General features: G+C 61.5%; 55 protein-coding genes (1 of these 55 running past the window's edge). 19 read left to right on the top strand and 36 right to left on the bottom strand.

From position 1 onward, the window contains the following. The 3 genes in view from copD to HX823_RS14075 are tightly spaced (at most 18 nt apart) and all read right to left on the bottom strand, a layout consistent with a single transcriptional unit that may run on beyond the window. Positions 1-848, bottom strand: the 5' portion of a protein-coding gene (gene copD / locus HX823_RS14085) for a copper homeostasis membrane protein CopD (protein WP_177075229.1). The gene continues 10 nt to the left of window position 1, outside the view; 848 of the gene's 858 nt are visible here — the first part of the coding sequence; it begins with the start codon at positions 846-848; its stop codon lies off the left edge, out of view. A gap of 3 nt (positions 849-851) precedes the next feature. Beyond that, the gene (gene copC, locus HX823_RS14080) at positions 852-1,217 is read right to left on the bottom strand and encodes a copper homeostasis periplasmic binding protein CopC (RefSeq protein WP_177075228.1); all 366 of its coding nucleotides are present in this window, start codon (positions 1,215-1,217) and stop codon (positions 852-854) included. A gap of 18 nt (positions 1,218-1,235) precedes the next feature. Continuing rightward, positions 1,236-1,679, bottom strand: a complete 444-nt coding sequence (locus HX823_RS14075; RefSeq protein ID WP_177075227.1) for a GNAT family N-acetyltransferase — start codon at positions 1,677-1,679, stop codon at positions 1,236-1,238. Positions 1,680-1,822: 143 nt separating this feature from the next. Here HX823_RS14075 and HX823_RS14070 point away from each other — a divergent pair, with 143 nt between their 5' ends. Beyond that, complete coding sequence (locus HX823_RS14070; protein ID WP_010209389.1) at positions 1,823-2,443, top strand: TetR/AcrR family transcriptional regulator; 621 nt, start codon at positions 1,823-1,825, stop codon at positions 2,441-2,443. 122 nt (positions 2,444-2,565) lie between these two features. Here the strand turns inward: HX823_RS14070 and preA are convergent, their stop codons facing one another. From preA to hydA, 3 genes are all read right to left on the bottom strand, one after another. Beyond that, positions 2,566-3,840 carry an NAD-dependent dihydropyrimidine dehydrogenase subunit PreA gene (gene preA / locus HX823_RS14065; protein WP_177075226.1) on the bottom strand — a complete coding sequence of 425 codons (1,275 nt, stop codon included), beginning with the start codon at positions 3,838-3,840 and terminating at the stop codon, positions 2,566-2,568. Further along, on the bottom strand, positions 3,840-5,207 hold the full coding sequence (locus tag HX823_RS14060) for an NAD(P)-dependent oxidoreductase (RefSeq protein ID WP_177075225.1): 1,368 nt from the start codon (positions 5,205-5,207) through the stop codon (positions 3,840-3,842). Before HX823_RS14060 ends, preA begins: the two co-directional genes overlap by 1 nt. Before the next feature lie 152 nt (positions 5,208-5,359). Then, positions 5,360-6,799, bottom strand: coding sequence for a dihydropyrimidinase (hydA, locus tag HX823_RS14055; RefSeq protein WP_033902017.1), 1,440 nt, complete (start codon positions 6,797-6,799; stop codon positions 5,360-5,362). Between the two features lie 591 nt (positions 6,800-7,390). Between hydA and HX823_RS14050 the strand changes: the two genes are divergently transcribed. Beyond that, positions 7,391-8,872, top strand: a complete 1,482-nt coding sequence (locus HX823_RS14050; protein WP_177075224.1) for an NCS1 family nucleobase:cation symporter-1 — start codon at positions 7,391-7,393, stop codon at positions 8,870-8,872. 27 nt (positions 8,873-8,899) lie between these two features. Beyond that, positions 8,900-10,168, top strand: coding sequence for a Zn-dependent hydrolase (locus tag HX823_RS14045; RefSeq protein ID WP_033902019.1), 1,269 nt, complete (start codon positions 8,900-8,902; stop codon positions 10,166-10,168). 11 nt (positions 10,169-10,179) lie between these two features. Here HX823_RS14045 and HX823_RS14040 read toward each other — a convergent pair whose 3' ends face one another. The 7 genes from HX823_RS14040 to ctlX all read right to left on the bottom strand — a co-directional run bounded on the left by HX823_RS14040 (position 10,180) and on the right by ctlX (position 16,017). Next, positions 10,180-10,677 carry an Lrp/AsnC family transcriptional regulator gene (locus HX823_RS14040; RefSeq protein ID WP_016974875.1) on the bottom strand — a complete coding sequence of 166 codons (498 nt, stop codon included), beginning with the start codon at positions 10,675-10,677 and terminating at the stop codon, positions 10,180-10,182. A 5-nt stretch (positions 10,678-10,682) separates the two neighbouring features. Then, positions 10,683-11,513 carry an ABC transporter ATP-binding protein gene (locus HX823_RS14035; protein WP_218169793.1) on the bottom strand — a complete coding sequence of 277 codons (831 nt, stop codon included), beginning with the start codon at positions 11,511-11,513 and terminating at the stop codon, positions 10,683-10,685. A gap of 3 nt (positions 11,514-11,516) precedes the next feature. Then, a complete protein-coding gene (locus HX823_RS14030; protein WP_038848717.1) occupies positions 11,517-12,230 on the bottom strand; it encodes an ABC transporter permease in 714 nt (237 codons plus the stop codon). Beyond that, positions 12,227-12,928, bottom strand: a complete 702-nt coding sequence (locus HX823_RS14025; protein ID WP_177075223.1) for an ABC transporter permease — start codon at positions 12,926-12,928, stop codon at positions 12,227-12,229. Before HX823_RS14025 ends, HX823_RS14030 begins: the two co-directional genes overlap by 4 nt. A gap of 74 nt (positions 12,929-13,002) precedes the next feature. After that, on the bottom strand, positions 13,003-13,782 hold the full coding sequence (locus tag HX823_RS14020; RefSeq protein ID WP_177075222.1) for an ABC transporter substrate-binding protein: 780 nt from the start codon (positions 13,780-13,782) through the stop codon (positions 13,003-13,005). Positions 13,783-14,027: 245 nt separating this feature from the next. Next, positions 14,028-15,074 (bottom strand): ornithine cyclodeaminase, encoded by a 1,047-nt coding sequence (locus HX823_RS14015; protein WP_038843937.1) that lies wholly within the window; start codon positions 15,072-15,074, stop codon positions 14,028-14,030. Between the two features lie 16 nt (positions 15,075-15,090). After that, positions 15,091-16,017 (bottom strand): citrulline utilization hydrolase CtlX, encoded by a 927-nt coding sequence (gene ctlX, locus HX823_RS14010; protein WP_177075221.1) that lies wholly within the window; start codon positions 16,015-16,017, stop codon positions 15,091-15,093. A gap of 196 nt (positions 16,018-16,213) precedes the next feature. Between ctlX and HX823_RS14005 the strand changes: the two genes are divergently transcribed. Beyond that, positions 16,214-17,104: a GNAT family acetyltransferase gene (locus HX823_RS14005; protein ID WP_177075220.1), complete on the top strand. Its 891-nt coding sequence runs from the start codon at positions 16,214-16,216 to the stop codon at positions 17,102-17,104. A gap of 35 nt (positions 17,105-17,139) precedes the next feature. On the opposite strand, the gene HX823_RS14000 is transcribed toward HX823_RS14005, so the two are convergent. The 5 genes from HX823_RS14000 to HX823_RS13980 form a co-directional block, all read right to left on the bottom strand. Next, the gene (locus HX823_RS14000; protein ID WP_033902025.1) at positions 17,140-18,159 is read right to left on the bottom strand and encodes a branched-chain amino acid aminotransferase; all 1,020 of its coding nucleotides are present in this window, start codon (positions 18,157-18,159) and stop codon (positions 17,140-17,142) included. 81 nt (positions 18,160-18,240) lie between these two features. After that, positions 18,241-19,620 (bottom strand): dihydrolipoyl dehydrogenase, encoded by a 1,380-nt coding sequence (gene lpdA, locus HX823_RS13995; protein WP_177075219.1) that lies wholly within the window; start codon positions 19,618-19,620, stop codon positions 18,241-18,243. 3 nt (positions 19,621-19,623) lie between these two features. Beyond that, positions 19,624-20,883: a dihydrolipoamide acetyltransferase family protein gene (locus tag HX823_RS13990; RefSeq protein WP_177075218.1), complete on the bottom strand. Its 1,260-nt coding sequence runs from the start codon at positions 20,881-20,883 to the stop codon at positions 19,624-19,626. After that, positions 20,884-21,942: an alpha-ketoacid dehydrogenase subunit beta gene (locus HX823_RS13985; protein ID WP_016978112.1), complete on the bottom strand. Its 1,059-nt coding sequence runs from the start codon at positions 21,940-21,942 to the stop codon at positions 20,884-20,886. A 1-nt stretch (position 21,943) separates the two neighbouring features. Continuing rightward, positions 21,944-23,179 carry a 3-methyl-2-oxobutanoate dehydrogenase (2-methylpropanoyl-transferring) subunit alpha gene (locus HX823_RS13980; protein WP_177075217.1) on the bottom strand — a complete coding sequence of 412 codons (1,236 nt, stop codon included), beginning with the start codon at positions 23,177-23,179 and terminating at the stop codon, positions 21,944-21,946. A gap of 195 nt (positions 23,180-23,374) precedes the next feature. Between HX823_RS13980 and bkdR the strand changes: the two genes are divergently transcribed. After that, a complete protein-coding gene (gene bkdR / locus HX823_RS13975) occupies positions 23,375-23,860 on the top strand; it encodes a Bkd operon transcriptional regulator BkdR (RefSeq protein WP_038843930.1) in 486 nt (161 codons plus the stop codon). On the opposite strand, the gene HX823_RS13970 is transcribed toward bkdR, so the two are convergent. Beyond that, entirely contained in the window at positions 23,857-24,720 is an 864-nt protein-coding gene (locus tag HX823_RS13970; protein ID WP_177075216.1) for an MBL fold metallo-hydrolase, read from the bottom strand. The two genes, bkdR and HX823_RS13970, sit on opposite strands and share 4 nt — an antisense overlap. A 94-nt stretch (positions 24,721-24,814) precedes the next feature. Between HX823_RS13970 and HX823_RS13965 the strand changes: the two genes are divergently transcribed. The 3 genes from HX823_RS13965 to HX823_RS13955 are packed head-to-tail and all read left to right on the top strand — an operon-like array spanning position 24,815 to position 27,252. Beyond that, entirely contained in the window at positions 24,815-25,150 is a 336-nt protein-coding gene (locus tag HX823_RS13965; protein ID WP_005789341.1) for a helix-turn-helix transcriptional regulator, read from the top strand. A gap of 50 nt (positions 25,151-25,200) precedes the next feature. Continuing rightward, complete coding sequence (locus HX823_RS13960) at positions 25,201-26,445, top strand: FAD/NAD(P)-binding oxidoreductase (RefSeq protein ID WP_038843926.1); 1,245 nt, start codon at positions 25,201-25,203, stop codon at positions 26,443-26,445. Continuing rightward, positions 26,446-27,252, top strand: coding sequence for a sulfite exporter TauE/SafE family protein (locus HX823_RS13955; protein WP_038843924.1), 807 nt, complete (start codon positions 26,446-26,448; stop codon positions 27,250-27,252). Between the two features lie 33 nt (positions 27,253-27,285). Here HX823_RS13955 and HX823_RS13950 read toward each other — a convergent pair whose 3' ends face one another. Next, complete coding sequence (locus HX823_RS13950) at positions 27,286-27,933, bottom strand: YceH family protein (protein WP_177075215.1); 648 nt, start codon at positions 27,931-27,933, stop codon at positions 27,286-27,288. Positions 27,934-28,048: 115 nt separating this feature from the next. On the opposite strand from HX823_RS13950, the gene HX823_RS13945 reads away from it, so the two are divergent. Further along, a complete protein-coding gene (locus HX823_RS13945; RefSeq protein WP_177075214.1) occupies positions 28,049-28,558 on the top strand; it encodes a DUF1993 family protein in 510 nt (169 codons plus the stop codon). A 71-nt stretch (positions 28,559-28,629) separates the two neighbouring features. Here the strand turns inward: HX823_RS13945 and sstT are convergent, their stop codons facing one another. Continuing rightward, a complete protein-coding gene (gene sstT / locus HX823_RS13940; RefSeq protein WP_033902034.1) occupies positions 28,630-29,850 on the bottom strand; it encodes a serine/threonine transporter SstT in 1,221 nt (406 codons plus the stop codon). 228 nt (positions 29,851-30,078) lie between these two features. Here sstT and HX823_RS13935 point away from each other — a divergent pair, with 228 nt between their 5' ends. Beyond that, positions 30,079-31,236: an MFS transporter gene (locus tag HX823_RS13935; protein ID WP_177075213.1), complete on the top strand. Its 1,158-nt coding sequence runs from the start codon at positions 30,079-30,081 to the stop codon at positions 31,234-31,236. Positions 31,237-31,240: 4 nt separating this feature from the next. On the opposite strand, the gene nhaR is transcribed toward HX823_RS13935, so the two are convergent. Further along, positions 31,241-32,143 (bottom strand): transcriptional activator NhaR, encoded by a 903-nt coding sequence (gene nhaR, locus HX823_RS13930; RefSeq protein WP_020372645.1) that lies wholly within the window; start codon positions 32,141-32,143, stop codon positions 31,241-31,243. Positions 32,144-32,277: 134 nt separating this feature from the next. Between nhaR and HX823_RS13925 the strand changes: the two genes are divergently transcribed. Both HX823_RS13925 and HX823_RS13920 read left to right on the top strand, forming a co-directional pair. Continuing rightward, positions 32,278-32,529, top strand: coding sequence for a hypothetical protein (locus tag HX823_RS13925; RefSeq protein WP_038843917.1), 252 nt, complete (start codon positions 32,278-32,280; stop codon positions 32,527-32,529). Between the two features lie 43 nt (positions 32,530-32,572). After that, positions 32,573-33,325: a TerC family protein gene (locus HX823_RS13920; RefSeq protein WP_038843915.1), complete on the top strand. Its 753-nt coding sequence runs from the start codon at positions 32,573-32,575 to the stop codon at positions 33,323-33,325. 55 nt (positions 33,326-33,380) lie between these two features. On the opposite strand, the gene HX823_RS13915 is transcribed toward HX823_RS13920, so the two are convergent. Further along, positions 33,381-34,082: a hypothetical protein gene (locus HX823_RS13915; protein WP_038843914.1), complete on the bottom strand. Its 702-nt coding sequence runs from the start codon at positions 34,080-34,082 to the stop codon at positions 33,381-33,383. 250 nt (positions 34,083-34,332) lie between these two features. On the opposite strand from HX823_RS13915, the gene HX823_RS13910 reads away from it, so the two are divergent. The 4 genes from HX823_RS13910 to HX823_RS13895 all read left to right on the top strand — a co-directional run bounded on the left by HX823_RS13910 (position 34,333) and on the right by HX823_RS13895 (position 38,142). Beyond that, complete coding sequence (locus HX823_RS13910; protein WP_038843913.1) at positions 34,333-35,031, top strand: glutathione S-transferase N-terminal domain-containing protein; 699 nt, start codon at positions 34,333-34,335, stop codon at positions 35,029-35,031. 3 nt (positions 35,032-35,034) lie between these two features. After that, positions 35,035-35,877 (top strand): PhzF family phenazine biosynthesis protein, encoded by an 843-nt coding sequence (locus tag HX823_RS13905; RefSeq protein ID WP_177075212.1) that lies wholly within the window; start codon positions 35,035-35,037, stop codon positions 35,875-35,877. Between the two features lie 137 nt (positions 35,878-36,014). Beyond that, a complete protein-coding gene (gene hemB, locus HX823_RS13900) occupies positions 36,015-36,989 on the top strand; it encodes a porphobilinogen synthase (RefSeq protein ID WP_016977356.1) in 975 nt (324 codons plus the stop codon). 67 nt (positions 36,990-37,056) lie between these two features. Beyond that, positions 37,057-38,142 carry a DUF1615 domain-containing protein gene (locus tag HX823_RS13895; RefSeq protein ID WP_177075211.1) on the top strand — a complete coding sequence of 362 codons (1,086 nt, stop codon included), beginning with the start codon at positions 37,057-37,059 and terminating at the stop codon, positions 38,140-38,142. A 98-nt stretch (positions 38,143-38,240) separates the two neighbouring features. On the opposite strand, the gene HX823_RS13890 is transcribed toward HX823_RS13895, so the two are convergent. Further along, positions 38,241-39,080: a DUF4349 domain-containing protein gene (locus HX823_RS13890; protein WP_177075210.1), complete on the bottom strand. Its 840-nt coding sequence runs from the start codon at positions 39,078-39,080 to the stop codon at positions 38,241-38,243. A gap of 149 nt (positions 39,081-39,229) precedes the next feature. Between HX823_RS13890 and HX823_RS13885 the strand changes: the two genes are divergently transcribed. Next, complete coding sequence (locus HX823_RS13885) at positions 39,230-39,646, top strand: PaaI family thioesterase (RefSeq protein ID WP_033902050.1); 417 nt, start codon at positions 39,230-39,232, stop codon at positions 39,644-39,646. Between the two features lie 108 nt (positions 39,647-39,754). On the opposite strand, the gene HX823_RS13880 is transcribed toward HX823_RS13885, so the two are convergent. Genes HX823_RS13880 through HX823_RS13870 form a run of 3 tightly spaced genes read right to left on the bottom strand, consistent with a single transcriptional unit; the run spans position 39,755 to position 42,340 of the window. Continuing rightward, entirely contained in the window at positions 39,755-40,936 is a 1,182-nt protein-coding gene (locus tag HX823_RS13880; protein ID WP_177075209.1) for an acetyl-CoA C-acetyltransferase, read from the bottom strand. 11 nt (positions 40,937-40,947) lie between these two features. After that, positions 40,948-41,607 (bottom strand): CoA transferase subunit B, encoded by a 660-nt coding sequence (locus HX823_RS13875; RefSeq protein ID WP_003211625.1) that lies wholly within the window; start codon positions 41,605-41,607, stop codon positions 40,948-40,950. Positions 41,608-41,641: 34 nt separating this feature from the next. Beyond that, positions 41,642-42,340 carry a CoA transferase subunit A gene (locus HX823_RS13870; protein WP_010211319.1) on the bottom strand — a complete coding sequence of 233 codons (699 nt, stop codon included), beginning with the start codon at positions 42,338-42,340 and terminating at the stop codon, positions 41,642-41,644. Positions 42,341-42,473: 133 nt separating this feature from the next. Between HX823_RS13870 and HX823_RS13865 the strand changes: the two genes are divergently transcribed. Next, a complete protein-coding gene (locus HX823_RS13865; RefSeq protein ID WP_038851306.1) occupies positions 42,474-43,379 on the top strand; it encodes a LysR family transcriptional regulator in 906 nt (301 codons plus the stop codon). Between the two features lie 61 nt (positions 43,380-43,440). Here the strand turns inward: HX823_RS13865 and HX823_RS13860 are convergent, their stop codons facing one another. From HX823_RS13860 to HX823_RS13835, 6 genes are all read right to left on the bottom strand, one after another. Then, positions 43,441-43,770 (bottom strand): hypothetical protein, encoded by a 330-nt coding sequence (locus HX823_RS13860; RefSeq protein ID WP_033902055.1) that lies wholly within the window; start codon positions 43,768-43,770, stop codon positions 43,441-43,443. 471 nt (positions 43,771-44,241) lie between these two features. Then, positions 44,242-45,087, bottom strand: a complete 846-nt coding sequence (locus HX823_RS13855; protein WP_177075208.1) for an NAD-dependent protein deacetylase — start codon at positions 45,085-45,087, stop codon at positions 44,242-44,244. 8 nt (positions 45,088-45,095) lie between these two features. Then, positions 45,096-45,536, bottom strand: coding sequence for a CBS domain-containing protein (locus tag HX823_RS13850; protein WP_016977364.1), 441 nt, complete (start codon positions 45,534-45,536; stop codon positions 45,096-45,098). 129 nt (positions 45,537-45,665) lie between these two features. Beyond that, on the bottom strand, positions 45,666-47,615 hold the full coding sequence (locus tag HX823_RS13845) for a DNA topoisomerase III (RefSeq protein WP_177075207.1): 1,950 nt from the start codon (positions 47,613-47,615) through the stop codon (positions 45,666-45,668). Between the two features lie 133 nt (positions 47,616-47,748). Then, positions 47,749-49,374 carry an MFS transporter gene (locus HX823_RS13840; protein WP_033902058.1) on the bottom strand — a complete coding sequence of 542 codons (1,626 nt, stop codon included), beginning with the start codon at positions 49,372-49,374 and terminating at the stop codon, positions 47,749-47,751. Between the two features lie 65 nt (positions 49,375-49,439). Continuing rightward, positions 49,440-51,086, bottom strand: a complete 1,647-nt coding sequence (locus tag HX823_RS13835) for a GMC family oxidoreductase (RefSeq protein ID WP_038851310.1) — start codon at positions 51,084-51,086, stop codon at positions 49,440-49,442. Positions 51,087-51,393: 307 nt separating this feature from the next. Here HX823_RS13835 and HX823_RS13830 point away from each other — a divergent pair, with 307 nt between their 5' ends. Then, positions 51,394-52,284, top strand: coding sequence for a LysR family transcriptional regulator (locus tag HX823_RS13830; protein ID WP_038851312.1), 891 nt, complete (start codon positions 51,394-51,396; stop codon positions 52,282-52,284). 80 nt (positions 52,285-52,364) lie between these two features. On the opposite strand, the gene HX823_RS13825 is transcribed toward HX823_RS13830, so the two are convergent. From HX823_RS13825 to HX823_RS13815, 3 genes are read right to left on the bottom strand one after another with little or no spacing between them, the layout of a single operon-like run. After that, positions 52,365-53,462 (bottom strand): DNA alkylation repair protein, encoded by a 1,098-nt coding sequence (locus HX823_RS13825; protein ID WP_177075206.1) that lies wholly within the window; start codon positions 53,460-53,462, stop codon positions 52,365-52,367. A 17-nt stretch (positions 53,463-53,479) separates the two neighbouring features. Continuing rightward, positions 53,480-54,826 (bottom strand): glutamine synthetase family protein, encoded by a 1,347-nt coding sequence (locus HX823_RS13820; protein ID WP_177075205.1) that lies wholly within the window; start codon positions 54,824-54,826, stop codon positions 53,480-53,482. An 11-nt stretch (positions 54,827-54,837) separates the two neighbouring features. After that, entirely contained in the window at positions 54,838-55,395 is a 558-nt protein-coding gene (locus tag HX823_RS13815; RefSeq protein WP_038851316.1) for a helix-turn-helix domain-containing protein, read from the bottom strand. Positions 55,396-55,490: the final 95 nt, after the last annotated feature.

Genomic DNA, 55,490 nt, shown 5'->3' with positions numbered 1-55,490 from the left:
ATCACCATGGGAGGCAAGGTGCCAAGAAGGGAAACGGCGGCCACCGCTGCAACACCCAGCAGCCACTCCAGCATCACACTGGATTTCAAACTGCCCAGGCGTTGGTCGCAGCGCTCGACGCGCAGGCGGTTCAGCAGCGCCAACGCCAGCATGCCCAGCACCAGAAATACTTTAACCAACAGAATTAGCGCGAACCCGTTGAACAGCGGCGTGGGCCATAGTTGCCCGGTCAGTACACGCACATTGATCAAACCAGTCACCAGCAAACCGGCGACCAGGCCATACCCCACGCCGCTGAACCGCCGCAGGATCGGCTCCAGCGCCAGGGCTGGCGATTGCCTGAGGATCAACACCAGCAACAGCAAGCCGCCGAGCCAGGCACCGACGCACACCAGGTGCACCACTTGATTGAGGATCAGCAATTGGCCGCTGAGCCCATCGAGCATGGCGCCATGCCCGACCGGCGCCAAGGTTGCCAGCAGCAGCGCGATCACCGGCAAGCGTAATGCCCGCCAGGGTTTGGCCAGCACGATTACCAGCAAGAGGTTCAGCAACAGGTGCCACACCCACACCTGGCCAAAGAAGGTCTTGCCCAGCACCAACTGCACGGTGGCCGGTTGCAGCGCCGCGTCCCAACTGCCCGCCATGCTGGCGGTAATCAGCAGCAGCCAGGCCACGCCAGAGAACAAGCCCAGCCAGGCCAGCCCACGGGTGATGCGCTCAAGTTGCCGGTCCAGCGCCGGTTGCGCTTCAGCGCCCAACAGCCAGGGCCTGAATGCACAGGCCCCGAACATCAGCAGCACGACGATGAAATGCAGGAAGCGGCACAGCACCAGCAGCGTTGCCATGGGTTACTGGCCGACCTTGAAGTTGTATTCACCGTTGCTCTTATGAGTGTCGACCGAGACCGCGCTCCACACCACTTTGTAGTTGCCGGCCGCCAAGGGGGCGGCCGGGGTGACGACCAGGACTTTCTTGTCGGCATCCGGTGTTTCCAGACCCTTGATTGCCACTTCGGTGCCGTCCTTGCTCAGGGACACCTTGGTGAAGGTGGCCTCGACGCCTTCGCTGAAGGTCAGGCGCAGGTCCTTGGGCGCGGCGACGCTGCTGTCGGCTGCCGGTTCAGCGCTCTTGAGGTGCGCGTGGGCAAATGCAGCGGAGGCGCCCAGCAGGGAGGCGAGCAGGGCGACGGTGGTGAGGCTTTTCTTGATCAACATTGTTCAATACCTTCAGGGTCAGGGAGTCGGTAGAGCCATGTGCAGCAAGGGAAAGGGCTTGCCTTCGCCATCCAGCGGCGAGCGCGCGACCTGGATAAAACCATAATGCAGGTAGAAACCCACGGCCTGGGGGTTTTGTTCGTTCACGTCCACCGTGAGGGTGTCGTGACGGGCGCGGGCGTGGTCCAGCAACTGGCGGCCGATGCTTTGGCCGCGGCGGTCGGGCTCGATGAACAGCATTTCCACGTTGTGCCCGCCGGTGCCGATAAAACCGGCGATGCCGTTCTGGTCTTCATACACCCACACCTCCAGTGCGGGCATGGGCAGGTAGGTGTCGCGCACCAGGGGCAGCAGGCGTTGAATGTCATCCTCGGGGAGGAAATCATGGGTGGCCCGCACCGAGCGCTCCCAGAGTGCGCCCAGCACGGGGTCGTCGGTGGCCACGCGAGGTCGAATAGTCATTGCAATGATCCTTCATGGGGACCGCGATCCTAACCAATCCCATTTCCAGGGGAAAGGTTCGCGTCAGAAGTTTCATTATGGCCTGTCGCCGCGATCTAGAGCCGATGGTAGTCTTTAAGCCAAGTTGTTGTCAGGGAGCCCTTATGGGCAATCACAAGATCGGAATTCGTCGGGTCAACGTCGAAAAAATCCTGCTGGCGGCGGAGAAAATCTTCGCCGAGAAAGGCTATGGCAGTACCGCCATGGCGGATATCGCCGAAGAAGTGCAACTGCCGCGCTCCAACCTGCATTACTACTTCACCACCAAGAGCGAGCTGTACAGCGCCGTGCTGTTCGACCTGCTGGAAGTTTGGAAGCAGGACGCCTTGAGTTTCGAGACCTTCGATGACCCACGGGTGGTGCTCAGCAGTTACATCCGCGCCAAAATGCAGCGCTCGCGTACCCGGCCCTACGGGTCGAAAGTCTGGGCCAATGAAATCATCCATGGCGCGCCGACCCTCGGTGAAGCATTGGATGAAAGCCTGTACGACTGGGCCAAGATGAAGGAAGCGAAAATTCGCCAGTGGGTGGAAGACAAACGCATCCTGCCGGTGGAGCCGTCCAGCCTGCTGTACATGATCTGGGCCTCGACCCAGCACTATGCCGACTTTGATCATCAGGTGAAGATCCTGAATGAGCACCAGCCGTTGTCGGATATGCAGTTCGAGAAGGCGATTCAGACGGTGACGAGCGTGATTTTGCGGGGGATTGGGTTGGAGCCTTGAGCCTTAGGGTGACGCAGATGGCCTCATCGCAGGCAAGCCAGCTCCCACAGTTCACCGCATTTTGTCTGAAGGAATGCAGTCGAATGTGGGAGTTGGCTTGCCTGCGATAGCGATCTAAAGGACTACACCGCCTCCCGGTAGGGATTCCTTGGATCCTGCGTCCAATTCAAGAACGGCTTGCCGGTGTCCATCGGCACCATCTCGATACAGTCCGCCACCGGGCAGGTGATCTGGCACAGGTTGCAGCCCACGCACTCGTCATCGATCACCTCGTATTTATGTGTGCCATCCGCCTGTTTCAAACTGGCGATGGCCTGGTGCGAGGTGTCCTCACAGGCAATATGGCAACGCCCGCAGCCAATGCAGGCCTCCTGATCGATCTTCGCAATCACCTGATAGTTGATGTCCAGGTACTTCCAGTCTGTCGTGTTGCCCACCGCACGTCCGGAAAAGTCCTGCAGACTGTTGTAGCCTTGACTGTCCATCCATCGCGACAGCCCGTCCTTCATCTCCTCCACAATCCGAAACCCATGCAGCATCGCCGCCGTGCACACCTGCACTGCGCCGCAGCCCAGGGCGACAAACTCCGCCGCGTCACGCCAGTTGCCGATGCCGCCAATGCCGCAGATCGGCAAGCCTTGGGTCTGCGGGTCGCGGGCGATTTCGGCGACCATGTTCAGCGCAATCGGCTTGACCGCCGAGCCGCAATAACCGCCATGAGTGCTTTGCGTGCCCACCACCGGCAACGCGACCATGCGTTCCAGGTCCACGCTGGTGATGGAGTTGATAGTGTTGATCAACGACACCGCGTCCGCCCCCCCACGATACGCCGCCCGCGCCGCCACGCGGATGTCGGTGATATTCGGCGTGAGCTTGACGATCACCGGCAGCGAGCAATACGTCTTGCACCAGCGTGTCACCTGTTCCACATACTCAGGCACCTGGCCCACCGCCGCGCCCATGCCGCGTTCGGGCATGCCGTGGGGGCAACCGAAGTTCAGTTCGATACCGTCGCAGCCGGTGGCTTCCACCAGCGGCAGGATGTTTTTCCAGGACTCCTCGACGCACGGCACCATCAGCGACACGATCAGCGCGCGGTCGGGCCAGTCCTTTTTCACCTGGGTGATTTCCCGCAGGTTGATCTCCAGCGAGCGGTCGGTAATCAGCTCGATATTGTTGATGCCCAGCACTTCACGGTTGGCGCCGTAATGCGCCGAGTAGCGTGACGACACGTTGACCGCTGCCGGATCCTCGCCCAGGGTTTTCCACACCACGCCGCCCCAGCCGGCTTCGAAGGCGCGCACCACGTTGTAGGCCTTGTCGGTGGGCGGCGCGGAGGCCAGCCAGAACGGGTTGGGGGCTTTGATGCCGGCAAATACAATCGAGAGATCGGCCATTACGCAGCCTCCACATTCAGCATGAGTTGGGCGTGCATGGCCTCGGCGGCCAGCTTGCCGTGTTGCACCGCCTGCACGGTGAGGTCCTGGCCGAGGCTGACGCAATCGCCACCCGCGTACACGCCGGGAATGCTGGTGCGCAGCTGTTCATCGACGAAGATCCGTTCACCGACACGCTGCAGTTGCTGGGCCAGCGGATCGTGCAGTGCCGTGTTATCGAAGCCCTGGCCGATGGCCTTGAAGATCGCATCGGCCGCCAGTTCGAAGGTTTCGCCGGTCGGGTGCAAACGGCCGTTTTCCATGCGTGTGCGCAAGAAGCGCATGCCACGCACATGGCCCTGATCGTCCAGCAGCACGGCTTCCGGCTGGGCCCAGGTCAGCAGGCGCACCTGGTTGGCCTTGGCGATATCCTGTTCGTGATGAGTGGCGCCCATGACTGCCAAGCCACGGCGGTACACAAGGTTGACATCGCGAGCACCGAGACGGGCCATCTGCACGGCCATGTCGATGGCGGTGTTGCCGGCGCCAAGCACGATGCAGCGATCGGCCAGGGGCAGTTGGGTCAGGTCGTCGGCTTGGCGCAACTCGCGGATGTAGTCGGTGGCGGCAAGCAGGCCGGGGGCGTCCTCAAAGGGCAGGCCGAGTTGTTTGCTGGCGGCCAGGCCGAGGCCGAGGAACACCGAATCGAATTGCTGGTGCAGTTCACTCAACGTGAGGTTGTCTCCCAGGCGCTGGCCGTGGCGAATCTCGATGCCACCAATCTGCAGGAGGAAATCCAACTCCTTCTGCGCGAAGTCATCCACCAGCTTGTACTTGGCGATCCCGTATTCATTCAGGCCACCGGCTTTTTCACGGGCTTCGAAGATCACCACGTCATGGCCGTGCAAGGCGCTGCGGTGGGCGCACGCGAGTCCAGCAGGCCCGGCGCCCACCACGGCGATGCGCTTGCCGGTAGAGGCGGCGCGGTGGAAGGGGTGTTCGCTGAAGTGCGCATTGTCGACGGCATAACGTTGCAACAGGCCGATCAGCACTGGGGCGCATTCTTCGGCGTTGTTACGCACACACGCCTGCTGGCACAGAATCTCGGTGGGGCAGACCCGCGCGCAACTGCCGCCGAGGATGTTGGCCGAGAGGATTTTGTGCGCGGCGCCTTGCACGTTTTCGGTGTGGATGTTGCGGATGAACGACGGGATGTCGATCTCGCTGGGGCATGCATTCACGCACGGCGCGTCGTAGCAATACAGGCAGCGCGAGGCTTCCAGTTGGGCTTGCCGGGCGTTGAGCGGTGGCGCCAGGTCGGTGAAATGACTGGCGAGCGTCGGTCCATCCTCAGCGGGATGGGGGAGGTGGGTCAGGGTCTGGATCACGGTGTTGGCCTCACGGTTATTGAGGTGCTGCCTCTGATGGGCATTGGTTTTTGTGTTGCCTGTACTGGCCTCATCGCAGGCAAGCCAGCTCCCACATTTGAACTGTGTGAACCCGATCAAATGTGGGAGGGGGCTTGCTCCCGAAGGCGGCTTCAGCGTTTCACAGCCACTGGCTTGGAATGCGCAGCCCGCTTGCTCAACTGCTCAAACACCGGCGGATACGTCGGCCGCTCCACATACCGCCCGGCACCGCGCTCGGCGCGCAGGTCGCCATCGGCCCAGACCAGCTTGCCCTGGCTGATGGTGTGGCTCGGCACGCCGCGCACGGTCTTGCCTTCGAAGATGTTGAAATCGACTTTCTGGTGGTGAGTCTTGGCGGAAATGGTCCGCGTACCCTCGGGGTCCCATAGCACCAGGTCGGCATCCGCACCCACGCGGATCGCGCCTTTGCGCGGGTAGAGGTTGAAGATCTTCGCGGTGTTGGTGGAGGTCAGCGCGACAAACTCCTGCATCGACAAACGGCCGGTGTTGACCCCTTCATCCCACAGCAGCGCCATGCGGTCTTCGATGCCGGCGGTGCCGTTGGGGATCTTGCTGAAGTCGTCACGGCCGGCGGCTTTCTGCTCGGCGCAGAAGCAGCAGTGATCGGTGGCGGTGGTGTGCAGGTTGCCGGATTGCAGGCCATGCCACAGCGCTTCCTGGTGCCCGCGTGGACGGAACGGCGGGCTCATCACGTAACCGGCGGCGGTTTGCCAGTCCGGGTGCTGGTAGACGCTGTCGTCCAGCAACAAGTGGCCGGCCAGCACTTCGCCGTAGACCGGCTGGCCTTTGCTGCGGGCGTAGGTGATTTCATCCAGCGCTTCCTGGGTGGATACGTGTACCAAGTAGAGCGGCGTGCCGATGGTCTCGGCGATGCGAATGGCGCGGCTGGCCGCTTCGCCTTCGACTTGCGAAGGGCGCGACAGCGGATGCGCCTCGGGCCCGGTAATGCCTTGGGCCATCAGCTTGCGTTGCAGGTGGTACACCAGCTCGCCGTTTTCCGCGTGCACGGTGGGCACCGCGCCCAGTTCCAGGCAGCGTTCGAAACTGGCGACGAGGGTGTCGTCCGCCGCCATGATCGCGTTCTTGTAGGCCATGAAATGCTTGAAGCTGTTGATGCCGTGGTGGCTGACCAGCTCGGCCATTTCCTCACGCACCTGTTCGCTCCACCACGTGATCGCCACGTGGAAGCCGTAGTCCGAGGCGGATTTTTCCGCCCAGCCACGCCACTGGTGAAACGCTTCCAACAGGGATTGCTGCGGGTTGGGAATCACAAAGTCGATGATCGACGTGGTGCCGCCCGCCAGGCCTGCCGCCGTGCCACTGAAAAAGTCTTCACTGGCCACCGTGCCCATGAAGGGCAGTTGCATATGGGTATGGGGGTCGATGCCGCCGGGCATCAGGTATTGGCCGCTGCCATCGAGTATTTCAGTGCCGGCGGGAATATCCAGATTCGTACCAATAGCCCGGATTAGACCGCCTGCGCATAACACATCGGCGCGGTAACTTTCATCATGGGTAATAACGGTGGCGCCACGGATCAACAGCGACATGTCGAGTTCCTCACAGGCTTGACCGGCTTGTGCCAGTTCTAAGTGTTGTAATGCTGCTTACCGAGGGTCAGTTAATTCCTGTCATCGGTGACAGGAATAGAAACTAGCCCGAGTTTTTAGATTGGGCAAGAAGATTTTTCATAAGCTTATATCTGAATTAACTATTTGATTTATATGAATAAAAATAGAAAGTCACCAAAATGTAGCGTGCTATCACCATTTTGACGCACTTGACAGGTTCTTAAATTGAGCAACATTTCTTATTGCAAATCAGACGCTTGAGACTTGCCTCTTGACGGGGCAGGGAAATAAAAATAATTGTGTTGCACCAGATTGAGTCCTGACAGTTCGGGCAACTTCCACGTTATCTAGCCTGAGTAACGTGGCAAGTACCGCAGGCTCACTCGGAAAGCTGATAAACATCAGCGAGTTATATAAGCGGTGCGGGTGCGGTAACGGTTGTCGGCACGGATATTGAGTGCAGTGGCGGCTGGCCGGGCCCGTGATGTCATGTTGTTTACGAGGTACTCCGGCCACCGGCACACACCGTGCAGGTGAGCAAAAATAATTCGAAAAAACCGTGGAGCGGCCATGCAACAGAACAGATCGCAAGTCATTGAGCGCAACGGCCTGTACGAACTCGACGCCGGCCCCGACGTCCTCGACAGTCCGCGCTACAACCACGACATGGCACCGACCAAGGTGCACGAACGCACCTGGAACAAGTGGCACATCACCGCGCTGTGGGTCGGCATGTCCATCTGCGTGCCCACCTACACCTTGGGCGGGGTGCTCACCGCGTATTTCGGCTTGTCGGTGGGCGAGGCGCTGATGGCGATCTTGCTGGCGAACATAGTGGTGTTGATCCCGCTGACCCTCAATGCCTTCCCCGGCACCAAGTACGGCATACCGTTTCCGGTGCTGCTGCGCTCGTCGTTCGGCATCCTCGGTTCCAACGTGCCATGCCTGATCCGCGCGCTGGTGGCCTGTGGCTGGTTTGGTATCCAGACGATGTTCGGCGGGCTGGCGATTCACCTGTTTCTCGGCTCGATCTTCGAGGGCTGGAAGTCCCTTGGCGGCACTGGTGAAGTGATCGGCTTCATGATTTTCTGGTGCCTGAATCTGTGGGTGGTGCTGCGTGGCGCCGAGTCGATCAAGCGCCTGGAGACCCTGTCGGCGCCGTTGCTGGTGGCGGTGGGCATTGGCCTGCTGGTGTGGGCGATGCCCAATGTATCCATCAGTGAGTTGATGGCGATCCCGCCGAAACGCCCGGAAGGCGCGAGCCTCACCGGTTACTTCATGGCCGGTCTCACCGCGATGGTGGGTTTCTGGGCCACCTTGTCGCTGAATATCCCGGACTTCAGCCGTTACGCCAACAGCCAGAAGGACCAGATCCTCGGGCAGATCTTCGGCCTGCCGCTGACCATGTTCCTGTTCGCCGCCCTTGGCGTGATCATGACCGCCGCGTCGGTGAAACTGGTGGGGGTCAGCGTGTCCGACCCGGTGACCCTGATCGGGCATATCCAGAGCCCGGTGTGGGTGGCCATCGCGATGGCGTTGATCATCATCGCGACCTTGTCCACCAACACGGCGGCGAACATTGTGTCGCCCACCAATGACTTCCAGAACATCGCGCCCAAGCTGATCAACCGCACCACGGCAGTGATCCTGACCGGTCTGGTGGGGCTGGCGCTGATGGGTCATGAGTTGCTGAAAAAACTCGGCCTGATCGTGTCCGACGTAAGCCTGGAAACCGTGTATTCCAACTGGTTGCTGGGCTATTCAAGCCTGCTGGGGCCCATTGCCGGGATCATGGTGGTGGACTACTTCATCACCCGTAAACAACAACTCGACCTGGCCGGCCTGTACCGCGACGACGTGTACCCGGCATGGAACTGGAGCGGTTTCATCGCGTTCGGTGTGCCGGTGGTGCTGACCTTGCTGTCCCTGGGCAGCGATGCGTTCAGCTGGTTCTACAGCTACGGCTGGTTTACCGGCTCGGCGTTGGGCGGCCTGTTGTACTACGGCCTGAATGCCAAGCGCGGGACCAGCCCGGTTGCCGTCAATCCATAAGAAAAAACCAGCCTGAGGAGATCACTCATGAACGCTGCCCTCGACGTCCTGCAAATCAACCGCGACCGCCTGTGGCAGTCGCTGATGGACCTGGCCAAGCTCGGCGCCACGCCCAAGGGCGGTGTGTGTCGCCTGGCCCTCACCGACCTGGATCGCAAGGCCCGCGACCTGTTCGTGCAGTGGTGCGAAGAGGCCGGCTGCACGGTGACCGTGGATGGCATCGGCAACATCTTCGCCCGTCGTCCGGGGCGTAATCCGAACCTGCCGCCGGTGATGACCGGCAGCCACATCGACACCCAGCCCACCGGCGGCAAGTTCGACGGTTGCTTCGGCGTGCTGGCGGGTGTGGAAGTACTGCGCACCCTCAACGACCTGAACGTAGAAACCGAGGCGCCGTTGGAAGTGGTGGTGTGGACCAACGAAGAGGGCTCGCGTTTTCCGCCGTGCATGATGGGCTCGGGCGTGTTCGCCGAGAAGTTCACCCTCGCCGATACGTTGGCCAAGGTCGATGCGGACGGCGTCAGCGTGGGCGATGCGCTGAACGCGATTGGCTACGCGGGCGCGCGGCCGGTCAGCGGGCACAAGGTGGGTGCTTATTTCGAGGCGCACATCGAACAGGGGCCGATCCTTGAGGACGAGAAAAAAACCATCGGCGTGGTGCTGGGTGCCCTCGGGCAGAAGTGGTTCGACCTGAAACTGCGCGGCGTCGAGGCCCATGCGGGGCCGACGCCGATGCACCTGCGCAAGGATGCTCTGGTGGGCGCGGCGGCGGTGGTGGCGGCGGTGAATGCGGCGGCGCTTGGGCATCAACCCCATGCCTGCGGCACCGTCGGTTGCCTGCAGGCTTACCCCGGCTCGCGCAACGTGATTCCTGGTGAGGTGCGCATGACCCTGGACTTTCGTCATCTGGAGCCGGCGCGATTGGACTCGATGATTGCCCAGGTGCGCAAGGTGATTGAAGACACCTGTGCCAAGCATGGCTTGAGCTTCGAGATGGAACCCACGGCCGATTTTCCGCCGCTGTATTTCGATAAGGGCTGCGTCGACGCAGTGCGGGAGGCCGCCAATAGCCTGGGCTTGTCGAACATGGACATCGTCAGTGGGGCAGGGCATGACGCGATCTTCGTGGCCGAACTGGGCCCGGCGGGCATGATTTTTGTGCCGTGCGAGGGCGGCATCAGCCACAACGAAATTGAAAACGCCGCCCCGGATGATCTGGCGGCGGGGTGTGCGGTGCTGCTAAAGGCGATGGTCGCGGCTTCTGCGGCCATCGCCAGCGGCAAGCTGGCGGCCTGAGTGGCGCTTGCTCAGGCCAGTTCGGTGGCGGTGTTTTTCACCACCGCCAATTCCGGATGTGCCACCAACTTATCGATGTGCAACTCATCATTGTTCAACCAGGTCTCCGTCAGCACCCGGTAATGCTCCATGTCCCGGCAGCGCATGCGCAGGCTGTAGTCAAACGGGCCGCTGATCAACTGGCATTCGAACACCTGCGGGCAAGCCTTGACGCAGGCTTCGAAGGCCTTTTGCGCCGAGCGCCCGCTCTGGTTGGACAAGGCCACCAGCACCAGCAACGACAGGCCTGGCGAAACCATCTGCACATCGATGATCGCCCCATACCCACGGATCACCCCGCGCCGCTCCAGCTTGCGCACCCGTTCCAGGCAGGGCCTGGGCGTGAGGTGCACCAGCGACGAGAGCTTTTCGTAGGTGATACGCCCTTGGTGGCGCAGCACTTCGATGATGGCTTCATCGATGCGGTCCAGCGCGGGGGAGGAATGGGGTCCGTTGGCCTTGGTATCCATGGGTTTCACTTCAAACGGTTGGAAAGAAATTGCTGCAAGCGTTCGCTGTTGGGGTGGTCGAGGATCCTGGCGTCGCCGTGCTCCTCAACCCGGCCCTGGTGCAAGAACAGCACTTGGCTGGACACCTGGCGGGCAAAGCCCATTTCGTGGGTGACCATCAGCATGGTACGACCTTCCTCGGCCAACGTCTGTATGACTTTGAGTACTTCTCCTACAAGCTCTGGGTCGAGTGCGGAAGTCGGTTCATCGAAGAGGATAATCTCTGGCTCCATCGCCAAGGCCCGCGCAATCGCGACGCGCTGTTGTTGGCCGCCGGAGAGAAACGCCGGGTACTGATCCGCCACGCGGCCCGGCAGGCCGACCTTGTCCAAGTACAGGCGCGCGCGTTTTTCCGCCTCGGCGGCGCTCACGCCCAGCACCCGGCGCGGAGCCATGGTGATGTTTTCCAGCACGGTCATGTGGCTCCACAGGTTGAAATGCTGGAACACCATGGCCAGGCGTGTGCGCAGGTTCTGCAACTGCGCTTGATGCGGCGCACGGGTGCCGGCACGGCCCTGGCGCATTTCGATGCTGATGCCGTCCAGGGTGATCACCCCGGCGTCGGGCTGTTCGAGGAAATTGATGCAGCGCAGCATCGTGCTTTTGCCCGAGCCGCTGGCGCCGATCAGGCTGATCACATCGCCCTGGCGCGCATTCAGGGACACCCCCTTGAGCACTTCGTGTTCGCCGTAGCGTTTGTGGATGCCTTCGACTTGCAGCTTGATGGCGGCGGTAGCGGGTTTGGCAACGGGTTCGTCAACGGGATAAGCGGCCAGGGCCTGCGCGGACTGATTCATGGGTTAGCCTCGGGTAGGAACAAGAAAACGCATCCAGCGACGTTCGGCCAGTCGGAACAGGCCCACCAGCGCAAAGGACAGCAGCATGTAGAGCAGGGCCGCGATGCCGAAGGCCTGGAACGTCAGGAAGGTTTCGGCATTGGCATCGCGGGCCACTTTGAGGATGTCGGCCACGGTGGCGGTAAACGCCAGGGAGGTGGCATGCAGCATCAGGATCATTTCATTGCTGTAGGCCGGCAATGCGCGGCGCAGCGCGGCCGGTACCACCACGAACAGGTTCAAGCGCCAGCCATGCAGGCCATAGGCGCGGGCCGCTTCGATTTCGCCATGGGGAATATTGCGGATCGCCCCGGCGAAGATTTCCACGGTGTAGGCGCAGGTGTTGAGCACAAAGGCCAGCAGCGTGCAGTTCAGCGCGTTGCGGAAAAACTGGTTGAGCAGGGCGTTGTCCTGCACCACTTCCAGGCTGTACAGCCCGGTGTAGCAAATCAGCAGCTGGATATACAGCGGCGTGCCGCGAAACAGGTAGGTATAGACCTCTACCGGCCAGCGCAGCCAGACGTGCTCGGAGACGCGTGCCAGTGCCAGCGGAATCGACAGGATGAAGCCGAACACCACCGAGATGATGAACAGCCACAGGGTCATGGCGACGCCGGACAACCCCGCGCCATCGCTGAACAGATAGGCCAGGCCGTATTGCTGGAACAGTTCGATCATCGCGCCATCCCCTTGATGCCGAGGTTGTAGCGCCGTTCGAGGCGCTTGAAGATGCGGTTGGACAAGGTGGTGATCACCAGGTACACCAGGCCGGCGAGGATCAGGAAGTACAACGGCTCGTTGGTGGTTTTGCCGGCATTTTGTGCGGCCTTGACCAGGTCCGACAGGCCGATGATCGACACCAGCGCCGTGGACTTGAGCAGCACCAGCCAGTTATTGCCCAGGCCTGGCAGGGCAAAACGCATCAGTTGCGGGAACAGCACCAGGTGAAAGCGCTGCCAGCGGCTCAGGCCGTAGGCGGTTGCCGCTTCCAGTTGGCCGGCCGGCACGCTGAGGATCGCGCCCCGGAAGTTCTCGGTGAAATACGCGCCGTAGATAAACCCAAGGGTGACCACCCCGGCGGTGAACGGGTCGATTTCAAAGTAGTTCCAGCCGAACATTTCGCTCAGGTCGTTGAGCCACAGTTGCAGGCTGTAGAAGATCAGCAGGATCAGCACCAGGTCCGGCACGCTGCGGATCAAGGTGGTGTAGAGCGTGGCCGGCACGCGCAGCCATTTGGCGCGGGAGAGCTTGGCGCCGGCGGCGATCAGGCCCAGGGCGAGGCTCAGGGCCAAGGCAAGGAATGACAGTTTGAGGGTCATCCAGGCGCCTTGGGCCAGCATGGGGCCGTAGCCTTGCAGGTTGAGGAGGTCGTTCATGGGGTAGATCTCGAAGGAGCGCACAGGTTGATTGTGGGAGCAGGCAAGCCAGCTCCCACACAAGGACGAGGCTGCTATTCGTGGTAGATGTCCTGATCACCGAAGTATTTCTTCTGGATCTGGGCATAAGTCCCATCCGCCTGCACAGCAGCGATGCCCTTGTTGATCAGCGCCCGCAGTTCCTGATCGTTCTTGCGCAAGCCCATGGCGATGTCCAGGGGCAAGGTCGGGTCCTTGAAGGCCGGGCCGGTCTTGAAGTCGGCGCCTTCGGGTTTGGACAGGAAGTTGAGCTGGGCTTCGAGCTTGTCGGTCAGGGTCGCGTCGAGGCGGCCGTTTTGCAGGTCGGCGTAGTTCTGGTCCTGGGACTGGTACGCTTTGATCTGCGCGCCGAGCTTGGCCAGGTGCGCACGGGCATAGGCCTCTTGCAGCGAGCCCTGCAATACGCCGACTTGCTTGCCCTTCAGCGATTCCGGCGTGTCGCCGAAGTCGGCACTTTTGCGCGTAATCACCGAGGTCGGGCTGAGGAACAGGCGGTCACTGAAGTCGATGATCTTTTCGCGGGCCGGGGTTACGGCCATGGAGGACATGATCGCGTCGAACTTGCGTGCGCGCAGGGCCGGGATCATGCCGTCGAATTCGTTGTGCACCCAGGTGCATTTCACTTCCAGCTTGGCGCAGATGGCGTTGCCCAGTTCGATATCGAAGCCTTGCAGGCTGCCGTCGGCGGCGACGGATTCGAAGGGGGGATATTCGGGGAATACGCCGAAGCGGATTTCTTTCCAGTCCTGGGCGTGGGCGGCGGTGGCGCAGAGTGGCAACAGCAATGCGGCGAAGAGTGATCGCAGTGGAGTCATGTGGAGTCCCTATATTTTGTAATTGATGTCAGGGCAGTAATCGAGTTGAAACAAATCGTTTTTATTGGTGGGAGAGAATGCTCCAAGGTGGTGCGTTTTTTGTGTCGTTTACCCCTCACATAAAGCGCGAATTGCGCTGTTAAAACCGACAATGCAGCGGAATCGGCTGAGTCACCCGCTGAATCGGCTTTTCACTACGGTGAATCTGGCCCGCCCTCAGCTCAAAGCGGCAGGCCAGAGCGTTCTCAGGCGCGCTTTTTCTGCTGTAGCCGAGGCTGCTGGGCCAGGCGAGCGAACAGGTCTTTCGGGTCGGCCAGGTCCGGCACCAACTCAAGATCGCTGCCTACATCCAGGGCCTTGGCCACGTCCAGCACATAACGCAGGGCCGAGTAGTCTTCGATGGCAAAACCCACCGAGTCGAACAGAGTGACCTGGCGCGCATTTTCGCGGCCGGGCTGTTGGCCGTTGATCACTTGCCACAGTTCGGTGACGGGCGAGTCTTCCGGCATGTGCTGGATTTCACCTTCGATGCGGCTTTGCGGCTCGTACTCCACGATCACCCGCGCGCGCTCGACGATACGTCGGTCCAGCTCGGTCTTGCCGGGGCAGTCGCCGCCGACGGCGTTGAGGTGCATGCCGGGCTCGATCATCTCGTCTGTCAGGATGGTGGCGTAGGCCTTGTCGGCGGTGACTGTGGTGACGATGTCCGCGCCTTTCACCGCTTCGGCGACGCTGCCGGCCAGGATCACCTTGATCGCCGGGAACGCCTTGAGGTTGGCCGCCAGCTTGGCGGTGGCCTTGGCGTCGATATCGAACAGGCGGATCTCATTGATGCCGAGCATGGCGTGGAAGGCCAGGGCCTGGAACTCGCTCTGGGAGCCGTTGCCGATCAGCGCCATGCTGCGGCTGTTGTCGCGGGCCAGGTAGCGGGCGACCAGCGCCGAGGTGGCGGCGGTGCGAATCGCGGTGGTCAAGGTCATTTCTGCCAGCAGCACCGGCAGGCCGGTGTCCACATCGCCCAGGGCACCGAAGGCCATCACGGTGAGCATGCCGGCCAGGGTGTTTTTCGGGTGGCCGTTGACGTATTTGAACGCGTACAGCGACGCGTCGGACACCGGCATCAGTTCGATTACGCCGTCCGCCGAGTGGTTGGCCAGGCGCGCGCATTTTTCGAAATCCTGCCAGCGCAGGTAGTCGGCACGGATGTACTCGGCCATTTCGGTGATACAGGTTTGCAGGCCTTTTTGCGAGACCAGGTAGCAGAGGTCGTTGACGTCGATATAGCGGGTCATGGCAAGACTCCTTGAGTTATTGGACGGTGGCGCGGGCGGGCAGGTGCACTTCCGCCAGCATGCAGCGGGCACTGCCGCCGCCGATGCGTTCGATGTTGTCGATGTTCACCACCACCGGGCGCGTATGGCGTTCCACATGCACGCGCTGCGCGGGTTGCAGGGCGCCCCAGGCGCTGGCCGACATCACCAGCAGCGGCTGGCCGTCGCGGTCATGCACTTCGAGCATGTTGCCGGCGAAGGCCTCCAACTGGTCGAAGTCGAGGGCGAGGATGTCTTTGCCGGTGTCGCGCAGGGAGCGTTCCAGGGCCTGGCGTTCGCTGGCGTCCGGCAGGGCTTGCAGGCACACCACCGAAAGGTCGCGACCGACGCTCATCATCACGTTGCTGTGGTAGATCGGCGCGTGATGGCGGTCGACGGCGTGGAACACACAGAGCTGGTAATCGAGGCGTTCGGCGAACTGGCGCAGGGCGTCGTGGTGGGTGCGCCCGGAGTGGCAGGCGTAGCTGATGCGATGCTGGCGGTCGAGCACCATGCTGCCGGTGCCTTCGAGGAAGATGTTCTGTTGTTCCAGGTGGCTGAGGTCGATGGTGCTGTTGATCGCGAAGCGTTGCTCCAACACTTGCAGCACGCCTTTGTTGCGCTCCAGTCGTCGGTTCTGGCCTTCCATCGGGTACAGCACCAGGCTGCCGTCGGCGTGGCTGCTCCACCAGTTATTGGGGAAGATCGAATCGGGCGTATGAGGCGCCGGCGTGTCTTGCACCACCAGGACTTCGACGCCGTGCTGGCGCAGGGTATCGACATAGCCGTCGAATTCTTCCAGCGCTTTCTGCTGTGCGCTGAGGGGGTCGAGGGGCTGGCGTTGGAAGCGGTTGTTGATCGCGGTGTCCGGGTTGAAGGCAAAGCGCGCCGGGCGAATCATCAAGACGGTATTGGTGGTTTGCATGGGTGCACGAATCCATGGGGTTGAGCTGTGGGGCTATTTTGTGCGGTATGGCGGATGAATCCCGGCTGAAACCTAAGGGCGGCTCAGCCGGGAAAGCTGAAAAGTGGGGTAGGGCAGCCGAATCGGCTGTTCGGGCGGGCGCAGGTCAAAATTGGTATTGTGCGGGTTGTTAAAACGCCGTCAGCCAGGAGGAATCATGTCTACCGCCGTTCGTCTCGCCCAGGCAGCCGATGCCGAAGGGATCAGCCAGGTCATCCTGGCGGCCTTGCACAGTAGCAATGCGCGGGATTACCCGGCGGATGTGATTGCGCGGGTGGCGAGTAATTTCACGCCGGATGCGGTGTTGATCTTGCTCAAGCGCCGCCTGGTGCTCGTGGCCATTCAAGATCAAGTGATCGTCGCCACCGCCGCCCTCGACGCCAACGTGGTGCGCTCGGTGTTCGTCAATCCGGCGCTGCAAGGGCAAGGCATTGGCCGGCTGCTGATGATCGAAATCGAGTTGCGCGCCCGTGAGGCCGGGGTGACGGTATTGAGCGTGCCGTCATCACTGACCGCCGAGCCGTTCTACACCAAGCTGGGGTTTAACACCGTGCGTGATGTCTATCACGGCAATGAACGCACGCTGGTGATGGAAAAGGCGCTGCTGTCCCGGCATCCCATCGGACCGTATCGCGACCGCCAGCATCGGGTGCAAGTGGTTGCGTTATGGCAGCAGGCCTTTGGCTATGAGACTGCCCATAATGTACCCACCCTGGCGATCGATAAGAAGTTGGCCGTCAACGATGGGTTGTTCTTCGTGGCCACGGATAAAAAGACGGTGATCGGAACGATTCTGGCCGGTTACGACGGGCACCGTGGCTGGCTGTATTCGGTGGCGGTGCACGCCGACTATCGGCGCCATGGCTTGGGGTCTTCACTGGTGCGTCATGCGGAACAGGCATTGACCGCCTTGGGTTGCATGAAGGTCAACCTGCAGATCACTGGCGGCAATGATGCGGTGGTGGGGTTCTACGAGGCGTTGGGGTATGGGGTGGAGCCGAGGATCAGCATGGGCAAGAAGATCACGGTGAATATCCCGGAACAATAAAAAACCCGCCATCTGGCGGGTTTTTTCAGGGTTGCTTAGACCTTGACGATCCAGCCTTGCGGCGCTTCAACGTCACCGGTCTGCACACCGGTCAGCTCTTTGTAGAGCTTCTGGGTGATCGGGCCGACTTCGGTCTCGCTGTGGAACACGTGCAGCTTGCCGTTGTACTGGATGCCGCCGATGGGCGAGATCACCGCAGCGGTACCGCAGGCGCCGGCTTCCTTGAATTGGTCCAGTTTGTCGATGAACACTTCGCCCTCGACCACGTCCAGGCCCAGGCGGGTCTTGGCCAGTTCGATCAGCGACAGGCGAGTGATGCCTGGCAGCACCGAAGGCGACTTCGGCGTGATGAACTGGTTGTCGTGGGTGATCCCGAAGAAGTTGGCCGAGCCGACTTCTTCGATTTTCGAATGGGTCATCGGGTCCAGGTAGATCGCGTCGGCAAAGCCGGCTTTCTTCGCTTCGGAACCTGGCATCAGGCTGGCGGCGTAGTTGCCACCGACCTTGGCGGCACCGGTGCCTTGTGGCGCGGCGCGGTCGAAGGTGGAGATCTGGAAATTGTGCGGCACCAGGCCGCCTTTGAAGTAGGCGCCGACCGGGATGCAGAACACGGAGAAGATGAACTCCGGCGCGGTGCGCACGCCGATGTTGTCACCGGTGCCGATAACGAACGGGCGCAGGTACAGCGCGCCGCCGCTGCCGTACGGCGGGATGAAATGTTCGTTGGCCTTGACCACTTGTTTGCAGGCATCGATGAACACGTCGGTCGGCACATGCGGCATCAGCAGGCGCGCGCAGCTGCGTTGCATGCGGGCGGCGTTCTGGTCCGGGCGGAACAGGTTGATCGAACCGTCCTTGCAGCGGTAGGCCTTGAGGCCTTCAAAGCATTGCTGGCCGTAGTGCAGGGCGGTGGAGCCCTCGCTGATGTGCAGCACGTTGTCGTCGGTCAGGGTGCCTTCTTGCCATTCGCCGTTTTTCCAGACCTGGAGAAACCGCTTGTCGGTCTTGATGTAGTCAAAACCCAGCTTGTCCCAATTGATGCTTTCGTTACCCATGACACCCTCTATCGTTGGTCAAGTCGGTTTTTTTCTGGATGGGCGCAACAATACTTCATTAGCCGGTGCCTTAGCACCCCCTCAAAGGTGCAACGCATGCCCCAGCGCCCGCAGCGCGGATTCCTGCACCGCTTCACCAAGGGTCGGGTGGGCGTGGATGGTGCCCGCCACGTCCTCCAGGCGCGATCCCATTTCCAGGCTCAGGCCAAAGGCGGTGGACAGCTCGGAGACACCCACCCCCACGGCCTGCCAGCCGACGATCAGGTGGTTGTCACGCCGCGCCACTACCCGTACGAAGCCGGTTTTCGACTCCAGGGTCATCGCCCGGCCATTGGCCGCGAACGGGAAGCTTGAGACGATGCAGTCCAATCCGGCGGCCTTGGCTTCGTCCGGGGTCTTGCCGACCACCACCAGTTCCGGGTCGGTGAAGCACACCGCCGGGATCGCGGCCGGGTTGAATTCGCGGGACTTGCCGCTGATCAGTTCGGCGACCATTTCGCCCTGGGCCATGGCGCGGTGCGCGAGCATTGGCTCGCCGCTCAGGTCGCCGATGGCGTACACGTTGCGCATGCTGGTCTGGCAGCGGCTGTCGATCTTGATCGCCGCGCCGTTCATCTCCAGGTTCAACGCTTCAAGGTTCCAACCCTGGGTGTTGGGTTTGCGACCGACGGCGACCAGCACCTGGTCGGTTGCCAACGACAGGGTGTCGCCATTCGGGTCGCGTACTTGCAGGCTGCCATCGGCAAAACCGGTGACGCTGTGCTTGAGGTACAGCTTCACGCCCAGTTGCTTGAGGGATTCGTTCACCGGCTGCGTCAGCTCCGCGTCATAGGCCGGCAGGATCCTATCCTGCGCCTCGACCACACTGACCTCGGCGCCGAGCTTGCGGTAGGCGATACCCAGTTCCAGGCCGATATAACCGCCGCCTACCACGATCAGGCGCTTAGGCACGCTTTTCGGCGCAAGGGCTTCGGTGGAGGAGATGATCGGCCCGCCAATCGGCAGCATCGGCAGGTTGACGCTTTTCGAACCGGTGGCCAGCAGCAAGTGCTCGCACCGGATGCGCTGGTCGCCGACGTCGACGGTCTTGCCGTCCACCACCGTGGCCCAACCGTTGATCACCTGCACCTTGTGCTTCTTCAGCAAGGCGGCGACGCCCGTGGTCAGGCGATCCACGATGCCGTCTTTCCATTCCACGCTTTTGCGGATATCCAGGGTCGGCACATCCACTTCAATGCCCAGTTGCGAACCCTGGCTGTGGTGGATGGTTTGCTGGAACTGCTCGGCCACGTGGATCAAGGCCTTGGACGGGATGCAGCCGATATTCAGGCAGGTGCCGCCGAGCGCCTGGCCTTCCACCAGGATGGTCGGAATGCCCAGTTGCCCGGCACGGATCGCTGCCACATAACCGCCAGGGCCGCCGCCGATGATCAGCAGCGTGGTACTCAATGTCTGCGTCATGCCTTACTCCAGGAACAGGCTGGCGGGTTGTTCGAGCAGGCCGCGAATGGCCTGGATGAATTGCGCCGCGTCCATGCCATCGACCACGCGGTGATCGAAGGAGCTGGAGAGGTTCATCATCTTGCGCACCACGATCTGGCCCTTGATCACCATCGGTCGTTCAACGATACGGTTGACGCCAACGATGGCCACTTCCGGCAGGTTCAGCACCGGCGTGCTGACGATGCCACCCAAGGCACCCAGGCTGGTCAGGGTGATCGTCGAGCCCGACAGCTCGTCGCGGCTGGCCTTGCCATTGCGTGCAGCCGTGGCCAAGCGCGCGATTTCTTCAGCGTTGCCCCACAGGCTGCGGGCTTCGGCGTGACGCACCACCGGCACCATCAAGCCGACATCGCTCTGGGTGGCGACGCCCACATGCACCGCGCCGAGGCGGGTGATGACCTGGGCTTCGTCGTCGTAGCGCGCGTTGATCTGCGGGAAGTCACGCAGTGCCACCACCATGGCGCGCACGATGAACGGCAGCAGCGTTAGCTTGCCGCGCGTGGCGCCGTGTTTCTCGTTGAGGTGCACGCGCAGCTCGTCGAGGGCGGTGACGTCGATCTCTTCCACATAGCTGAAATGCGCGGCGCGCCGGGTGGCGTCCTGCATGCGCTGGGCGATCTTGCGGCGCATGCCGATCACCGGGATCTGTTCTTCGGTGTGGCGTTCGGCGTAGGGGTTGGCGGCTGTAGAATTTTTCGCCGGACCCTGGAGCAAGTAAGCCTCCAAGTCTTCGTGCAGAATCCGGCCCGCCGGGCCAGAGCCCTGCACCAGGCGCAGTTGGATCCCGGCGTCCAATGCATGCTTGCGCACAGCAGGGGAGGCCAATGGGCGCTCGTCGGCTTCACGTGCCACAGGTGACTGGGCTGCGATAACCGGTGCCGGTTTGCTTTCAACCGCCACCGGCGCAGGCTTGGCCTCAACCACAGGCGCGGCCTTCGGCGCTTCCTTCACGGCGGGCGCTTCCTTGGCGTTACCCGCGCCTTCCACTTCAATGCTGATCAGAATACTGCCCACGGCCATGACTTCACCCGGCTCACCGCCGAGGGAAATCACCTTGCCGTGCACTGGCGAAGGAATATCCACCATCGCCTTGTCGGTCATCACATCCGCCAGCACCTGGTCTTCCACGACCATGTCGCCGACCTTCACATGCCACACCGACAGTTCAACTTCCGCGATGCCTTCGCCAATGTCCGGCATCTTGATAACGTGCGTGCCCATTCAGACCTCCATGACCCGTTTCAACGCCGCGCCCACTCGGGACGGCCCTGGGAAATACGCCCACTCTTGCGCGTGCGGGTAGGGGGTGTCCCAACCGGTGACGCGTTCGATCGGCGCTTCCAGGTGGTGGAAGCAATGCTCTTGCACCAGCGACACCAACTCGGCACCAAAGCCGCAGGTGCGGGTGGCTTCATGCACCACCACGCAACGGCCAGTCTTCTTCACGGATTTGACGATGGTTTCCAGGTCGAGCGGCCACAGGCTGCGCAGGTCGATGACCTCGGCGTCGATGCCGGTTTCTTCGGCGGCGACTTGCGACACGTACACGGTGGTGCCATAGGTCAGCACCGTCACGGCCGAACCCGGACGCACGATGGCGGCCACGTCCAGCGGCACGGTGTAATAACCGTCCGGTACTTGGGCTTGCGGGTGTTTCGACCACGGGGTCACCGGGCGGTCGTGATGGCCATCGAATGGGCCGTTGTACAGGCGTTTGGGTTCGAGGAAGATCACCGGGTCATCGTTTTCGATGGAGGCGATCAGCAAACCTTTGGCGTCGTAAGGGTTGGACGGCATCACCGTGCGCAGCCCGCAGACCTGGGTGAACACCGCTTCGATACTCTGGCTGTGGGTCTGCCCGCCGTAAATGCCGCCGCCACACGGCATGCGCATGGTCAGTGGCGCGGTGAACTGGCCGGCCGAGCGATAACGCAGGCGCGCCGCTTCGGAAATGATCTGGTCGGTGGCGGGGTAGACGTAGTCGGCGAACTGGATCTCGGCCACCGGGCGCAGGCCATAGGCGCCCATGCCCACGGCCACGCCGATAATGCCGCTCTCGGAGATCGGCGCGTCGAACACCCGCGAGCTGCCGTATTTGGTCTGCAACCCTTCGGTGCAGCGGAACACGCCGCCGAAATAACCGACGTCCTGGCCAAACACCACCACGTTGTCGTCTCGTTCGAGCATCACATCCATGGCCGAGCGCAGGGCCTGGATCATGGTCATGGTGGTGGTGGTCATGGCGGTTTCCACTTCAATGCTGTTGTTGTGATCGTTCATGTCAGACCCCCAACTCTTGACGCTGGCGCTTCAAATGCTCCGGCATCTCTTTGTAGACGTCTTCGAACATGGTCGCGGCGCTTGGAATCTGGCCGCCGGCGAGGGTGCCGTACTGTTCGGCTTCTTTCTGTGCCTTGACCACTTCGGCTTCAAGTTCTCCACTGACCGCCGCGTGTTCCTCTTCGGACCACTGGCCAATCTTGATCAGGTGCTGCTTGAGGCGGGCAATCGGGTCGCCCAGGGGGAAGTGGCTCCAGTCGTCGGCGGGACGGTATTTGGACGGATCATCCGAAGTGGAGTGCGGGCCGGCTCGATACGTGACCCACTCGATCAGCGTAGGACCAAGGTTGCGGCGCGCACGCTCGGCAGCCCAGGCGGAAGCAGCGTACACCGCGATGAAGTCGTTGCCGTCCACACGCAGGGAGGCGATGCCACAACCCACGCCGCGTCCGGCAAAGGTGGTGGCTTCGCCGCCGGCGATGGCTTGGAAGGTGGAGATGGCCCACTGGTTGTTGACCACGTTGAGGATCACCGGCGCACGGTATACGTGGGCGAAGGTGAGGGCGGTGTGGAAGTCGGATTCGGCGGTGGCGCCGTCGCCGATCCAGGCCGAGGCAATCTTGGTATCGCCCTTGATCGCCGAGGCCATGCCCCAGCCCACGCCTTGTACGAATTGGGTGGCGAGGTTGCCGGAAATGGTGAAGAAACCGGCGTCTTTCACCGAGTACATGATCGGCAACTGGCGGCCCTTGAGCGGGTCACGCTCGTTGGACAGCAGTTGGCAGATCAGGTCCACCAGCGGCACTTCGCGGGCCATCAGGATGCTTTGCTGGCGGTAGGTAGGGAAGCACATGTCGTCGATGTTCAAGGCCAGGGCCTGGGCGCTGCCGATGGCTTCTTCGCCAAGGCTTTGCATGTAGAACGACATTTTTTTCTGACGCTGGGCGACCACCATGCGGTTGTCGAAAATGCGCGTCTTGAGCATGGCGCGCATGCCTTTGCGCAGGATCTCGACCGGGACGCCTTCGGCCCACGGGCCGAGGGCCTGGCCCTGGTCGTCGAGCACGCGGATCAGGCCCTTGGCAAGGTCGGCGGTGTCGGCGGGTTCTACGTCGATGGCGGGTTTGCGCACGGTGCCGGCGTCGGTCAGGCGCAGGTAGGTGAAGTCGGTCTTGCAGCCTGGGCGGCCCGAGGGTTCAGGGACGTGCAGGCGCAGTGGTTCATACTGCTGGGTCATGGCTTTCTACGCTCTATCTTGTGAATTTCTTGTAGTGGGCGCGCTAGCTGACAGTCAGCCTCCGGATAGGAGAAATCTTGTCCTACAACAATCATAGGCGGGGCGTAGAAGAATATTTATCTGTGTTTCATTGCGCTCAGGATCATTTGCGGATAAAAAAACTGCATAAACATAATAAACAGGTGATTTTGTCTCATGCGCAAACTGGACCGTACCGATATCGGCATTCTCAACGCCCTGCAGGAGAACGCCCGCATCACCAACGCCGACCTGGCCCGCTCGGTGAACCTGTCGCCCACGCCGTGTTTCAACCGGGTGAAGGCCATGGAGGAACTGGGCTTGATCCGTGACCAGGTCACGCTGCTCGACGCCGATCTGCTGGGGCTGCACGTCAACGTGTTCATCCACGTCAGCCTGGAAAAGCAGAATGAATGGGCATTGCAGCAGTTCGAAGGCGCGATCTCCGACCGGCCCGAGGTGATGGAGTGTTACCTGATGGCCGGCGACCCGGACTACCTGATCCGGGTGCTGGTGCCGACGATCCAGTCGCTGGAGCGCTTCATGATGGACTTTTTGACCAAGGTGCCGGGGGTGGCGAACATCCGGTCGAGCTTCGCCCTCAAGCAAGTGCGCTATAAAACCGCATTGCCGCTACCGGCCAACGGCATCAACCTGGGTTAGAGGCGGTTGACCGGAATCTTCAGATACACCACCCCATTGTCCTCCGCCGGCGGCATATTCCCCGCCCGCACATTCACCTGGATCGCCGGCAGCAACAGCGTCGGCATCCCCAGCCCTGCGTCGCGCGTGGTGCGCATCTCGACAAACGTGGCTTCATCCACGCCGTCATGCACATGGATATTCCCCGCGCGCTGCTCGGCTACCGTGGTCCGGCATTTTGCCTCACGGCCTTCAGGCGGGTAGTCGTGGCAGACGTACAGTTCGGTTTCCAACGGAAAGGCCAGCAGCTTGCGCATCGACGCATACAACTGCCGCGCATCGCCGCCGGGGAAATCACAGCGCGCCGTGCCGACATCCGGCATGAACAGCGTGTCGCCCACCAGGATCAACCGGTCGTCGATCAGGTAGGCCATGTCCGCCGGGGTATGCCCTGGCACATGCAGGGCCTGGGCCTTGATCGTGCCGATGTGAAACACCTCATCCGGCGCAAACAGATGATCGAACTGCGAGCCATCCACGCGAAATTCCGGCTCCAGGTTGAACAGGTTCTTGAACACGCCCTGTACTTTGCTGATGGACTGCCCGATGGCGATCTTGCCGCCCAAGGTGCGGCGCAGGTAAGGCGCGGCGGACAAGTGATCAGCGTGGGCGTGGGTTTCCAGCAACCACTGCACCTGCACGCAATGTTCGCGCACGTAGGCGATCACCTTGTCGGCCTGGCGGGTGTCGGTGCGCCCCGAGGCCGGGTCGTAGTTGAGCACTGAGTCGACGATGGCACAGGGGCCGCCATCGGCTTCATAAACGACGTAGGTGTAGGTCGACGATGCCTCGTCCAGAAAGGCTTGGATCAGCGCTGGCATGGCGGTTGCCCCGGATGAAGAAAAAAGTAGTTACAATCAGTTTACGTTTTCACATAATGTTTTGAGCTTAAGTGACAAAAAGGACCCGAGGCAAATGGAATCTACTCTGAGTGAGGGCGAAGTCGCCCAGTTGCGCGCATCGGCGTCCAAGGCTTGTTCCTTGCTCAAGGCCCTGGCCAATGAGGACCGTTTGTTGATCCTGTGCCAGTTGACCCAAGGCGAGCGCAATGTCGGCGAGCTGGAAGCCCTGACCGGCGTGCGCCAGCCCACGCTGTCACAACAGTTGGGCATTTTGCGCGACGAAGGGTTGGTCGCCACCCGTCGGGAAGGTAAATACATCTTCTACGGGCTGGCCAGCCACGAAGTGATTCAAGTAATGAAGACCCTGTCCGGGCTGTACTGCGGCGCGGTCATAAAAAGCTGGGCGTGACGCCATCCGGCAGCGACCCTTGTGTGCATGTATGACAAAGGCGATAGACCATGACCGACCAACACTGGGGCCCAACCATCAGTGGCGACATCGTAGTCATCGGCGGCGGCTCGGCGGGCATTGGCCTGCTGGCCAGCCTGCTCAAGCGCGACCCGCACCTGAACATCATCCTGATCGAACCGAGCGACCACCACTGCTACCAGCCCGCCTGGACCTTGGTGGGCGGCGGCGCCTATGACCTGAAAAAGACTCGCCGCCCGCTGGCGGATGTATTGCCCAATGGCGTCACCTGGGTGCAGGCCGCCGTCACCGAAGTACTGCCCGACGAGCAGACCCTGATCCTCGACAGCGGCCAGCGTGTCAGCTGGCAAAACCTGATCGTCTGCCCCGGCCTGCGCCTGGCGTGGGAGAAGATCGAAGGCCTGCAAGACACCCTCGGCAAGCATGGCGTCACGTCCAACTACAGCTACCAGCACGCCGCCTACACCTGGCAGCTGGTGCAGCAACTCAAGGGTGGCAAGGCGATCTTTACCCAGCCGGCCATGCCGATCAAATGCGCGGGCGCGCCGCAAAAGGCCATGTATTTGTCCTGCGATCACTGGCTCAAGCAGGGCGTGCTGAAAAACATCGACGTCGAATTCAACCTGGCCGGTGCCGCGCTGTTCGGCGTGGCGACCTTCGTCCCGCCGTTGATGAAATACGTGGAGAAGTACAACGCTCGCCTGGCGTTCAACGCCAATCTGGTGAAAGTCGATGGTCCGGCACGCAAGGCCTGGTTCGAAGTGAAGGACGCCGAAGGCACTGCGCGCATCGAAGAAAAATCCTTCGACCTGCTGCACGTTGTCCCACCGCAAGTCTCCCCGGACTTCATCCGTCAAAGCCCGTTGGCCGACGCCGCCGGCTGGTGCGAAGTCAACCCCCACAGCCTGCAACACCTGCGTTACCCGCACATCTTCGGCCTGGGTGATGTATGCGGCACCACCAATGCCAAGACCGCCGCGGCGGTGCGCAAGCAGATCGTGGTGGTCGCCGAAAACCTGCTGGCCCTGCGTAAACAGGCGCCGCTGCCGCTCAAATACGATGGCTACGGTTCCTGCCCGCTGACGGTGGAGAAGGGCAAGGTGGTGTTGGCCGAGTTCGGCTACGGCGGCAAGCTGCTACCGACCTTTCCCCTGGACCCGACCCAGGCGCGGCGCTCGATGTGGTTTCTCAAGGCCACCTTGCTGCCGTGGTTCTACTGGAACGGCATGCTCAAGGGCCGCGAGTGGCTGACCCGCCTGAGCAAGGTGGACTGAATGCTGCTGGCCAGTGTGTTGGGATTATTGATGGGCCTGGTCATGGGCCTGACCGGTGCGGGCGGCGGCATCCTCGGGGTGCCGGCGCTGGTGTTGGGGTTGGGCCTGAGCATGACCCAGGCCGCGCCGGTGTCGTTGCTCGCCGTCGGCGCGGCAGCAGCCGTGGGAGCGATCGACGGTTTGCGCCATGGCCTGGTGCGTTACCGCGCCGCGTTGTTGATCGCCTTGCTCGGTGCGCTGTTTTCGCCGGTGGGAGTGTTTCTCGCCCACCAATTGCCGGAAGCGCTGTTGATGGTGCTGTTCAGCGCGTTGATGGTGCTGGTGGCTTGGCGCATGTTGCAGCGTGAAAAACGCGAGGCCGGGCCGAGTGACCATGGCACGGCGTCCTGGGGCCAGAAGAACTGCATGCTCGATCAGCAGACCGGACGCTTCGCCTGGACCGCCAAATGCAGCGCGACCCTGGCCGCCCTCGGCGCGGTGACCGGTGCGGTATCCGGCCTGCTGGGCGTTGGCGGTGGCTTCCTGATCGTGCCGGCGTTCAAGCAACTCACCGATGTGCAGATGCGCGGCATCGTCGCCACGTCCTTGATGGTGATCAGCCTGCTCTCGCTGATCGGCGTGGCGGGTGCATTCCATGCCGGTGTGCGCATCGAACCGGTGGGCTGGGTGTTTATCGGCGCAAGCATCGTCGGCATGCTCGCCGGCCGACGCCTGTGCTCGGTGATTCCCGCCCGTAGCTTGCAAGTGGGGTTCGCCAGCCTGTGTGTACTGGTGGCGATTGGAATGCTAGTTAACGCCTTGCGCTGAAACGGTGGCGAGGGCGCTTGCTGCGCAGCACCCTCAGCCCTGTTCCAACTGGGCCAGGCGCTCTTCGAGCGCTGCAATGCGCGCTTCCAGTTCTTCGATCCGGTCCGCCGAAACGCCAGTCCCGCGTTCCACGGGGTTGCCCCGTGCCGCGAGGATCGTCTCGATGTCTGCCGGATCGCCCAGCGCATGGGTGTAGCGGTCTTCGCGCTGCCCGGCCTGGCGCGGCACCAGCAACGCCAGCCCGCGTGCGATCAAGCGCTCCAGTTGATGCACCACCTGCTCGGCGTCTTCGAAGTCATGCATGCGTCCGCTGCGCGTCAACAGTTCATTGACCGTCTGCGGCCCACGCAGGAACAACAGCCCGGTAAGAATCACCTGGGCTGGCACCAGCTCCAGCGCCTTGTCCACGCGATGTTCCCAACGGTCGGCGCGGCTGCCCATCACCAGGCGGGTGAAGCCCTGGCCTTCCAGCGCACGCAGGCTCTGGCCAACCTGGCCCTGGCTGAGGTTCATGACCGGCTCGCGGCTGGTCTTCTGGTTGCAGGCCAGGACCAGGGCATTGAGGGTCAGGGGATAGGTTTCCGGGTTGGTCGCCTGTTTCTCGATCAGGCAGCCCAGGATGCGGATTTCCGTGCTGTTCAGGCGCGGCTCAGGGGTCTCGGTGTCGTGCTCGGCGGTCATCGCGCTTTCCCTATGCAGTGAAGTGCCTAGCGTAAGCCGGAAAAAATAAAAGACAAGCGGCGGGCAGGGCTATAATCGCCGCTGGTTCAAACCGTGACATTACCCAGAGACTGCCATGACTATTTCCCTGTACGCCGCCTCCATCCCCGTCTTCAAGCAAATGCTCACTGCCCTGAGCGGTGTGCTGGCCAAGGCCGAAGCCCACGCCACCGCCAAGAACATCGAGCCGAACGCCTTGCTGCAAGCACGCCTGTTCCCGGACATGTTCCAACTGGTGCGCCAGGTGCAGATCGCCGTCGACTTCGCCAAGGGCGTTTCCGCACGCCTGGCTGAGATCGAAGTGCCGAAATATGAAGATACCGAAGTCACCTTCGCCGACTTGCAAGCGCTGATCACCAAGGTGTTGGCCTTCGTTGACACCATCCAGCCCGAGCAAATCGACGGCAAGGAAGGCATCGAGATCGTCACGCGCCCAGGCACGCCGAAAGAGAAGCGCTTCAGCGGCCAGTCCTACCTGCTGACCTACGGCCTGCCGCAGTTCTTCTTCCACGTCACCACCGCTTACGCGCTGCTGCGCCACAACGGTGTGGAAGTGGGCAAGCGTGATTACATGGGCGCTTTCTAAGCCTTCAGTCATAAAAAAGCCCGGGGTCGTTCTTCAGTGAACGACCCCGGGCTTTTTTGTGGCTGGCTATTTTAAGCCGGCTGCTCTTCCTTGCCCAGGCAAGCGGCGGCGGTGAACAGCACATCGGTGGACGAATTCAGCGCGGTTTCCGCCGAATCCTGCAGCACGCCGATGATGAACCCCACGGCAACCACTTGCATGGCGATCTCGCTGGGAATGCCAAACAGGCTGCACGCCAATGGGATCAATAGCAGCGAACCGCCCGCCACGCCGGAAGCACCGCAGGCGCAGACGGCCGCGACCACGCTGAGCAGCACGGCGGTGGGCAGGTCGACGGCGATACCCAAGGTGTGTACGGCGGCCAGGGTCAACACGGTAATGGTGATCGCGGCGCCGGCCATATTGATGGTGGCACCGAGCGGGATCGACACCGAGTACGTGTCTTCATGCAGGCCCAGGCGTTTGCTCAACGCCAGGTTGACCGGGATGTTCGCCGCCGAACTGCGGGTGAAGAACGCGGTGATCCCGCTTTCGCGCAGGCACATCAGCACCAACGGGTAAGGATTGCGACGCAGTTTCCAGAAGACGATGGCCGGGTTGACCACCAGCGCCACGAACAGCATGCAGCCGATCAGCACCACCAGCAGGTGGGCGTAGCCGAGCAGGGCGCCGAAGCCGGAAGTGGCCAGGGTCGAGGCCACCAGGCCGAAAATACCCAGCGGCGCAAAGCGGATCACCACCCGCACGATCAGTGTGACGCCATTGGACAGGTCGTCGAGCACGGTGCGGGTGGTCTCGCCGGCATGGCGAATGGCTACGCCCATGCCGATAGCCCAGGCCAGGATGCCGATGAAGTTGGCATTCATCAGTGCGCTGACCGGGTTGTCCACCACGCTCAACAACAGGCTTTGCAGCACTTCACCGATGCCGCCGGGCGCGGTCACGGTTGCGTCGTGGGTTGCCAGCACTAGCGAGGAGGGGAACCACATGCTCGCAATCACCGCGACCACGGCGGCGGCAAAGGTGCCCAGCAGATAGAGGAACAGGATCGGCTTGATATGGGTTTCCTGGCCGTGCTTATGGTTGGCGATCGACGCCATCACCAGCACAAACACCAAAATCGGCGCCACGGCCTTGAGCGCGGCGACGAACACCTTGCCGATAAACCCGGTGGCCTTGGCCGCCTCGGGCAACAGCAAGGCGAGCAGGATGCCGGCGATCAGGCCGATGACGATTTGCGTGACCAGGCTGACGCGGGCCAGTCGTTGCAGGAGGGAAGGGGCAGCAGTCATAAACACTGGTCTCTAGTTTTTGGAGGCACGGCGGCACAGGCAGAAAGGGCTGTAGGACGCGGATCGCGAAGTCTAGCACGCTGTAGGAAATGTCCTCGGCGGTGCGGCATTGCGTCACCCGCCCGCCCCAGTCTTTGCAAAATCCTGTTAAGATTCCGTCCTCTCATCTTTCCTATCCTTCAGCGCGCCCTTTGGGTTGTCGTTGATGTCGTCGTTTCTGGAGTTTTCATGTTGTTTCCCATCCTGCTGCTGTCGGCCGCCGGCTTTACCGTGCTGACCACGGAATTCGTCATCGTCGGCCTGCTGCCCTCAATCGCCCGGGACCTGAATGTGAGTGTGTCCCAGGCCGGGCTGTTGGTGACCTTGTTCGCGTTTACCGTGGCGGCCTTTGGGCCGTTTCTGACGGCCTACTGCGCGCGCTTCCCACGCAAGCGGCTGTTCATCAGCATTCTGATCATGTTCGGCGTGGCCAATACGGTGGCGGCGCTGGCACCGAATATCTGGGTGATGGCCGTGGCGCGGTTGATCCCGGCCCTGGGCCTGCCGGTGTTCTGGGCCTTGGCCAGCGAAACGGCGGTGGACATCGTCGGCCCCGAATTCGCCGGGCGTGCCATCGAGAAGATCGGCTTCGGGATCGTGTGTGCCACGGTCTTCGGCATTCCGGTGGGCACGCTGATTTCCGATATGTTCGGCTGGCGCAGCGCGTTTGCCATCCTCTCGGTGGTGGCCTTGGCCAAGGCCTTGCTGCTGTTTATCTACCTGCCGGTGACCCAGCCGAAGAACACTGAAGTGACGCTGCGCTCGCAGTTCAAGATCCTGCGCAACCCATTGATGCAGGGCCATATCCTGCTGTCGATCCTGGTGTTCAGCGGCATGTTTACGGCGTACACCTATCTGGCGGATATTCTCGAGCGCCTGGCCGGTTTCGACGGTACGTTGGTGGGCTGGTGCCTGATGGGCTTCGGTGCGGTCGGGCTGATTGGCAATTCGTTGGGCGGGCGCGCGGTGGATCGCCACCCGTTGATCGCGTCGATGGTGTTTTGCGGCTTCATGATTGCGGGCATGGTGGCGCTGGTGCCGGCGATCCATTCGACCATTGGCCTGGCGGCGGCGATGGCCGTGTGGGGCGTGACCCAGGCGGCGATGTTTCTGGTCAGCCATGTGCGCTTGATGAAGGCCGCACCCCATGCGCCGGCATTTGCCGCGTCGCTGAACATCGCCGGGGCCAACTTGGGGATTGGCCTGGGCGCCCTGGTGGGCGGCCATGTGATCGACACCCTTGGCCTGGGCAGCCTGGGTTTTGCCGCTTCGGGGTTTATCCTGGTGTCGATCCTGCTGGCCTTGTGGCTGATGACCGCCAAGCAACCGGTCGCTTCCCAGGCCTGAGCCGTCAGGGCAAGGTGGTGAACAACTCCCTTCGAGCGCCTTCGGTAATCGCCACGATGCCGGGGTGCTTGACCTTGCGCTCCACCGAGATCGCGTAGAACGACTCGGTCACCGCCACGGTCTGGCCAATCAGTGCCACGCCGTACTGGCGCACCACCTCATCGGCAATCACGCTGGGGGCGATAAAAATCCCGCTGCCGGATTGGCCGAAGGCCTGCATCAAGGCGCTGTCGTCGAACTCGCCGATGATCTTCGGCTGGATCTGCTGTTCGGCAAACCAGCGCTGCAAACGGCTGCGCACCACGGTTTCCGCGCCTGGAATCAGTAGCGGCGCGCCGTGCAGGCACTGTGGGAAATCCCCGCCGTAGGCGTCAGCCAACGCCTGTGTGGCGAAAAAGCTGATGCCACATTCCCCCAACTTCTGGCTGTAGCCCTTGATGTCCAGGTGCGTAGGCATGGGGCTGTCGGAAATCACCAGGTCCAGGCGCTGGATGGCCAGGTCGGCGAGCAAGCGTTCAAGTTTGTCTTCGCGGCAGGTGATGCGGATCGGTTCGCTCAGCTCCATGGTCGGCGCGATCAGCCGGTAAACGATGGACTTGGGCACCACATCCGCCACGCCGACGCGGAACAGAATCTGCTGTTCATCGGGCTGCGCGCGCAGCATGGCCTCCAATTCATTGCCGGTCTGGAACATCTGCTCGGCGTAGGGCAGGGCCTGGCGCCCGGCTTCGGTCAGTTCCAGCTGGCGGCCGACGCGCTGAAACAGCGCGATACCAAAGGTTTGCTCCAACAGGCTGATCTGCCCGCTGATGGTCTGGGGCGTGAGATTAAGCTGCTCACACGCACGCACGATGCTGCCAGTCTTGGCCACCACCCAGAAGTAGTGCAGTTGTCGATAATTGAGCATGCTGGTCGTCACTTCGTGAAAATCGAAGTATACGCGAGAAAAATACGAATTTTCCTGAACTGTTCAGCTGCATAGAATGCCTCGCTATCGCGGGGCCACTATTTGGACCCAATGGTTCTAACGAGGAAGACATCATGAAACTCAATTCCCTGTGCGCGGCATCGTTGCTTGCGCTTTCATTGGTAGTGATCAGCGGCTGCGATCAGGTCGAGAAAAGTGCGCAGCAGGTGCTGGGCAAAGCCACTGAATCGGCCAAGCAAGCCATTGATGACACCCACAAGGCCGCCGAACAGGCATTGAGTGAAGCGACCAACGGCCTGATCAACCCGCAGAAAAAGGATGATCAGGAAGACAAAGAAAGCGAATCTTCTAGCAAAGAAGCCTAATTTCCCCGCACTTTTTATTCACGAAGAACGTCAGGACTGACCTATGGATTACCTTTTACAACTGGCCGCCAGCCCCACCGCCTGGGTTGCCCTGGCGACCTTGATCGTCATGGAGATCGTGCTGGGCATCGATAACCTGATCTTCATCTCGATCCTCACCAACAAGCTGCCGGAGCAGCATCGGGCCAAGGCTCGACGCATCGGTATCAGCATGGCGTTGGTGTTGCGTCTGGGCCTGTTGAGCACCATCGCGTTCATCGTGCAGTTGACCGCGCCGGTATTCGAAGTGTTTGGCCAGGCGTTCTCGTGGAAGGACATGATCCTGATCGCCGGTGGCCTGTTCCTGGTGTGGAAGGCAACCACCGAGATCCATCACAGCATGGACCCGGAGCCGGAAGAGAAGGAAACCAACGCTGGCAACGTCGTGGCCATCGGTTTTGCCGCGGCCATTGGCCAGATCCTGTTGCTCGACCTGGTGTTCTCCATCGACAGCATCATCACCGCCGTAGGCATGACCGAGCACTTGCCGATCATGATTATCGCCGTCGTGACCTCGGTGATCGTGATGCTGGTGGCCGCTGAGCCGTTGGCCAAGTTCATCAACGACAACCCGACCGTGGTGATGTTGGCCCTGGGCTTCCTGATCATGATCGGTATGACGTTGATTGCCGAAGGCTTCGGCGCCCATGTGCCTAAAGGCTATGTGTACGCAGCCATGGCGTTCTCGGCGGCGATTGAATGTCTGAACATTGCCCGCCGTAACCGTCACAAGCGTTTGCTTGCTGCCCGGCAATAACGGCTGAAACCAAAAGGCCGGCTGCGCTCACCAGAGCCCAGCCGGCCTTTTGCTGTCAGGATTCTGCGCCGAGCTGTGTAGGATCCGGGCAGCTCTCATCGCCGTTGTTCAAGCCTTGCTTGTAGTTGCGGCTCAGCAACGAGGCCTTGCCGTTGTGCCAGGTCAGCGTCAGCACGTAGAGCGTGTCGTAGTCGCTGCCGGACCAGTCGTCGGTAATGGTGTGTTTCTCGCCCGACGCTTCGCTCGCCACCTTGTTGATCAGCTCCGGCAAGTAACCGTGGGACCAGGCGGTGTAGATGGTCGCGTTGTGGTACTTGTCTTCCACCAGTTCGTCAGCCAGGTCACTGGTGTCATTGGCGGAAAACTTGATGTTCACCGGCAGGCCCAGCTTGATGGCGCTGGGGCTGATGGTCATCAGTGGGCGAATGTAGCTGTAGGAATTGTCCAGCTCGCCTTCTTCCACGTTTCGTGTCGGGTTGGCGGCGAAGACGAAGTCGGCCTTGCCGAATTTTTCCGGGAGCAGGGTGGCCAGGTTCATCGCCCGGTTGAGACCCTGGCAATTGAGCTGGCCCAGGCCGCCGGCTGGTTTTTCACCGTGGCGCAGAAACACCAGGGTTTGCACGCCGTCTGCCTGTTCGGCATTGCTGGTGCGCGACTCCAGGGTCAGGCCGATGGCGCCACCTACGAGCAACAGCGGCAACATGATGTATGAATATCGTTTCAGGCGCAGCGCAAGGCACAGAGGCTTGATGGTCATTAGTGTCGAGTCTTCAGTGCATCAGGTTAAGGCGGACAAGCCCGGCCCCAGTGACGCATCCGGCGTCCTGCGGTGTTCCCTGTCGATATAGCGCGTTGCCTCCATTCACCGTTTGAGCGCACTTAAGAGTGCCCGCGGGCCTATTGGTTCGCCCACGCGGGATAATAGCCAGCGGTTGTTGCGTATTGATGACCCATGCAGGACACCGTAGTGATGGCTATCATGGGGACTTTCTGAACAGGGGCTTACGATGAACCCACTCGCCGCTTTCCCGATCAACAGCAAATGGCCCGCCCAGCATCCCGAGCGCCTGCAACTCTACTCGCTGCCGACGCCCAACGGGGTAAAAGTGTCAATCATGCTCGAAGAGCTGGGCCTGCCCTATGAAGCCCACAAAGTCAGCTTTGAGACCCAGGACCAGCTATCGCCCGAGTTCCTGTCCCTGAACCCCAACAACAAGATCCCCGCGATCATCGACCCGAATGGTCCCAGCGGCCAACCGTTGGCGCTGTTCGAGTCCGGTGCGATCCTGATCTACCTGGCGGAAAAAACCAGCCAGTTGCTCTCCGAAGACCCGGCCACCCGCTATGAAACCCTCCAGTGGCTGATGTTCCAGATGGGCGGTATCGGCCCGATGTTTGGCCAGTTGGGGTTCTTCAATAAATTCGCCGGCAAGGCCTACGAAGACAAACGTCCCCGAGACCGTTACGCCGCCGAATCCCGGCGCTTGCTCGACGTGCTGGAGAAACGCCTGCTGGGTCGCACCTGGATCATGGGCGACGAGTACAGCATTGCCGACATCGCGACCTTTCCGTGGATCCGCAACCTGATTGGTTTCTACGAATCCGGCGACCTGGTGGGCATAGCCGACTTCCCCAATGTGCTGCGCGCGCTGGACGGTTTCGTCGCACGGCCGGCAGTGATCCGTGGCCTCAGTATTCCGAGTTGAAGCATGCCGACTTTTGATTTCAAACAGCTGGACGTCTTCAGCCGCGTGGCGCTCAAGGGCAACCCGCTGGCGGTGGTGTTCGGTGCCGACAGCCTGACGGACCAGCAGATGGCGGACTTCGCCAACTGGACCAACCTCAGCGAAACCACGTTCTTGCTGACGCCGCGTGATCCGAAAGCGGACTACCGCGTGCGAATCTTCACCACCTTGAAGGAGCTGCCGTTCGCCGGACACCCGACGCTGGGCAGTTGCCACGCGTGGCTGCAGGCAGGAGGAGTTCCGAAAGGCGAAGAGATCATCCAGGAGTGCGAAATCGGCCTGGTACGGATCCGTCGCCAGGGCGATGAGCTGGCATTTATCGCGCCGCCGTTATTGCGTTCAGGGCCGGTGGAGGCCTCGTTGATCGAGCGCGTGCGCCTGGCGCTGGGCTTGGCGCCGGAAGCCATTGTGCGCAGCCAGTGGGTCGACAACGGCGCGGGCTGGCTTGCGGTAATGCTGTCGGACCGAGATCAAGTGCTGGAGCTTCAACCGGACTATTCGCAACTGCTGGGTTTGGCGGTGGGTGTCATCGCTCCCTGCGATCCCACGCGGGACGATGTGGACGCACAGTTTGAAGTCCGTGCCTTCATCGCGGGTGACGGCGCCCAGGAAGACCCGGCCACCGGCAGCCTGAACGCTGGCGTTGCCCAATGGCTGCTGGCCGAAGGCCTGGCGCCTGAGCGCTATGTGGTCAGCCAGGGCACGGCCATCGGGCGGGCGGGGCGGATTCGCGTCGAACGCCAGGGCGATGAAATCTGGGTGGGCGGCGCCGTGGCGGTGTGTATCGAAGGGCGATTGCAGCTCTAGATCAATGAATTGTTACGTGCAGCGCAATACACTGTTGGCCCCTCGGCGTTTGTGCTGCCGGGGCCAAGGGGCATAAGCTTTCGCCCCAAAGATTTCTGCCTTCTGCCCCCAAGATTTTTGCCTTCTGTAGGAAAACCATGACCAGCCAGTTCCCCCAAGCCCGCCCACGCCGCCTGCGCCGCTCCCCGGAGCTGCGTGGTTTGTTCCAGGAAAGCGAATTCACCCTGAACGACCTGGTGCTGCCGATCTTCGTCGAAGAAGAAATCGACGACTTCGTGCCCATCACCAGCATGCCCGGCGTGCTGCGCATCCCTGAGAAGAAACTGGCCGGCGAGATCGAGCGCTATGCCCGCGCCGGCATCAAGTCGGTGATGACCTTTGGTGTGTCCCATCACTTGGACGCCAGCGGCAGCGACACCTGGAAAGAACGTGGCCTGGTCTCGCGCATGTCCTCGATCATCAAGGACGCCGTGCCGGAGATGATCGTGATGTCCGACACCTGTTTCTGTGAATACACCGACCACGGCCACTGCGGCGTGATGCACGGTGCCCATGTCGACAACGATGCGACCTTGGTCAACCTTGGCAAGCAAGCCGTGGCCGCTGCCCGTGCAGGTGCTGACGTGATTGCGCCGTCGGCAGCGATGGACGGCCAAGTCCAGGCGATCCGCCGCGCCCTGGATGACGCCGGCTTCACCCATATCCCGATCATGGCGTACTCGACCAAATTCGCCTCGGCCCTCTACGGTCCATTCCGCGAAGCGGGCGGCAGCGCGCTCAAGGGCGACCGCAAAAGCTACCAGATGAACCCGATGAACCGCCGCGAAGCCGTGCGCGAATCGTTGCTGGACGAGCAGGAGGGCGCGGACGCGCTGATGGTCAAGCCCGCCGGTGCCTACCTCGACATCATCCGCGACATCCGCGAAGCCTCACGCCTGCCGGTGGCGGCGTATCAGGTGAGCGGCGAGTACGCGATGATCAAGTTCGGCGCCCAGGCGGGTGCGATTGATGAGGATCGTGTGGTGCGCGAGACGTTGGGCTCGATCAAGCGCGCGGGGGCGGACTTGATCTTTACCTATTTCGCGATGGACCTGGCGTTGGCCGGGATCTGACACACTCTGCTGCGGAACTGCCGCTATCCTTGGGCGTCGATAGTTGATCGTCGCTCAAGGATGTCCCATGTATTCAAGTCGCCTGATCCTCTGCCTTGCCACTTTGCTGGTGCTGGCCGGTTGCTCCACCACACGCAACCCGCAACAGCCGGAGCGCAGCGAAGCCGAGGTGAAGGCGCAGATCGTGCGGTTGCTACCCGCCCAGTTGTCTGACCGCAAGGGGTGGGCCCAGGACATCTACACCGCCTTCGATACCCAGAAAATCTACCCCAGCACGGAAAACATCTGCGCGGTGCTGGCGGTCACCGAGCAGGAGTCCACTTACCAAGTGGACCCACCCGTGCCGAATATGGGCAAGATCGCGCAGGATGAAATCCTGCGGCGCGCCGGAAAAGTCCACGTGCCGGCGTTTGTGGTCCGCAGCGCACTGCAACTGCGTTCGCCCACCGGCAAGACTTACGCCGATCGCCTGGGCGCTGCACGCACGGAAAAAGACCTGAGCGGCATCTTCGATGACTTCATCAGCATGGTGCCCCTGGGCAAGACCCTGTTTGGTGGCTTCAACCCGGTGCATACCGCAGGGCCGATGCAGGTGAGTATCGACTTCGCGCAGAAACAGGCGCGGGGTTACCCCTACACGGTGGACGGCAGCATTCGCCGCGAAGTGTTCACCCGCCGGGGCGGCATGTATTTCGGCATCGCGCATTTGCTCGGTTACCCGGTGAATTATGACCAGCCGTTGTACCGCTTTGCCGACTTCAATGCTGGCTGGTACGCCAGCCGCAATGCCGCGTTCCAGGCTGCCGTCAGCCGTGCCTCGGGCACCGACCTGGCGCTGGATGGGGATTTGATTCGTTACGGTTCACTGCTGCCGGGCACTACCGAGCTGGCGGTGCGTTCGTTGGGCGCGAAGCTGGACATGCGCAACCCCAGCATCCGCAGCCAACTGGAGCAGGGCGAGCAACTGGATTTCGAGAACACCACGCTCTACAACCGCGTGTTTGCCCTGGCCGACAAGGCGGCGGGCAAGCCTATGCCACGGGCGATCCTGCCGGGCATCGTGCTCAAGAGCCCCAAGATCACCCGCAACCTCACCACCGCCTGGTTCGCCAAGCGGGTGGATGAACGTTATCAGCGGTGCATGAAGCGCTGATCAGCTTTGTGGTGAGCGGGCTTGCACCCGCGTTGGGGTGCGTAGCACCCCCCAATCAAATACAACGCGGTGTATCACGCCTCCCTCGGTGAATCGTTCTAGGGCTGCTTCGCACCCCCGCGCGGGGCTAGCCCGTTCACCACAGGGCGGCTCTTCACAACAAAGCGGCGCCACAACCACACCCACAACCATACCACCGGAAACGCCAGGATCACGAACGGCAGCACATAGGCCGAGCGCTCCAGGGCGTCGGCAGTGCCGTCTACCAGGTTATCGCTCAAGTTGCTGAACATGCGGCTGAACCTCGACTGCTGGTTCGCACCATCAGAGGAGCTGAAATTCAGGGTCACACGGTTGGTGTCGAGGCGGCGTTGCTGACCGGCGGCGACCTGCGCCAGTTCCTGCAGCTCGTTTTCAATGCCCGCCTGTTCCTTGCTCAGGGCAATCAGGTCGCTGACGGTGATGTCCTTGCGCTTGGCCAGCTCGTCGAGGCGTTGTTGCTGGGCTTGCAGGCGGTCCTGGCGACGGCGCACATCGGCAACGGCATCGGCCAGGTCTTCGGCGGTGGTGATGCGCTGGCCGAGTTTGCCACCTTCGGCGGCCATCGCGACCATTGGCTCCACGCCGGTCGGCGCGATGCGCAGGATGATCTGGCCGCCGCTGTCGTTTTCGGTGATACCGAGGATATTGCAGGCGCCAAAGCGCGCGGTTTCGCAGGCTTCGCGAGTGGCCTGCATGCGCGGCGCAAGCAGGGCGCCGGGCAGGGCCAGGCTCAGTTCATGCTCATAAGCCAGTTGTGCGCCGGCGCGGCTTTGTTCACCGTTGATCACCCGCGCACGGGAGTGGTCACTGGGCGAGCAGCCGACCAACGCCAGGCCGGCCAGCAGCATCAAAAAGGGGGCACGAAGTGGCTGGGATTTGCCGTCCAGGTGGCGCATTGCAGTTCCTTGAAGGGGTCGATGCGGCGATTAAAGCGGGTCTGGTGGATTAACGCAAAGCATCGCGCGGGATTTGCGCGGTGGATGGTAATGGCCGTTGCCAGCGGCCAGGCGTACATCTCAATCTTCACACCAGGGAAGAATCCGCCATGATCGCTCACGCCGTGCCTGAAGGTTTTGTTTCGCTGCCCCGCAGCAGTCCGTTGCTGGACCTGCTCGGCCCGGCCTATTGCCGAGGGGAGGGCCTGCAACTGGAGATCGGCCTGCGCGCCGACAATCGCCACGCCAATGGACGCGGCACCGTGCATGGCGGGGTGTTGGCGACCCTGGCGGATATCGGCATGGGCTATGCGATGGCGTTTTCCAGTGAGCCGCCGCTGCCGTTGATTACCGCAAGTATGACCTTGGATTACCTGGGGGCGGTGCAGGTGGGGGAGTGGATTGTGGTGCGCTTGGAGCATCACAAACGGGGGCGGCAGATGGCGTTTGCCACGGTGAGCTTGCAGGTGGGGGAGAAGGTGGTGGCGCGGGCGAATGCGGTGTTTGCGGTGCCGCAACCTCAGTGAAAACCATAAAGAAAAGGCCTGGTTTTCGTGGAACCAGGCCTTTTCGGTGTTGCTCTTCAATGCAGGGCTACTGTGCAGTCCGGCGCGGGACAAGTCCGCTCACTACAATCAGCTGCGTTCGAGTGCCAGCGCGACGCCCTGGCCGCCACCGATGCACAGCGTTGCCAGGCCTTTCTTGGCATCACGCTTGATCATTTCATGCAGCAGGGTCACCAGCACGCGGCAGCCTGAGGCGCCGATCGGGTGCCCGATGGCGATGGCGCCACCGTTGACGTTGACCTTCTCTGCATCCCACTCCAGTTCTTTGCCCACCGCCAGAGATTGCGCGGCGAAGGCTTCGTTGGCTTCGATCAGGTCCAGGTCGCCCAGGCTCCAGCCGGCTTTGTCCAGGCAGCGACGAGTTGCGGAGACCGGGCCAATGCCCATGATGGCTGGGTCGACGCCCGCGTTGGCGTAACTGGCGATACGCGCCAGCACCGGCAGGCCGAGGGCCTTGGCTTTGTCGGCGCTCATCAGCAGTACCGCAGCGGCGCCGTCGTTGAGGCTGGAGGCGTTGCCGGCGGTGACACTGCCGTCTTTCTTGAACGCCGGTTTCAGTTTGGCCAGGGACTCGGCAGTGGTGCCGGCGCGAGGCTGTTCATCCACGGCGAAGGCCACTGGATCGCCTTTACGCTGGGGAATCAGGATCGGGGTGATCTCATCGACAAAGCGGCCCGCTTCGATAGCGGCGGCAGCTTTTTGCTGGGACGCCGCAGCGAACGCGTCCTGGGCTTCACGGCTGATGCCGTACTTGTCCACCAGGTTCTCGGCGGTGATGCCCATGTGGTAGTCGTTGAACGCATCCCACAGGCCGTCGGTGATCATGCTGTCGATCATCTTGGCGTGGCCCATGCGCAAACCGGTGCGCGCAGCGGGGAGTACGTACGGGGCCAGGCTCATGTTTTCCATGCCGCCGGCGATGATCACCTCGGCGTCGCCGCAACGGATGGCCTGGGCGCCCAGGTGCAGGGCCTTGAGGCCCGAGCCGCAGACTTTGTTGAGGGTCAGGCTCGGCACGGTGTGGGGCAGGCCGGCGAGGATCGAAGCCTGGCGCGCCGGGTTCTGGCCTGAGCCTGCGGTGAGTACCTGGCCGAGGATCACTTCATCCACTTGGGCTGGGTCGAGGCCGGTCTGTTCCAACAGGCGACGGATCACGGCAGCGCCCAGTTCCGGTGCCGGAATGTTCGCCAGCGAACCCTGGAAGCTGCCCACGGCGGTGCGGGTGGCAGCAACTATCACGACGTCTTGCATGGGATCTGTCCTCACTGGAAGTGCATTTCTGGAACGTGGTCCGGGACGATCAGTTTACCGGCGGTCTTGCTCACAATCTCTTCAACGCTGACGCCAGGTGCGCGTTCCTTGAGGACAAAAGCGCCATTTTCGATTTCCAGGTAGGCCAGGTCGGTCAATACACGCTTGATGCAGTTGGCACCGGTCAGCGGCAGGCTGCACTGGCTGAGCAACTTGGATTCACCATCCTTGGACGCGTGGGTCATGATCACGATGATGTTTTCCGCACCGGCCACCAGGTCCATGGCGCCGCCCATGCCTTTGACCAGCTTGCCGGGGATCATCCACGAGGCGATGTTGCCTTGTACGTCCACCTCAAACGCGCCAAGCACAGTGAGGTCAACGTGGCCGCCCCGGATCATCGCGAAAGACTCGGCGGAGGAGAAGATCGAGGCGCCGATGCGTGCTGTCACGGTTTGTTTACCGGCGTTGATCATGTCGGCATCAATGGTTTCTTCGGTAGGAAACGGTCCCATGCCGAGCAGGCCGTTTTCCGATTGCAGCATCACTTCCATGCCTTCGGGGATGTAGTTGGCCACCAGGGTCGGAATGCCGATGCCGAGGTTGACGTAGAAGCCGTCCTGCATTTCGCGGGCGACGCGTTGAGCCATTTGTTCGCGGGTAAGAGCCATTTCAGGTGTCCTTATTGTTCGGGCTGGAGGCGGATTATTTGCGTACGGTGCGCTGTTCGATGCGCTTCTCGAACGTGCCGCAGATGATCCGGTCGACGTAGATGCCAGGAGTGTGGATCTGCGCCGGGTCCAGCTCGCCCGGTTCGACGATTTCTTCGACTTCGACCACGGTGATCTTGCCGGCGGTGGCGGCCAGTGGGTTGAAATTCTGGGCGGTGTGGCGATAGATAACGTTGCCGAAATGATCGGCTTTCCAGCCTTTGACGATGGCGAAGTCGCCGGTGATGGATTCTTCCATCAGGTACGGACGACCGTTGAACTCGCGGGTTTCCTTGCCTTCGGCCACCGGAGTGCCGACGCCGGTTGCGGTGAAGAAGGCCGGGATACCCGCACCGCCAGCGCGCATTTTTTCGGCCAGGGTGCCTTGGGGCGTCAGTACTACTTCGATTTCGCCGCTGAGCAATTGCTTCTCGAACAGGGCGTTTTCACCGACGTAGGAAGCGATCACCTTGCTGATCTGTTTTTCTTCCAGCAACACGCCCAGGCCGAAACCGTCGACGCCACAGTTGTTGGAAACCACGGTCAGGTCGCGGGTGCCTTTGCGCTTGATCTCGGCGATGAGGTTTTCCGGAATACCGCACAGGCCGAAACCGCCGGAGAGTACGGTCATACCGTCTTCCAGGCCTGCCAGTGCTTCCTCGTAGGACGCCACGCGTTTATCGAAACCTGCCATATGCACCTCTTTTATTGTTTGTGGGCCAGCCAATGAACCGAGTGTTGCTCCGGCTGATTGATTTGTTAAGTTGTTTTTTAAGGTTGATTGATTTAAAAAACAGCATAGTCGCCCGACCGTTTGGAGTAGCGTCATGACCGTTAAACAGATGCGCGCGTTTCTCGCCGTGGCCCAGAGCCTGAGTTTTGCCGCCGCCTGCGAGCGCCTGCACCTCTCCCAATCGGCGCTGAGCCTGACCATCAAGGGTCTGGAAGAAGGCCTGGGCGGGCGCCTGTTCAGCCGCAATACCCGCAACGTTGCCCTGACGCCCGAAGGCGAGTCCTTGCTGCCCCTGGCGCGCCGGCTGATTGCTGATTGGGACAATGCCGAAGACGAACTGCGCCAGCGATTCACACTGCAACGTGGTCGAGTCACTGTGGCAGCGATGCCGTCTTTTGCGGGCAACCTGCTGCCACCGATCCTGAAGATATTCCGCGCACGTTACCCGCAGGTGAATGTGACCGTGCATGACTTGATCAATGAGCAGGTGCTGGAGATGGTGCGCGACCGGCAGGTGGAGTTGGGCGTAGCGTTTGAGCCTGCCGAAGGTTCATCACTGGCGTTTACGCCGTTGTACCTCGACCGCTTCATCGCCGTGGTACCGGGCGATTCGCCGTTGGCAAACTGTGCCGAGATCGATTGGAAAACCTTGCTGGAACAACCGTTCATCACCTTGCAACGGCCGTCTACGGTACGGGTGATGTTGGAAGAGCACTTGGGCGCGCTACAGATGAAGCTGCCGGTAGCCCTGGAAAGCCATCAGTTGGCAACGGTGGGCAAGATGGTGGCGAGTGGCTTGGGTGTCAGCGCGGTACCGGCGTTGTGCGCAAGGCAGATGGAAGAGGCGGGCGCGCACTGCATCACCTTGAGCGATCCGGTGATCGAACGGCCGATTGGTGTGCTGACCAAGCCGGGGCATGAACTCTCGGCAGCGGCGCAGGTATTGTTTGATATTTTCCGGGATGAAGCGACAAAGGGGCGGTTTCCGGCATTGTTATAACTCAGGCATTAAAAAGCCCGCTTGAATGAACAAGCGGGCTTAAATATTTAATGCGCTGTTATCAGCAGTATCTATCAATCACTTTAACGTGCGATTGGCCTTTGAGGTTCTGCCATTCGGTATTAAGTGTGTGGAAAACCTGCTCGATAAAGTTGCGATCGGCGGCGGCTTTCTTGCCGACATAACCCTGGCCCCGACGGTAAACCCTCAGGCGTGCCGCCAGTTCACGGTGATTGCGGTCGAACTCAGCCTCTTCGGTATTGGGCTCCAGGCAGTCAAGTTGCACTTCGCCCGATTTGCCAATCCACAGGATATGGTCGTCGAGTGTGTCTTTCTGCGCTGCGAACATCTCAGCCAATTCATCGATAGTTGGTTGGTTGTTCAGATTCATGTGTAAGCCCCTTGACCAGTTGGCGATCTATCAGTTGGTTCGTTAAAACATCTTTAGTTGTCTCCGGTTGCGAAAACCGGGCGTCAGCGACTGTCTGCCGAATACGGGCAGGGTCTTGAACCTGATGCATGTAGTCTTGCTGATGAACTGCTACGCAATGCTTTCATAACGAAGACAAGCCGCATTTGAGCGCCTTGTACCGAGCCCTTCGGGCCGGTCAGCTTCATCAATCCGCCTTGTGGGCAGTGCACATCCGGAAAAAACAGCTCGGCGGTCAGACGAGCTTGTTCAAAACGCTTGTTGCCAACGCTCCCGATCCGGGAGACGTCTCGATAATGCAAGGACAAAAAGGTTACGTCAACGGTTATGTAGTGATTATTTTTGATCACTACATAAATCGCCGTGGGGACGGGAGCATGCGGGAAAACGTGACTTGGGCGTCATTTTCTGGAGGTGTAGGTCAGGCAGATATCAGGCCAGTCGCTCTGTCAGCAAGGGCAACAATCGCTCACACTCGGCTTCGATCTTCACCTGAAACAGCTCATCCCCTCGGGTCTTGCCCAAGTTGATGGCAATGACGGGTTTGCCCTGTTCGACCATGGCCTTGCACAGGCGGAACGCCGAGTAGGCCATCAGCGACGAGCCCACCACCAGCAACCCCTCGGCATGCTCTACCGCAGCCATCGCCCTGGCCGCTGTTGCTGGCGCTACATTTTCGCCAAAAAACACGACATCCGGTTTCAAGCGCTCGCCATTGCAGTGGGGGCAGCGCGGGACCTGGAAATGTTCTTCAAAGGCGGGGTCAAGCAAGGTGTCGCCATCCGGCGCCTGCACCGCGTGGACTTGCGACAGATAGGGGTTGTCTATTTCCATCTGCCGCTGGACCGCCTCACGCGGGCTGAGCAACTGGCAATCCAGGCACAGCACCCGGTGCAGGCTGCCGTGCAGTTCAATGACGTCGTGGCTGCCGGCTTGATCGTGAAGGGTGTCGACGTTCTGGGTGATCAACCCGCTGATGCGCTCGCGTTGTTGCAGCATCGCCAACGCCAGGTGCGCCTTGTTCGGTTGCGCAATGCGAACCCTCGGCCACCCCAGCATCGCTCGCGCCCAGTAACGGCGCCGCGCCTGCGGGGTGGCGAGGAATTCCTGGTACATCATTGGCGCCTTGCCCCGACGCACGCCTTCGCTGTCGCGGTAATCGGGAATGCCCGACGAGGTGCTGATCCCTGCACCGGTCAACACCAGAAAGCGCCGTTCGGCCATGGCCCGGTGCAGGGTGTCGAGGTGGTCCTCTTGATGTTCCAGCGTGTCGAGCATGGGTTCCCCTATTCGCCGCGGATGTACTGCTCCAGCTGTTTGATCAGGTCAGCCTGGTCGGCAATGGCTTCTTTCACCAAGTCACCGATCGAGAGCAGGCCCAACAGTTTGCCGTCTTCCACCACCGGCAGGTGGCGCAGGTGACTGTCGGTCATGATGTTCATGCACTCATCGACCTTTTTATGGGTGTCGACGGTGATCACCGGGGAACTCATCACCTCATGCACCTTCGTGGTGACCGACGAAAGCCCCTTGAGCATGATTTTGCGGGCGTAATCACGTTCGCTGATGATGCCTACCACCACGCCATCCTGGACGACCGGCAAGGCCCCGACGTTTTTCTCCGACATCCGGACCAGTGCTTCAAACACGGTGTGGTCGTGTTTGATGACATGGACTTCCTGGTTTTTCTGGTCCTTGGCTTTGAGCACTTGTGCAACGGTTTTCATGGCGGCCACTCCGGTTTTTGTTAGTTAGTCAGGCTCCCCCTACAGAATCCTAGACGGCCCGCGCGGCGGCAAGGTCCAAAGCGGCGCTAAACCCGTCGAAAAACGTCATTCGCCGGATTTTTTCGGGTTTTACCCCGCAGCTGTCGGCTTTTTCGCCCGTTTTGGGCTGGCTGCTGTCTTGCGCGGCGCGCTCTTGCGCTTCTTTTTCCATGGCGCGGCGCCGGGTCCTGCCGGACTGGCCGGGCCGCTGATGGTCATGCGCAGGCCATTGCAACGCGCCACCTGCTTGCTCATCCAGGCCGCCTGTTTGGCGACGAATTCTTCCAGGCTCATTTCGCCGCTTTGCACCATGTCCAGCGCCTGCTCCCAGATCGCCGTGGTGCCAGGGTCCGCGATGGCGCGGGGCACGGCGTCGATCAGGCTGAACGCTGCCGGGGTGGCCGACAGCGCCTTGCCGTTTTTCACCAGGTAGCCACGGTCCAGCAGGCCCTGGATGATGCCGGCACGGGTGGCTTCGGTGCCGATGCCGGTGGTGTCCTTGAGCTTTTGCTTGAGCAGCGGGTCTTCCACCAGCTTGGCGACGTTTTTCATCGCTTTGATCAGGTCGCCTTCGGTAAAGGGCTTGGGCGGTTGGGTCCACAGGTCCTTGAGGTTGACCTTGGCCACCGCGTAATCCCGGCCCTGCACCAATGCCGGCAACGCTTGTGGGGCTGGTGCTTCGCGGCCTTTTGCTGGCGCGAGGGCTTCGGGCAGGGCACGTTTCCAGCCCGGTTCGATGACCACTTTGCCCACTGCGCGCAACGCTTGGCCTGCGCACTCGAAGTCCGCCTGGGTGCGATCGTATTCGTGGTTGGGCAGGAACTGCGCCAGGTAGCGCGCACGAATCAACGTGTACACCGCACGGTGCTTGCCGGTGAGTTGCCCTACATCTTTGCCGGCGCCGGTCGGGATGATGCCGTGGTGGGCGCTGACCTTGGCGTCATTCCACGCCCGCGAGCGACGCTGCGGGTCGATATGCGCCATCAATTCGTTCACCGCACTATCGGCGCGCGCGATGGCAGCAAGAATCTTCGGCGCGTCGCTGTGCTGGCTCAGAGGCAGGTAGCCGCAATCACTACGAGGGTAGGTGATGACTTTATGGGTTTCATATAGCGACTGGGCGATATCCAGGGTTTCTTGGGCACCAAGGCCGAGCTTCTTGGAGCAGATTTCTTGCAGGGTGCCGAGATCGAATGGCAGGGGCGCGACTTCACGCATGCGTTCGGTACGCAGTTTTACCAGCCGCGCGGTGGCGGCGTTGCGCATGGCGTCGGCGGCGTCTCGCGCCAGTTGCGGGTTGAGGCAGCGGCCCTGGTCATCACAGGCATCCTCGGCCGCGCGCCATTGGGCGGTGAAGGTCATGGCGTTGTGGTGTAGGTCGACATCGATGGCCCAGTACGCCACCGGCACAAAATCGGCAATGCTGCGGTCGCGGTCCACCACCAGGCGCAAGGTCGGCGTTTGCACCCGACCCACAGGCAATACGCCCTGATAACCGGATTGGCGCCCCAGCAAGGTAAACAGGCGACTCATGTTCATGCCGATCAGCCAGTCGGCGCGGGAACGGCCCAGGGCCGAGTGATACAGGCTGAAGGTCTCGGCGCCTGGCTTGAGGGCGGCCAGGGCCTTGCGGATGGAGGCGTCGTCCAGCGCCGACAGCCACAGCCGTTGGATCGGCCCACGATAGCGGCAATGCTCCACCAGCTCACGCGCGATCATCTCGCCTTCGCGGTCGGCGTCGGTGGCGATCACCAGTTCCTGGGCTTCCCCCAGCAAACGCTTGACCGCCTTGAACTGGCTGGCGGTCTTGGGCTTGACGCGCATCTTCCATTTTTCCGGGACGATGGGCAGGTCGGCCAGCACCCAGCGCTTGTACTTCTCGTCGTAGGCGTCAGGCGGGGCGGTTTCCAGCAGGTGGCCGATGCACCAGGTGACCGTGACGCCATTGCCCAGCCAGCAGCCATCGCCCCGGCGACTGGCACCGAGTACGGCCGCAATATCCTTGGCCTGGGAAGGTTTTTCACAGAGGTACAGCCGCATGCTCAGCCCGTTCGTTACACCGTCGAATGGAGAGCAGGATGGGCAAAAGAAGGGATTTGATCAACCATTATCTGGATGGATATACAGCAATTTGTGTGCGCCCCCGTCCGGTAAGGGAAGGGGGCGCCTTCAGTCAGTTGTTATCAATATCCACATGCCGCGTTTCTTTGAGGCAGAACAGCCCCACGATCAGGCTCACCCCGGTCACCACCACCGGATACCACAGGCCGTAGAAGATATCGCCGGTGTACACCACCAAGGCGAACGACACGGTCGGCAGGAACCCGCCAAACCAGCCGTTGCCGATGTGGTAAGGCAGGGACATGGAGGTATAGCGAATGCGGGTCGGGAACAATTCCACCATCAACGCGGCCAGCGGGCCGTAGCACATGGCGGCGATCAGGATCAGCGCCACGATCAGCACCACCACCATGGTCTTGTTGACTTGGGCCACATCCGCCGAAGACGGATAACCGGCCAGGGTCACGGCGCCGCGCAGGGCTTTTTCGTCAAACCCGTCGATCCGCACGTCGCCCACGCTTACCTGCACCGGGCTGCCGGCCGGTGCGGCGGCGCTGCTGTAGGGCAGGCCCTGCTTGACCAGGAAGGTCTTGACCTTGTCGCACGGGCTGTCGAATTTGGCCTTGCCCACCGGGTCGAACTGGAAGGTGCAGGTGGCCGGGTCGGCCAGCACGGTGATTGGGGCCTGGTTGCTGGCCTGGTCCATCGCCGGGTTGGTGTAGTGCGCCAGGCTCTTGAAGATCGGGAAGTACAGCGCGGTGGCCAGCAGCAGGCCGAGCATCAGTACCGGCTTACGCCCCACCTTATCCGACAGCCAGCCAAAGAAGATAAAGAACGGTGCGCCGATTACCACGCTGATGATCAACAGCATGTTGGCCAGGGCCGGGTCCATTTTCAGGAACTGGGTGAGGAAGAACAGCACATAGAACTGCGCCGCGTAGAAGGTCACCGCCTGGCCGCCGTTGATGCTGAACAGCGCGATCAGCACGATCTTGAGGTTTTCCCATTTGCCGAACGAATCGCGGATCGGCGACTTGCTGGCCTTGCCTTCCTCTTTCATTTTCAGGAACGCTGGCGACTCATGCAGGCTCATGCGGATCCAGGTGGAAATACCCAGCAGCACAATGGAGAACAGGAACGGAATACGCCAGCCCCACACTTCGAACTGGTCACCGGTGAAGTAACGGCATGCCAACACCACCAGCAGTGACAGCAGCAGGCCGAGGGTCGCGGTGGATTGAATCCAGCTGGTGTGGAAGCCGCGTTTGCCGGCGGGCGCATGTTCCGCCACGTAGGTTGCTGCGCCGCCGTATTCACCGCCCAGCGCCAGGCCTTGCAGCATGCGCAGCACGATCAGGATGATCGGCGCCGCAATGCCGATGCTCGCGTAAGTCGGCAACAGCCCGACACAGAAGGTCGCCACGCCCATCAAGATGATGGTGACGAGGAAGGTGTATTTGCGCCCGATCATGTCGCCCAGGCGGCCAAACACCAGCGCGCCGAACGGCCGCACCACAAAGCCGGCCGCAAAGGCCATCAAGGCAAAGATGAACGCCGTGGTGTCGTTGACCCCGGCAAAGAACTGCTTGCTGATCACCGCCGCGAGGGCGCCATAGAGGAAAAAGTCATACCACTCGAACACCGTCCCCAGGGACGAGGCGAAGATGACCTTCTTTGAGTCGTTGCGGGTAACGGCGCTGTTGACCGCCGAGCCCAGGGGTTGAGCATGTTCTGACATCGGGTAGCCCTCACAGTGATTATTTATTGTTGTTCCACTGTCGGCGCCAGGTCTGGCGCCGCTATTCAGATTGCATGAACCAGTTCTTTCTCCGGGGCGAGACTCCTTGTGTTCGGCGAAAGGATCAGCTGCGCGGCCTTTTCCGCGATCATCAGCGTCGGTGAACAGGTATTGCCGGACGTGATGCGCGGCATGACCGACGCATCGGCAATGCGCAAGCCCGGCACGCCATGCACCCGCAGTTGCGCATCCACCACCGCGTCTTTATCGCTGCCCATGCGGCAGGTGCCGACCGGATGGAAGATGGTCGTACCGATGCGCGCGGCGGCTTCGTGCAACTCGTCTTCGGTTTGCAGGGAATCGCCCGGCAGATATTCCACCGGTTTGAACTGGCTGAGGGCGGGTGCGGCAACAATGCGGCGTGTCAGGCGGATCGCGTCGGCGGCTACGCGCAAGTCTTCTGGGTGGCTCAGGTAATTGGGGCGGATCAGCGGTGCATCCGCCGGGTTGGCTGAGCGAATGTCGATTCGCCCCCGGCTTTGCGGGCGCAAGTCGCAGACCGATGCGGTAAACGCCGGGAATGCGTGCAGCGGCTCGCCAAAGCGCTCAAGTGACAGCGGCTGCACGTGGTATTCGAGGTTGGCCGAGGTCTGTTCCGGACCCGAGCGGGCAAATGCGCCGAGCTGGCTGGGCGCCATCGACAATGGGCCGCTGCGGTCATACAGGTAGCGCAGGCCCATGCCCATCTTGCCCCATAGCGTACCGGCGATCTGGTTGAGGGTGCGTGCGTTTTCCAGTTTGTAGATCAGCCGCAGTTGCAGGTGGTCCTGCAGGTTGCCGCCGACGCCCGGCAGTTCGTGCAGCACGTCGATGCCCAAGGGTTTGAGCACACTGGACGGACCGATTCCCGAACGCTGCAAAATGCCCGGTGAGCCCACGGAGCCGGCGCACAGCACGATTTCCTTGCGTGCCTTCCAGCTCATCTGCTGGCCCTGCTGGCGCCCGATCACCTGGGAGGCGCGGCCGTTCTCCAGCAGTACGCGGTCGACTTCCACTTCGGTCATCACCGTGAGGTTGGGGCGCTGACGGATAGGCTTGAGAAACGCCTTGGCCGCATTCCAGCGCACGCCGGCCTTCTGGTTGACCTGGAAGTAGCCGCAGCCTTCGTTGTCGCCCGTGTTGAAGTCGTTGAGGGTGGCAATGCCGCTTTGCGCTGCCGCATCACGGAAGGCATCGAGGATCGGCCAGTGCAGGCGCTGCTGTTCGACGCGCCATTCGCCACCGTCGCTGTGGAACTCCGAGCCGCCGGCAAAATGGTTTTCGCTTTGCTTGAACAGGGGCAGCACGTCTTTCCAGGCCCAGCCTGCGTTGCCTTCTGCCGCCCAGCCGTCGTAATCCTGGGCCTGGCCGCGCATGTAGATCATGCCGTTGATGGACGAGCAGCCGCCCAGCACCTTGCCCCGTGGGTAACTCAACGCACGGCCTTGCAGGCCTTCTTGGGCTTCGGTCTTGAAACACCAGTCGGTGCGTGGGTTGCCGATGCAGAACAGGTAGCCGACGGGAATGTGGATCCAGGGGTAGTTGTCGCGGCCGCCGGCTTCAAGCAGCAGCACGCGGTGAGCGGGGTTGGCGGACAGTCGATTGGCCAGCAGGCAGCCCGCGGGGCCGGCACCTACGACGATGTAATCGTATTCAGCAGTTGCAATGGGCATCTGAAGGTCTCGCTTGTTTTTCTTATGCGTTCCATCCTAGTTGTTAGTTTTCGTCTTAAAAATGTTAGTTTTTACCCAGCTGCTGTGCGTTTTTAAACAGCGTGACCCTTTGACTTTGCTCTATGTGGTGAGCGAGCTTGCTCGCGCTGGGGCGCGAAGCGGCCCCCTTGCCTACAAACGCGGTTTTTCAGATGCAACGAGGCTTCCGGTTTTGGGGCTGCTGCGCAGCCCAGCGCGAGCAAGCTCGCTCACCACAGGTACCGGGCACGACTTTAGTCAGTATTTATGTCCATCGGAGGGAGGCGTCATGTTCGACTGGAATGACCTGCGGTACTTTCTGGAGCTGCAGCGCAGCGGCCGCCTGCTCACCGCCGCGCAACGCCTGAAAACCACCCACGCCACTGTGGCCCGGCATATCGAGGCGATCGAGAAAAGCCTCGGCACTGCGCTGTTCGTGCAGCATGCCCAGGGCTACGAGTTGACGCCCGCTGGCGAAGCCCTGCTCAAGCACGCCGAAGCCATGGAAAACGTCGCGCTGCTGGCCGAAGACGAACTGACCCACTCCGCCGCGCCCCTGGGCAAGATCCGCCTCGGCGTGGCCGAAGGCTTGGGCGTGATGTTCCTGGCCAGTCGCATGGGCGGACTGTTTGACCGCTACCCCGGGCTGGAAGTGGAACTGGTGGCGGTGCCGCGCTTTGTCAGCATCCTCAACCGCGAAGCGGAGATCAGCATCCACCTTGAACGCCCCAGCGTCGACCAACTGGTCACGCGCAAACTCACCGACTACCGCCTGGCCCTCTACGCCAGCCGTGCCTACCTGGAGCGCAACCCACCGATCGAGAAACGCGAAGACCTCGCCGCGCACGCGTGGATCGATTATGTAGACGACTTGCTGTTCAGCCAGGAACTCAAGTTCCTTAGCAGCTTCTGCCGCAACCCCAAGGTGGTGTTCCACAGCACCAGCGTGATCGCCCAGCACCAGGCAGCGCGCTCCGGGTTGGGGATTGCGGTGTTGCCGTGCTTTATGGCGTCGGGCGATCCGGACTTGGTGCCGTTGCTGCCGGGGGAGGGGATCCAGCGCAGCTACTGGATCAGTTCGCGCCGGGAGTTGCACAAATCGGTGCGGCTGCGGGTGTTGTGGGATTACGTGGTGGAGTTGTGCGCGCGCGAGCAAAGGTTGTTGCTCGGCGAGATCTGACTGACCGTAACCGGATTAAAACTGTGGGAGCGAGCAAGCCCGCTCCCACATTTGGAACTGTGCAGGTTTACTCAATCGAGTCAGGCGCGCAATTCGAACTCCGCGCTGCCTAGCCGATCCCCATTCACCAACACGTGCACCACATGCCGTCCGGGATAGTGCTTGCGCGTGGTCAGTTCGCGGATATGTTGCTCACGTCGGATGCTGTGAAGTTCGCCAGCGCCGAGGGTAAACGCCTTGAGCTTGAACACCTTTGCGGCACTGTGGCCGGCGCTTTTCACGTAGTCGATGGCGTAGTCCACCACCAGTTTCTGTGGCGCGGCAGAGGTGGACTCCAGGCTGAAGGACAGGTTGATGCGTTCGCCCAGGTTGATCACCGCCGGCGTGACCTGTAGGTGGTGGATCTTCACCTGGGCTTTGGCGCCGGCGCCCATGATCGTCAGCGCACGGGTGTTGCCTTGCTTGATCAGGCTGCGCAGGGCGTGGCGGGCGATCCAGGCGGTGTGAGGGTTCTCCAGGTTCCAGCCTTCGATCAGGCTGAGCACCCAGTCCGGGTGGTCCTTGGTGATGTCGTTGAGGTGGTTGGCCACTGACTTGCGCACATAGAGGCTGCTGTCGGCCTTGAGGTTGTCGAGGATCGACGCGCACAGCTCGGGGTTGGCCTGCACCTGTGCCAGGCGGAATGACCAAGGCAGGCGCGGACGCGAACCTTCGCTGGCCAGGCGGCGCACGTGTTCGTTGTCATCCAGTGACCAGGTTTGCATCACCGCCAATGTGCGCTGGAAGTCGTGCTGCAAAAAGTGGCGGATGGCGAATTCGGCGGAGCCAAAGGTGGTGAAGTATTTAAGAGCAGCCATGGAGCGCTTGAAGTCGTGCAACCCGTAACTTGCCACGAAATGCGGCAGGAACAGGCTGACGAACGCGCTGTTCAAGCGTGGGGCCAACGCGTAAAGCACCTTTAGGGTTTGCGGGTAATCCAGCGGGATCACCGCATGCAGGCTCTCGCTGACCCGCGCCATGCGCTGCATCACCGACAACTCGGCCAACCCGGCCTTGGCGTGCTTGAGGAAGCCCTTGGCGTCGAACGCCGGGTACACCGCCGTCATCTCGGTAGCGATATGGTGGAGGCGTTCGACATTGAAAATTTCCTTCAGCGCCGGGGCAGCTTGTTCGGTCATCGATGATTCCTGGGCGGTTAGAGAAACCAGCGGTATTCCCGCGCGTTGATCTCTTGTTGAAAGGCCAGGTGGTCCTGGCGTTTGTTTTCGCAGTACACGTCGACAAATTCGGCGCCCAGCTTATCGCGCAATACCGCTTGATGCTGCATGGTGCGCACGGCGTCGAGCATGTCCAGGGGGAAGTCGGTGCCGCTGCTGCGGTCCTCGTTCAGCGGGGCGATGGGTTCGCGCTTGGCTTCCAGGCCGTGCTCCAGGCCGACTAGGATCGCCGCCAGCACCAGGTACGGGTTGGCATCGGCACTGGCCAGGCGGTGCTCGATGCGCAGGTTGCGTGGGTCGGACTCGGGAATGCGCACGCACGCGTCACGGTCTTCAAAGCCCCAGCTGGCGCGGGTGGCGGCGTTGACCGTACCGCCCAGGCGGCGGAAGGCGTTGTGGTTCGGCGAGAAGATCGGCATGCAGTGGGGCAGCAACTCCAGGCAGCCGGCCACGGCATGCCGCAACGGTTGCTGCTGGTGCGCCGCCAGCAGGTTATTGCCCGCGCCATCATACAGGCTGACATGCACATGCATGCCACTGCCGGGGTATTGCAGGTACGGCTTGGCCATGAAGCTGGCGCGGTAACCGTGCTTGAGCGCCACGCCACGGGTGCTGCGGCAGAACAGGGCGGCCCAGTCGGCGGCGCGCAGGCCGTCATCGAGGTGACCGAAGTTGATCTCGAACTGGCCGGGGCCGATCTCGGCAGTGATCACCGTGATATCGATGCCTTGGTCCTTGGCGGTGTGCGCCATGTCATCCAGCACTTCGCTGAAGCGTGACAGCCGTTCGATATGCAGGTTGGGCTGGTCGTCGGCGTCATCGCTCAGTGGGTCGCGGGCGAATTGCGGCAGGCCGTTGTCGAGTTTTTTGTCGAACAGGTAGAACTCCAGTTCGAACGCCACCACCGGGTGGATGCCCTTGTGGTGCAGGCGCTCCAGCACCTTGGCCAGCACTTCGCGGGGTTCGAATTCGATGGGCGCTTCGGTGCCGTCCGAGGTGATCAGCATCTGGCCCAGGGGTTGCGACTCCCAGCTCACCGGCTTGAGCGTGCCTGGCACCAGGCGGCGGTTGGCATCCGGGTCGCCGTCGTTGAAGCAGTAGTCACCGATCTTGAACAGGCCACCCTGGGCCCCCAGCAACACTGCGTTTTGCGGTAGTTTCAACGGGCTGCCGGCTGCGACTTTTTCCAGCATCTCCACCGGGTAGCGCTTGCCGTAGAAATGCCCGGGAATGTCCAGGGCGATCAGGTCGACGTAACGCACGTCGGGGTGGTTCTGGCGAAAGGTCCGGACTTCGGCCAGTAGGGAGGCAGGATGGCTTTTCACGGGTGTAGCTCCTAGTTGTAAACCCACAGCACGCGGGCGGGCAGGTCAGTCAGGTTGGCGTAGCGGCAATGGGCGAAGCTGGCCAAGTGGAAACTGTCGCCAGGGCCGAGGGTGACCGAATCGGCCTCACCTTCAACCCACAAGGTCAACTCGCCTTCCAGCACAAAACCGGCCTGTTCGGCACGGTCGCTCATGGTTTGTTCACCGCTGTTGGCACCTGGCGCCAACAGGCTGTCGAGCATCGAAAAGGCGCCGTTCATGCTCGGCGACACGAGGATGTCGGTGATGCCATTGGCGTAATACACCGTGCGCCGCTCGTTAGGGCGGGTGATCCAGTCCACGGCCTTGGGTTTGGGCTGGCTGTAGAAATACGTGGTGGGCACGTCGAGGGCGTGGCTGATAGCGGTCAAGTCCGCCACGGTCGGCCGCGACAGGCCGCGCTCGACCTGGGACAGGAAGCCCACGGAACGCTCGATCTTATGCGCGAGCTGGGCGAGGGTGAGCTTCTTGTGCTTGCGCAGGTCGTGGATCAGCGCGGCGAGGGTGGCAAGTTCTTCTTGAGGTGTCATGAAATTTATTTCGATAAATTTCATGAAAAATTACAGGATTTATTTCACGGAGGCAACGAGGTATCTGCCATTGCTGAATCCCCTGTGGCGAGGGA

The sequence above is a fragment of the Pseudomonas sp. P7759 genome (assembly GCF_013386445.1).
Classification (GTDB): Bacteria; Pseudomonadota; Gammaproteobacteria; order Pseudomonadales; family Pseudomonadaceae; genus Aquipseudomonas; species Aquipseudomonas azotoformans_A.
The sequence above is the reverse complement of the archived record's forward strand: the minus strand, read 5'-3'. Positions and strand labels throughout refer to the sequence as shown.

Coding starts and splice junctions, on each gene's coding strand:
- copC (WP_177075228.1), bottom strand. CDS start 1,217: ATGTTGATCAAGAAAAGCCTCACCACCGTCGCCCTGCTCGCCTCCCTG.
- HX823_RS14075 (WP_177075227.1), bottom strand. CDS start 1,679: ATGACTATTCGACCTCGCGTGGCCACCGACGACCCCGTGCTGGGCGCA.
- HX823_RS14070 (WP_010209389.1), top strand. CDS start 1,823: ATGGGCAATCACAAGATCGGAATTCGTCGGGTCAACGTCGAAAAAATC.
- preA (WP_177075226.1), bottom strand. CDS start 3,840: ATGGCCGATCTCTCGATTGTATTTGCCGGCATCAAAGCCCCCAACCCG.
- hydA (WP_033902017.1), bottom strand. CDS start 6,799: ATGTCGCTGTTGATCCGTGGCGCCACCGTTATTACCCATGATGAAAGT.
- HX823_RS14050 (WP_177075224.1), top strand. CDS start 7,391: ATGCAACAGAACAGATCGCAAGTCATTGAGCGCAACGGCCTGTACGAA.
- HX823_RS14045 (WP_033902019.1), top strand. CDS start 8,900: ATGAACGCTGCCCTCGACGTCCTGCAAATCAACCGCGACCGCCTGTGG.
- HX823_RS14040 (WP_016974875.1), bottom strand. CDS start 10,677: ATGGATACCAAGGCCAACGGACCCCATTCCTCCCCCGCGCTGGACCGC.
- HX823_RS14035 (WP_218169793.1), bottom strand. CDS start 11,513: ATGAATCAGTCCGCGCAGGCCCTGGCCGCTTATCCCGTTGACGAACCC.
- HX823_RS14030 (WP_038848717.1), bottom strand. CDS start 12,230: ATGATCGAACTGTTCCAGCAATACGGCCTGGCCTATCTGTTCAGCGAT.
- HX823_RS14025 (WP_177075223.1), bottom strand. CDS start 12,928: ATGAACGACCTCCTCAACCTGCAAGGCTACGGCCCCATGCTGGCCCAA.
- HX823_RS14020 (WP_177075222.1), bottom strand. CDS start 13,782: ATGACTCCACTGCGATCACTCTTCGCCGCATTGCTGTTGCCACTCTGC.
- HX823_RS14015 (WP_038843937.1), bottom strand. CDS start 15,074: ATGACCCGCTATATCGACGTCAACGACCTCTGCTACCTGGTCTCGCAA.
- ctlX (WP_177075221.1), bottom strand. CDS start 16,017: ATGCAAACCACCAATACCGTCTTGATGATTCGCCCGGCGCGCTTTGCC.
- HX823_RS14005 (WP_177075220.1), top strand. CDS start 16,214: ATGTCTACCGCCGTTCGTCTCGCCCAGGCAGCCGATGCCGAAGGGATC.
- HX823_RS14000 (WP_033902025.1), bottom strand. CDS start 18,159: ATGGGTAACGAAAGCATCAATTGGGACAAGCTGGGTTTTGACTACATC.
- lpdA (WP_177075219.1), bottom strand. CDS start 19,620: ATGACGCAGACATTGAGTACCACGCTGCTGATCATCGGCGGCGGCCCT.
- HX823_RS13990 (WP_177075218.1), bottom strand. CDS start 20,883: ATGGGCACGCACGTTATCAAGATGCCGGACATTGGCGAAGGCATCGCG.
- HX823_RS13985 (WP_016978112.1), bottom strand. CDS start 21,942: ATGAACGATCACAACAACAGCATTGAAGTGGAAACCGCCATGACCACC.
- HX823_RS13980 (WP_177075217.1), bottom strand. CDS start 23,179: ATGACCCAGCAGTATGAACCACTGCGCCTGCACGTCCCTGAACCCTCG.
- bkdR (WP_038843930.1), top strand. CDS start 23,375: ATGCGCAAACTGGACCGTACCGATATCGGCATTCTCAACGCCCTGCAG.
- HX823_RS13970 (WP_177075216.1), bottom strand. CDS start 24,720: ATGCCAGCGCTGATCCAAGCCTTTCTGGACGAGGCATCGTCGACCTAC.
- HX823_RS13965 (WP_005789341.1), top strand. CDS start 24,815: ATGGAATCTACTCTGAGTGAGGGCGAAGTCGCCCAGTTGCGCGCATCG.
- HX823_RS13960 (WP_038843926.1), top strand. CDS start 25,201: ATGACCGACCAACACTGGGGCCCAACCATCAGTGGCGACATCGTAGTC.
- HX823_RS13955 (WP_038843924.1), top strand. CDS start 26,446: ATGCTGCTGGCCAGTGTGTTGGGATTATTGATGGGCCTGGTCATGGGC.
- HX823_RS13950 (WP_177075215.1), bottom strand. CDS start 27,933: ATGACCGCCGAGCACGACACCGAGACCCCTGAGCCGCGCCTGAACAGC.
- HX823_RS13945 (WP_177075214.1), top strand. CDS start 28,049: ATGACTATTTCCCTGTACGCCGCCTCCATCCCCGTCTTCAAGCAAATG.
- sstT (WP_033902034.1), bottom strand. CDS start 29,850: ATGACTGCTGCCCCTTCCCTCCTGCAACGACTGGCCCGCGTCAGCCTG.
- HX823_RS13935 (WP_177075213.1), top strand. CDS start 30,079: ATGTTGTTTCCCATCCTGCTGCTGTCGGCCGCCGGCTTTACCGTGCTG.
- nhaR (WP_020372645.1), bottom strand. CDS start 32,143: ATGCTCAATTATCGACAACTGCACTACTTCTGGGTGGTGGCCAAGACT.
- HX823_RS13925 (WP_038843917.1), top strand. CDS start 32,278: ATGAAACTCAATTCCCTGTGCGCGGCATCGTTGCTTGCGCTTTCATTG.
- HX823_RS13920 (WP_038843915.1), top strand. CDS start 32,573: ATGGATTACCTTTTACAACTGGCCGCCAGCCCCACCGCCTGGGTTGCC.
- HX823_RS13915 (WP_038843914.1), bottom strand. CDS start 34,082: ATGACCATCAAGCCTCTGTGCCTTGCGCTGCGCCTGAAACGATATTCA.
- HX823_RS13910 (WP_038843913.1), top strand. CDS start 34,333: ATGAACCCACTCGCCGCTTTCCCGATCAACAGCAAATGGCCCGCCCAG.
- HX823_RS13905 (WP_177075212.1), top strand. CDS start 35,035: ATGCCGACTTTTGATTTCAAACAGCTGGACGTCTTCAGCCGCGTGGCG.
- hemB (WP_016977356.1), top strand. CDS start 36,015: ATGACCAGCCAGTTCCCCCAAGCCCGCCCACGCCGCCTGCGCCGCTCC.
- HX823_RS13895 (WP_177075211.1), top strand. CDS start 37,057: ATGTATTCAAGTCGCCTGATCCTCTGCCTTGCCACTTTGCTGGTGCTG.
- HX823_RS13890 (WP_177075210.1), bottom strand. CDS start 39,080: ATGCGCCACCTGGACGGCAAATCCCAGCCACTTCGTGCCCCCTTTTTG.
- HX823_RS13885 (WP_033902050.1), top strand. CDS start 39,230: ATGATCGCTCACGCCGTGCCTGAAGGTTTTGTTTCGCTGCCCCGCAGC.
- HX823_RS13880 (WP_177075209.1), bottom strand. CDS start 40,936: ATGCAAGACGTCGTGATAGTTGCTGCCACCCGCACCGCCGTGGGCAGC.
- HX823_RS13875 (WP_003211625.1), bottom strand. CDS start 41,607: ATGGCTCTTACCCGCGAACAAATGGCTCAACGCGTCGCCCGCGAAATG.
- HX823_RS13870 (WP_010211319.1), bottom strand. CDS start 42,340: ATGGCAGGTTTCGATAAACGCGTGGCGTCCTACGAGGAAGCACTGGCA.
- HX823_RS13865 (WP_038851306.1), top strand. CDS start 42,474: ATGACCGTTAAACAGATGCGCGCGTTTCTCGCCGTGGCCCAGAGCCTG.
- HX823_RS13860 (WP_033902055.1), bottom strand. CDS start 43,770: ATGAATCTGAACAACCAACCAACTATCGATGAATTGGCTGAGATGTTC.
- HX823_RS13855 (WP_177075208.1), bottom strand. CDS start 45,087: ATGCTCGACACGCTGGAACATCAAGAGGACCACCTCGACACCCTGCAC.
- HX823_RS13850 (WP_016977364.1), bottom strand. CDS start 45,536: ATGAAAACCGTTGCACAAGTGCTCAAAGCCAAGGACCAGAAAAACCAG.
- HX823_RS13845 (WP_177075207.1), bottom strand. CDS start 47,615: ATGCGGCTGTACCTCTGTGAAAAACCTTCCCAGGCCAAGGATATTGCG.
- HX823_RS13840 (WP_033902058.1), bottom strand. CDS start 49,374: ATGTCAGAACATGCTCAACCCCTGGGCTCGGCGGTCAACAGCGCCGTT.
- HX823_RS13835 (WP_038851310.1), bottom strand. CDS start 51,086: ATGCCCATTGCAACTGCTGAATACGATTACATCGTCGTAGGTGCCGGC.
- HX823_RS13830 (WP_038851312.1), top strand. CDS start 51,394: ATGTTCGACTGGAATGACCTGCGGTACTTTCTGGAGCTGCAGCGCAGC.
- HX823_RS13825 (WP_177075206.1), bottom strand. CDS start 53,462: ATGACCGAACAAGCTGCCCCGGCGCTGAAGGAAATTTTCAATGTCGAA.
- HX823_RS13815 (WP_038851316.1), bottom strand. CDS start 55,395: ATGACACCTCAAGAAGAACTTGCCACCCTCGCCGCGCTGATCCACGAC.